Below are 56731 nucleotides of genomic sequence, written 5' to 3' on the forward strand. Positions count from 1 at the left end.
ATCGAGCACGCGATTCAAACGCTCCGCGTCCATCGTCGCGGGCGCGGTTTCGTTTTCACACAGTAACGCATCAAGAAAATGATACGAAAGCGCCGCGCCAAGGTGTTGAAAATAGCTCTCGGGAAATGTGGCGGTGGATTCAATAAGAAGGCCGATCAAATCCATGGCGCCCTTGTCACGCCGTGCAAGTTTCCACAGCGGGCGATATTCTATTCCTTCCAGCGGTCGCGGGCAAACGGACTGCCGCCATAGCGCTGCGTCGTCCTCCACGCGGAAGCGGAGCACTATCGCTGCTTTTTTCAATACGAGGGTGAAGCTCGTTTGTCTGGATACAAACACTGCGCAAGACCCGCGAATAGTGATGCATCCGGCGCTCCTGTCTTTTTCATCCCTCCGGTCGATTTGCGCATCAGTGTGTTTCTCCGGCATCAGGATAATCCGGTGCCATTTGCCTGCATCTTCGACCAGACGTTGCGCGGGTGTCATCCGCTCCAAAACTCCGTTACATCCGTCATTTCGGTCGGCGCGGGGTGTCTTTTCGTGTGATGGGGCCGGGTGTGGCACAGGGGTTTCGGAATGCCGGCAGGGGCGCCGGATATTCCGCCCGTGTCTTTATAGAATTCCGCGCAAACCAACTTGAACGTATGCGCTATTTCGCGGAACGAATTGAACAATTCCCGTTGCTAACAGTGTTTTCAAACAATGGCCGGAGTTGCGCGTAGAGGGGTGCAAGGTCACGAATGCAATCCGTCGCGACGCGCGCGGTGTGTTGTCTGCTTTGCTGCCGCAAGAACCGGATCAATTTGCCGGCGAGCAAGACGTGCGCCGGTGGTTTTGGAAGGGACGGCTTGCCGTCACGCGCGTGGTGCTTCGGCTCGGTGGCGATGTCGAGTCGCGCATAAGCCTGCCGCAAACTGAGCCCCTGCAAGAGCGCGAGGTTGCCAGTGCCGCGAGCCAGACGCATGTAACGATGCGCCGTGCTCATCGAGCCCGTGAAAAAATGCTTCAGCCACGGCATCCATGCGCCGTGTCCCGCCGAGTGGCGCACGCGCTTTTTCTCCTCGTTGAGCAACCGGCCCGCGTGCCACGCGGCGGCAAGGGCCCCGTCAAGCGAATGACGGGACTCTGCCGCGAGGCGTTGCGCCTCGGCGTGCAAACGATTGATTTCCTTCGCTGCGGATGTCGCGGCAACGACGGCATTGGTGGGGGCATCCGGGGGTAATGTTGGCGGGGTCATGACTGCATCCCCGTGTTTTCGCGAAAGTCGTTCGCAAGTTTGTGGACGGCCTGCGGCGTGCATCCGGCGAGTTCGCCGATTTGTTCGAACGTGAGGCCGTCGATCAGGTCGGGGCGTATGCAATAGAGCGCCACGGTGGCGCGTAGTCCGCGACTTTCCAGTGTCGGCGCGTCGGACATCCAGAGTAGCAAATGCGTTATGACCTCCAGCCCAAGCGCGCGGCCCTCGGCGCGCGGATCCACGGAATCGGCGAAGAAGGCGTCGGTTTCGGGCGTGGCGGACGCGGTTTTATTGGCGGCGGGTTTGTTGTGTTTTGTATTCGTTTTCATGATACGTGGTTTGGTTCGCCGCGCATCATGCTCCCGTTTTCCGAATCAAAATAGCGGACGGCGGATAGTTTGATTTGTCCGCATTTATTATTATATTTTTGAACACAAAAAAGGCCGCGAATGCGGCCTCATGAAAATAATAACAGTGTGGCGAATATCATTTCACGCGCGTCAGGCGCGGGCTGGAACTTTTAATTTTGTGCGGATGTGCGCGGCGATTTCGGCGAGGTCATAATATACAAAATGGCCGACCTTGTGATAGGGGATGCGGCGCAGTTTCGTCCATTCGCGCAAAGTGCGGATGGACGGTTCGCGCCCGGCGGGAAAAATCCCGCTCAGGCGCAAGCCGGTGATGTCGGTCATCGTGTTGGTGATCGCGCAGGGCGCGGTGTGCGTTGTGGTCGTTTGCATTGGTGTGTGGGTGAGTGTTTCCATGCCCTTGTATTTCCATCAACGCGCCGGCGAATGCGGCTACTGTCAGGCCGTGACGGGCAGCGCGACGGCCTCGGGCGTGCTCGCGAGCGCGACGGCGACAGTGTTGTTGTTGGTCTCCGTGGCGTTGGCGGTTTTCGCGTTGGCCTCCGCTTTCGTCTGCGGTTTACCCCGGAGCCTGGGCATTATATTGAAGAACGCATCCGCCTCCTTCACGCTTTTGACGTTCAGATAATGGCGGCGGATAATGTGCTCGGAGTTGCCCGCCTGCAAAGCCGTGTCACCCATCGAGCGGAACTTCGCGATATGCATCGAGATGAACGTGTGGCGCATCACGTCGTGCGAGAGTCCGAATTGTTTGGCGATGGCGACGCGGGACCTCGGAAGCGATTTGTGGATGATGGGGAACTTGTCGAGCGGGTAGGCTTCGAGCCACGCGGCGAGGTTGGGCTGGATGTCGATGTTGCGTTTCATGTCCACCTTGGAGACCTCCGGCTCGATGTGGATGGTGTTCGTGTCAAGGCGCACGTCCTTGGCGGGCAGGCGGGAGATTTCGCCGTCCTGCACGCTTGGGCGAATGCCGGCGAACAGGCAGAGCGCGTAATAGGGCACGAGCGCGCCGTCGTGGATGCTTTCGACGTATGCCATCAGTTCGGCGGTCTTTTCCGCGGTGAACGTTGGCGCCGAGCCGCGGCTGTGTTCAAGTTTGTAACGGGCGATTTTGACCAGCGGATTTTTGGCGAGCCATTCCTTGGTGACGACGGCGAACCGGAAAAAGGTGAACAGGTGGCCGTAGCGCAAATTGACCGTTTTGCGCGCGGGGTGGACTTGTGGGCGCGCGAGATTGCCGCGATTGATATAGGTCTTGAGCAAGTCGGTGGTGAGGTCGGCCAGGTTCTGCGTCGGGAACCAGCGCTGAAGCTCGGCGAACTCACTTTCGATTGTTTTGAGCTGGCGTTTGCCGATGACGTTGTGCTTCTCGTCGTCGCGGCGGGTTTCGAGGTAGACCTTCACCGCGTCGGCGAGGCTGATTTGCGAGATTGGCTCCTTGTAATGTGCCAGGCCGTAGTCGGCGTAAAAGGCCAGTGTGCGCGGCTTGCCGGCGAATTTTTGAAAGAGAATTTCGGCCTCGCGCACCTGTGCCTCGGAAAGGCTGGTGGTGACGGGGCGCAGGCTCGACTGGGTCTGCATTATCTTGAGATCAAGCGCGCCGCGCTCGACGAAGGCGTCCTGCTTGTTCTTGAAGTTTTTGCGGACACGGAGGCCGTGGAGCCATCCGCTGACGCGCCACGAAGTGACGCCATTGCGATTCTTAAACGGTTTGACCGTGAAGTTTGAAGCGGTTTGAGTTTTCATCATTATGGTTGCCGCATCAACTGGCAACCTGACCGCAAACCGTGCTCTTTCCCTCTGAGAGCCGCTGGCATCCTGCCCGCAAGACGCCGCGCCGAAACCTGCGGGCAAGATGCCCGCGTTCCCAGGGCGCGTTTCTCAAAATGCGTTATGTGATTGCGCCGGATTAAAACAGAATCGTTTAATTGCGCCACAATGAGCCGGGAAGGCAAAATCACATCCGATGAAAAACGTCCGCTGGCAGGATCGCTTCTGCTGGCGCATCCGTCGTTGAACGACGGCATTTTCAGGCGCTCCGTGATTCTGCTCCCCGCGCACGATGAAAACGGCTCCATGGGCATCGTGCTCAATCACCCGCTGCGCAAACGCATGGCGGACATCAGCAACGACCTGGCGTTCAGCCCGCTGGCCGATGTGCCCGTTTACCAGGGCGGCCCGGTGGCGAGTGACAAGCTGCTAATCTGCGCATGGCGCATGCACCCGCAAGGGCTGGGATTTCAACTGATGTTCGGCATCGAGCCGGACAACGCGATCAAGCTCCGCGAGGAACAGGGCATGGAATTGCGCGCGTATTACGGTTACGCGGGCTGGTCGGCCGGACAACTGGAAGGCGAGTTGCGGCGCGACACTTGGGTTGTCACTCCGCTCCTGCCGCACCTGCTGGTCAACGAGGACGGCGGCGAATACGACGAGCGCATGTGGCGAAAAATCCTCGGCGACATGGGCGATGAATGGCGTCTCGCCGCCGGCGAGCCCGACGACCCCGCGTTGAATTGAACACGCGGGGGACGCCGCTTGCGCCGCCCCGCGCGAACGCAACATGTCCTCACTTGCCGGCTGCCACCAAGTGCGTCGAAAGAAACACGGCGATCTCGTTCATGAGTTCCTCATTGGAAAATCCGCGCAATCCATGACCCGCGTCCTGAACCCGCCGCAATACCGTTGGAACGCCGGCCGACTTCAAGGCGTCGTTGAGACGTTCGCTTTGCGAAATGGGCACGCGTGTGTCCTTCGTGCCATGGCAGATTAAAAAGGGCGCGGCTCCCTTGCCCGCATGCGTGACGGGGCTCGCGGCAACCGCCACATCCCGTTTTTCTGCCAGGCTGCCTCCGAGCAGTTTCACGCGAGTGTCGTAAGCAGGCTCCCACATTTCCTTCGCGGTGAAATCCGCGGGGCCATAAAAATCCACCACCGCTTGAACACGACTGGAGGTTTGCAGGTTTTCGCCAACGTCAAATTTCCGAACATCTCCGGTCACTCCGAGCAGGGCTGCGAGGTGCCCGCCCGCCGAGCTTCCCCACGCGGCAAAGCGATTGGGATCGAGATTATATTCCCCGGCACGGGAGCGCAGCCAGCGCACCGCCGCCTTGCAGTCCTCGATTTGGGCGGGAAAAGGCGCGGCCGATGTATAGCGATAATTGATGCTGGCGATTGCGTATCCCCGTTTCGCGAAATCCATCCGCAGGGGAAAGCATGATGTCTTGCTCCCCTTTTCCCAGCCGCCGCCGTGAATCCAAATGACCAGGGGAAACGGTTTTTTCGCGCCGGCGGTTTTCGGAACATAGAGATCGAGCGTCTGGTGTTCGCCGCCCCCGGTCACGTAAGGCATGTCTCGATAAGCGGTGACATCGGGCGGTGTCGCGCCAGCCTTTTGCGCGGACAAACCGGCGGGGGCGCATATTCCCGCGATCAATGCCGCGGCGATTACAGGGACGGCTCGTTTCGATTTCATGGGGATCGGGGTAATGCCGATGGTTTACGCGCCCGTGTTGCCGCGCGCCGCGACCCAGTCGATGATCATCCTGTCGTTGTCGCCCGCGCGCCAGACGAGGCTCAGGAATTCCTGCGGCAAAATATCGTGCTGCATGAAAAACCGGCGGTCGCCGCCGCAGCAATACATGAGCGATGAGGGCAGTTCGCCGCGCAGCTTCGCGCGCGCTTTCGGCATCAGGCGTGGCAGCCATTCAATTCCGTCAACGGCGTCGGTTTTCGCGGGCATCGAGTCCATGTCGAGCACGACCGTCGACGGCTTGCCACCCTGCGCGTTCAGGAAATAGTCGCGCCGCACGAGTTCGATGCCGAGCGCGATGTCGTAGCCGGGCTGCCCGTCGTAGTTGTTATGATCCTCCGCGTAGTCATACATGTTTTGCGCCGTGAGTCCGTTGGCGGAAAGGAACGCAAGCTCGTCGCCGGAAAAAAACGCATCCGTTCCGCGCCGGCCCTCCGCGTAGAGCGAAACCGCCTTGTCGTAAATCGCGCGAAATTGTTTGGAGAAGTCGTAGTGTTTCATGGGAGTCTGGATAAATTGTTTTCCAAAAAATAAAAGACAAACCAAACGATGCCTCCCTTGTTTTGGATTTTGCCACGGGCGCCGGGTTTGTCAGCCGGCCCGAGACTGATGTGTTGCGGATTTTCGATTCGCGTTTTCAGATTTTGAAAATGCCGCCGCTCCCCACAATCGTCCACCTCGATGCCGATGCGTTTTTCGTGTCGGTAGAGCAGGCGCTTGACCCGACGCTCAAGGGAAAAAAAGTCGCGGTCGGCGGGCGCGAGCGCGGCATCATTTCATCGGCAAGCTACGAGGCGCGGGCATGCGGCGTCTACACGCCGATGCCAACGGCGCGCGCGCTAAAGGTCTGCCCCGATTTGATTCTTGTGCGCGGCTGCGGCAGATACGGCGAGTTCTCGCGGCGGCTTTTTGACCTGTGCGAGGAACTCACGCCGCTGGTCGAGCGCCGCTCAATCGACGAGGGTTACATTGACCTGACTCCGTGCGGTTTCAAAACGCGGGAGGCCGTCGTCGCGGCGGTGCGTGGATTGCAAAAAAAAATCACCGACACGATTGATGTGCCGGTGTCGTTCGGCCTGGCGACAAACAAGCTCGTCTCGGCCCTTGCGAGCAAACTTTACAAACCGCGCGGTTTCATCGTCGTGGACCCGGGCGACGAGGCGGCGTTTGTCGCGCCGCTCGCCATCGGCAAGCTGCCGGGCATCGGCCCGAAGACGGAAAAGGCGCTCAAGGAGCAGGGCATCGCGCGCGTATCCGACGTGCTGGCCCTGCCGGAGGGACGGTTGCAGGCGATCTTCGGCGACGGATGGCGCGACATGCTCGCGACGTGCCGCGGCGAGGACGACAGTCCGGTCGTCACGGAATTCGAGGACGCGAAATCCTACTCCCAGCAAGAAACCTTCGCGCGCGACATCGGAGATTTTGCCGAGATCGAACGCGTCGCCAAGGGAATGATCGACGCGCTCATGCGCGAGATTCGCGCCGACGGCAAACGCATGCGCACAATCACCGTGAAGGTGCGCTATCCGAATTTCGAGCAGGCCTCGGCGGGCCACTCGCTGCCGCAATCGACCAACCTGGAGCAACCGTTTTACCCGTGGGTCGCGCCGCTGTTGAAACAGGCGTGGCAGAAACGCCGCGCGCCCTTGCGCCTGGTGAGCGTGAAGCTGTCCGGCGTGGACAACGGCCCCGAGCAGATGGATTTGTTCGGGGCGCAAACCGACGAAAAACGCCAGCGCCTCGCCGGAGTCGTCGACGCGCTCAACGCCGCCACGCGCCGCCACGGCACACCGGCCGTGATTCACGGCAGCCAGCTGAAAAACCGTGACCGCGGGCTTCGCGACGCCGCTTCCGCGCGGCGCTCCCCTCATCAAAACAGCCCCGTAATCCAATCCCACAACTGGTTCATCACAACGGCCATCGTCGCGCCGAGAAACACAAGATAAAACACGCCCGCCACGAGCACCGCGTGCCCCAGCATGACAAACACGCCGTCGCGCCCGATGAGTCCGCTCGCCACAAACATGATCGCCCACGCCGGAAATGTGTTCGAAAACGGCACCGGCAGCGGCAGCAACAAATACACGCCCGAGAGCAACAACCCGAACACATGAAGCCGCTCGCGCGCCGGCGTGGCAAGGATCACCGCGGCGCGCCCCGGATGCAGCCAGCGCTCGATGCCCTTTGATATCCGCGCCGAAAAACGCACGAGCTTGTCGTGCACCGACGGCGCGAAACGGGCGTTGAGAACTTTTTCCGAAAACCGCGGCTCTCGCCCGCGCAGGAGCGAAATCGCGACCACCACAATCGCGAACCCAAATGGCGCTGACATGGGGATCGGATTGGGAACGGTGAAAAGCAGCGCGAGCAAAATGATGAGAAGCAGCGGCGCATGCGCTCCAAGCACGCCGACCATGTCTCGAAACAACATCGGCCTGCCCGCAAACACATTGTGCAGGTAGGCCAGTTGCGCGGACAACTTGGCGTCCTTCGGAAACGGCGGATGCGGCGCAGCCTGCGGTTGTTCTGCGGATGCCTCGCTCATGCCGTGGCCATCGAATGCGCGCCAAAAAAAAACGCGCGCGCCTGTTGTGCGAGGTGTGTTTTCACGCGTTGCCGCGCGCGACACGCCAGATTGCAAGGCAGCGGTCGAGCAAGGCCGCCAGTTCGCCCAATGGCACCATGTTGGGACCGTCGCTGATCGCCTCGTCGGGATTCGGATGCGTTTCGAGGAACAGTCCGTCCGCGCCGGCGGCGAGCGCCGAGAGCGCAAGCGGCCGCACAAACTCGCGCTGCCCCCCGCTTTTGCCCCCGCCGGCGCCGGGCAGCTGCACGCTGTGCGTGGCGTCAAAAATCGCGGGCAGCCCGTTGGCCTTCATGATCGCAAACGAGCGCATGTCCACGACGAGGTTTTGATAACCGAATGTCGTGCCGCGCTCCGTCTGCCAGATTTCGCGCCCGGGATGTTGCGCGCTTTTTTCGCCGCGCAGCTTTGCAACCACATGAGCCATTTCCTGCGGCGAAAGAAACTGACCCTTCTTCACATTCACCACGCGTCCCGTTTCGGCGGCGGCTGCGAGCAAGTCGGTCTGGCGGCAGAGAAACGCCGGTATCTGCAACACGTCGCACACCTCCGCCACGGGCCGCGCCTGTTCGCGCTCGTGGATGTCGGTGAGCACGGGAAAACCGTATTCGCGTTTGATGAGCGCGAGCAAACGCAACCCCTCGTCCATGCCGGTGCCTCGCGGACCGGAAATCGACGTGCGGTTGGCCTTGTCGAACGACCCCTTGAACACGATCCGCAAATCGGGCCGCGTCTTTTGCATGCGGGCCAACTCCTCCGCGACCGCGCGGCAAACGCCCTCGCTCTCAAGCGAGCACGGTCCGGCAATGAGCAATAGTTTTTCAGGATCAAAAATCATGACCACAAACCTCGGAGCAACTTGGGAAAAAACGCAAGAGCCGAGCCGCGGCGGTCGCGCGGATGCGCCGTTTCGAGCGTTGGCGACAATCCGCCAACCACCCCGCCCTTCGCACCACTTCGCGGAAAAGCGCGCTACCAGCCGGCGCGCAGCAAGTCGTCAATGTTGTCCGACTCGGCGGTGATGTCCGTGAACAACCATGTCGAAAGGTAACGCTCGCTGCACGAGGGCACGATCACGACGATCAGTTTGCCTTTATTTTCAGGGCGTTTCGCGACTTCCAGCGCCGCCCAAATCGCCGCTCCCGATGAAATGCCCACGGGGATGCCATCGGTGGTGTTCACCTCCTTCGAGATGGGCGCGGAATCGGTGTCCTTCACGCGAATGATTTCGTCGTAGACTTTTGTGTTGAGCACCGAAGGCACAAACCCCGCGCCCAAACCTTGCAGCTTGTGCGGGCCGGGCTGGCCGCCGGACAAAACAGGCGACGCATCCGGCTCGACCGCGATTATCTTCACGCCGGGTTTGCGCGACTTGAGCGTCTCGCCGATGCCGGTGATCGTGCCGCCGGTGCCGATGCCCGCCACGACAATATCGACCGCGCCATCCGTGTCGCGCCAGATTTCCGCCGCGGTCGTTTTGCGATGAATTTCCGGATTCGATGGATTGGAAAATTGCTGGAGAATCACGCTGTTTGGAATCTTCGACGCGAGCTCCTCTGCCTTTGCAATCGCGCCCTTCATTCCCTTCGGCCCCTCGGTGAGCACCACGCGCGCGCCAAGCACTTTCAACAGCTTGCGGCGTTCGAGCGACATTGTCTCGGGCATCGTGAGAATGAGCTTCAGGCCCTTGGCGGCGGCGACAAACGCGAGCGCGATGCCGGTGTTGCCCGAGGTCGGCTCGATGAGCACGCTGTCCTTGTTGATGCGTCCGCTCTTGAGCGCGTCGTCGATCATCGCAAACCCGATGCGATCCTTGACGCTGGCAAGCGGATTAAAAAATTCGAGCTTGAGCACGATGTCCGCAAGCGCGCCATGCGCCGCCGCCGTCCGGTTGAGGCGGACGAGCGGAGTGTTTCCAATGGTCTCGGTGATATCGTTGTGTATTTTTTTTGCCATGAGTATGTTTTCCAGAACAGCCGATCAGCCTACACTCAAAACGTGATTTGCGCGCGCGTCAGGATCACTTTTTCCCCTTTTTTAAGAACGGTGCCGGTGGGCGCGGCGAGGCCGCTGCCCTTGGGATCGGTCTGGTTGTAATCGACCGAAAAGCGCACGGTCCTTGTCATATACCAATTAAGCCCCACGCCCCACGACGACGCCTCCGTGGCGCTTTCCGCGGGGTTGGCGAGAATCGGAAAAACATCGTTGTCGACGTCGATGTGATCATAGCGCGCAACCAGCTCGAACGCGCCCCATGTGCCGCGATCCACGCTGAACGGACGCGCGGGAGTGACGCCGTCGTAGCCGGCATTTTCCCCCGTGAGCACCCAGCCCGACGTGACCTGCCAGGCCTTGTTTGTGATTCGCATGGCGTCCTGCCCGGCGCCGGGACGGATGTGCGTCGTGGATGTCACATACTCAGCGAGAAGCCCGAACGGGCCGTAATAATAATACGCCTGCGGCGAAACGCGCCAAATTTCGCCGGTGTGCGTTGGAAGCGACGTGTCGTAATTGCCCGCCCCGTTGTCCGACGCATACATGAAAAGCGTCTGCAGCCCGCTGGTGCGGTATCCGGCGGTGAGGCCCTGCCTGGTATTCTGCCGCCCGTGGCTGCCCGCGATGCCAATGCCGAGCCCCGCAAGCGGCGAGTCTTTTAACGATTTAAACGGATGCGCAAAAATCCGCGCGTAGACATCCTTGTCGTCATCGGAATCCGTGTTGTCCTGATTGCTGCGCCCGTCGCCAACTCCATTAAATACGCCCACTTGATAATCAAGCGCGCCGCCAAAAAAACTGCCGCCGAGCTGCACGCCGATGTCGCGGCTCGGCGCGATCTGCGCGATAAACGACGGCTCGGTGAGCGCAGCCCACGAGTCGGACTGCAACCGTGCGAGGCCGAAAGGCGCCTTGAATTTACCGATCTTCAATTGCGCGGCGCGGGCGAAATCCACACTCACGTTCGCATCCATCAAAGTGAAAGTGCTGCCGCCGTATTCCGGGACGAACTGGAACCGGAAAATATTGGAAAACTGCCCCTCGAGCATGACACGCGCGCGCCGCAGCACAAAACTGTCGCGCCCCTTCGCGCCGCCGTCGCCATACCAGCGCGAATCGGCCTGCATGAGCCCGCGCAAACGCAGGCGATTGGAATCGTCCGCCGACGCCAGCGTGAACCCCTTGTCGTCCACAATGACCTTCGCCTTTGCCGCGGACTCGGCGGCGGGTTGTGCGGGAGCTGCTTGCGAAGCCGCGGCCGGTTGCGCGGCGACTTGTTGCGGTGCCGCAGCCTCCCCCTTGCGCAATGCCTGCTCGCGCTCTAGCACCTGCAACTTTTGGTCGAGCGCGTTGATCATCGCCCGCAGTTGCTTGATTTCCTCGTCGCGCGAATCCGCGAACGCTTGCGAAGGCCCAAAAACGGCAACTGCAAAAAATGCGAGCGCCAACGCGCACGGCATGCCAAAAACCGATTGTTTTCTGAGGGAGGTAATCATTTTCGTGATAAAACGAACTTAGTTTGATGGGGAATGGTAACGATGTCACAACACCACCCGCAAGCCATCGTGCGCGGGGGCGACGTTTTTCGGCAACTGCGATATCAGCTCCTCGTGACCGACCAGATGCGTAAGATGCGTCAGGTAGGTTTGCGGCGCGCCGATTTGCCGCGCCACGGCGACGGCCTCGGCGGTCGTCATGTGCGAGGGATGCGGACACGGACGCAACCCGTCCAGCACCACCACGCCGGCGCCGCGCGCCAGTTCAATCGCCGCCGCCGGCACCTCCTTGCAATCCGTGTAATAAACAAACTTCCGTCCGCTGCTGCGCTCCGTAAAAACCAGGCCGAGCGTGTTCAGCGCGCCATGGGGCAGCGGCACGCTTTCGATCACTCCTTGAGGCAATTCCATCCTCGCGGGCATTTCCCTTAAATCGAAGGCGGCATAACCAACGGCGGCGGGACGGTCGCCGATCGCATAGGGGAAAATGCTGCGTATCCGCGCCATCCCGTCCTCGCGCGTCGTGTAAACCGGCAGCGCCGTGCCGCCGCGCAAATCACAAAACCTCCGCAAATCATCCATGCCGGCGATGTGGTCGGCGTGGCCGTGCGTAAGGATGAAAAAATCCATCCGGTTGATATTTTCCCTCAGGCACTGCACGCGAAATTCCGGCGACGCGTCCACCTGCACATGCAGCCCGTCCATGACCACATGAATGCTTGAGCGCGCGCGCCGGTCTCGCGGATCGTCCGACGCGCAAACCTTGCAATCGCACGCGATCATCGGAACCCCCTGCGAGGTGCCTGTGCCTAGAAAAATGACTTCCATTCGCTCAACGCAGTTCGCCAACCCGAAAACAGTCAAGCCTCCGCGCGGCGCCCTGCCCCAAAAAGAATCACGTCACTTTATATTTCAGCAACAGCGTGTCGGACGAAAGCCGCTCGCAATCCAGCAAGGCCAGCTTCACATCCACCGCCTGCGTTGTCAGAGGCACGCCCGCGCCAAAAATTCGCGGCTCCACGGTCAGCCAAACTTCGTCGACCACGCCCGCGGCCAAAAACGCGCCGTAGATTTGTCCGCCTCCGAGCAGCGCGCATCGCGTCTTTCCCCGCGCTTTCAGCCCCGCGATGATTTTTTCCGGCGACTCGCGGGAAAACTCCAGCACGCCTGAAACGCTCTCCCGCGGGTCTGTCGCGCCCGACCGCCGGGTCATGATTATTTGCAGGCGGCCGTCGTCCTTGCGCCCGCGTATTGCCTTTTCGGACACACGAAAGGTCTCCCCGCCCATCACGCTGCAATCAAACCCGCGCAACACCTCGCGAAAATACCGCCGATCCGCCGACGAGGCAAACGTCGCCCCTTTCACATCATGAAAAGTGATGCGCCCGTCCAGCGACTGCGCCGCGATTAAAATGACCCTCAAAGACATGCCCGCAACGCTGCCGCCTCGCGCGCTTTTGCACAAGCGCGCGTTTTCGGAGCCCGCTTTTCGCCGCCAAAAACACTTTTACCTCCCCTCTTGTTTTCCACCGCGTTTTTTCCCAACATGTGCGCAATCATGTTTCAACCGACCAAACTCATCCGCGCCGGACTCCTGCTCGCGGCCGCCATTTTTGCGATCAATTTCGCGCCCGCGCAAAGCCTCAACGTCGAAGTCGCCAACATGCGCCAGGAACTCATCCGCCTCCGCGAGCAGGTCGGCGAACTCCAGCTCGAAGTCGAGTCGCTCCGGCGCGAAGTCAGCGAAACGCGCGCCTCGGCCGCCGCCGGCAAACAAAGCTACGCCACCGTCAACCAGCTCCACGACGCCATCGCCGAGATCAACCGCCTTATCAAGGACTCCGGCGTCGCGACCAAGGCCGACACACTCCGCACCGTCAGCTCGCAAATGGACAAGCTCGTTAAGCAAACCAACGACGCGCTCAACACCATGGCCAAAAACATCAACAGCGGGCGGCGCGGCGGCAACACCGCATCCGCCACCGTGCCCACCTTCTCCGACAACTATCCCAAGGACGGCATCAGCTACACCGTCCAGCCCGGCGACAACCTGAGCGTCATCGCAAGAAAAACCGGCGCCAAGACCGGCGACATCATCAACGCAAACCGCATCGCCGACCCCACCAAACTCATGCCCGGCCAGAAGCTTTTCATTCCCGGCGCCAAGGAACCCGCCCCGCCCTCCCCCGTCGCCCCCGCGGCCAACTAAAACACATTTCGCAACCCAACTCACTTTAACATGGCAGCATCAAAATCACGTTTAGGCCGCGGACTCGGCGGACTCATTGCCAAGGCCGCCCCGAAAAATCCGCCCGCCACAACCGCGGCCGCAAAAACCTCCGCGCCGGCAACCGCCGCGCCCGCCGCGCAACACCAAGGCATTCCCGGCTTCATCGAAATCGCCGTCAGCAGCGTCGTCCCCAGCCCCACGCAAGCCCGCCAGGACATCACGCCAAACGAATTGCAGGAACTCGCCGACAGCATCCGCGCCGAGGGGCTCCTCCAGCCAATCGTCGTGCGCAAGCAAGGCGACAAATACCAGCTCATCGCCGGCGAGCGCCGCTGGCGCGCGTTCCAGGTTCTCAAGCTCAAAACCATTCCCGCGCGACTCACCACCGCGAGCGACACCTCCGCCGCCGTCCTCGGCCTCATCGAAAACCTCCAGCGCGAGGGCCTCAACCCGATCGACGAGGCGCAAGGTTACGCCAGCCTCATTCGCGACTTCAAACTCACCGCGGAAATCGTGGCCGACCGCGTCGGCAAAAAACGCCCCACAATCGCAAACGCGCTCCGGCTCCTCCAACTCGACGCCGAGCTGCAGGGCTATGTCGCCACCAACCGCCTCAGCGTCGGACACGCCAAGGTGCTGCTCGGCGTTGACGACGCCGCGCAACGCTCCCTGCTCGCCCGCCGCGTCATCGCGGAGGCGCTCAACGTCCGCGACACCGAGCTGCTCGTCCAAAAACACAAGCACGCCGCCGCCGCGACCGGCAAGGGCTCGGCCGCCGCCAAAAACAAAACCGCGCCCGCCGACGCCGCCACCGTCGCCACCATCGAGCGCAAGCTCACCTCGCATTTCGGCTCGCGCGTCGCCGTCCACCACACAGCCAAAAAAGGAAAAATCGTGATCGAATACGCCGGCAACAGCGACCTCCAGCGCATCCTCGAAAAACTCGGCGTGGAAGCCTGAAAATTAAGAATTAAGATTTGTGAATTAAGAAATTCAAACCCACGCATTCCGACACGCTCCACAGCTGCGGCGCGCAATGACGCACCCTGATCTCACTTCTTAATTCCTAACTCTTAATTTTTAATTTTATTCCATGCCTGACGCGCCCGACACACTTCTCGAAGCCACGCAGGCATACGGCGCCAAGGTGTTCAAACTGCGCCTGCCCTTTGTCGGCGAACTGCGCAAGTATTCGCTCGCCAAGTTCAAGCGCGACCTGATCGCGGGCGCCACGCTCACGCTTGTTTCAATCCCGCAGGCAATCGGTTTCGCGCTCATACTCGGACTGCCGCCCGGCCCCGTCATCACCTCCGTTGTCATCGGCGGTTTCGTCGGCTCGCTTTTTTTCACGTCACGCTACCACGTTTTCGGCCCCACGAGTTCGATCAGCCTTATCACCGCCGCGACCATCACGACCGTCATCGCCGCGAATCCGGGGCTGGAACTTTCCGCCATCCAGCTCGCCGTGCTGATGGCGTTCATGATCGGTGTGATTCAGTTTCTTGCGGGGCTGTTCCAGTTTGGCGAGGTCACTCGATTCATTTCGCTCGCCGTCGTCGTCGCCTATGGCACCGGCATCGGCCTGCTCCTCATGTCGAGCCAGCTGCATCATCTCTTCGGACTTCCCTCGGCGCGGGGCGGCACCTTCGGCGCCAACATTTGGGGCGTGGCCAAGGGCATCGCCCAAGGGCATGCGTCTTGGATTCCGCTCGCCGTGGGACTCGCCACATGGCTCGTCTTTGAAATCCTGAGCCGATTGAAACCCAAATGGCCCGAGGCGCTGTTTGGCCTCGTGATAATGGGCTTCGCCGGCTGGATATTCTCGCGCGCCATGAGCATCGTGCCCTTCGCCCTCATCAGCGGCGAGGGCGCGCTCGCCGCGCAACTCCCCGCCTTTGCCGGGCTGCATATTTCCGCGGCGGAGGTTTCCGTCATGCCATCGCTCTTCGGCACCTGCGTCGCCATCGCGATCCTCGGCATGCTCGAGGCCACGTCGATCACCAAGAACCTCGCGGCCAAAAGCGGCCAGTCCGTCGAGCCGCGACAGGAACTCGCCGGCATGGGCGCGGCCAACATCGCCTGCGCGCTCTTCAGCGGGGTGCCGGGCTCGTCGTCGTTCGCCCGATCCGCAACCAACTACCAGAGCGGCGCGGCCACGCAGCTGGCCTCCATGTTCAGCAGCGTCATTGTGATCGTCATCGTGCTCTTCATCACGCCCGCGTTCGGATACATCCCCGTCGCCGCGCTTGCCGCGCACCTCATTCGCGTCGGCCTCAAAATGATCAATCCCTCGCAAATCCGCATTGCGTTTCGCTCCACCCGCGCCGACGCGATCGTGTTCGCGCTCACGCTCCTTTCCTGCCTCTTCCTCCAACTCGACACGGCAATCTACATCGGCATCGGCGTTTCGCTCGCGCTCTTCCTTCGCAAGGCCAGCGCCCCCTCGCTCGTCGAATACACCTTCACCGAGGAGGGCGCGCTCACCCAGCTCGAGGAGGGCGAAAAACGGCGCAACGACGCCATCTCCATCGTGCACGTCGAGGGCGAGCTCTTCTTCGGCGCCGCCGACCTCTTTCAGGAGCAAGTGCGCCTCATGTCCGCCGACAGCAACATCCGCGTCGTCATCCTGCGCATGAAAAACGCGCGCCACCTCGACGCCACCTCGGTCATGTCGCTCCTCCAGCTCCACGAGTATCTGCAAAAAACGCACCGCCACCTCATCGTCAGCGGCATCAACCCCGACGTGGAGGACGTCCTGGTTTCGAGCGGCGCAATCAAGGAAATCGGCCGTGAAAACGTCTTTCCCGCCGAGGCCAACCTCACCGCCAGCACCAAGAAGGCGCTTCTGCGCGCCTCGCACCTCCTGCAAACCACCTCCCCCGACCTGCGTCTCTTCTACGACAAGCGCCGCGAGCAACTCAAGGCCGCCGGCACGCCCAACGCCCCCGCAAACGGCTCTTCGCCGACAAGCGATTATTCGATTTAAAATCGCCTCAGCGGTTGTTCCACGGCATCCGCGCGAGCAGAATGCCCATCCCGCACACGTCGGTGACTCCCGCAAAAATCAACCCCGCGCCAACAAACACCGGCAGCGCAAACCATGCCGGATTGACAAAATACCCTAGCACCGCGCCGATGAACACCATCGCGCCCGCGACAATCCGCGCCTGCCGCTCCAGCGAAATCGCCCTGCGCCCGCAAACGAGCGGCAATCCGGCCGACTCCCAAGCCGCCACGCCTCCGTCGAGGACGCAGGTCGCCTCGAATCCGTTCGCCGCCAGTTTTTCAGCCGCCTTCCGCGCCCGTCCCCCCGAGCGGCAAATCAACACGCACGTATCCTTGCCCTCGGCAAGTCTCGCGATGATTTCGGCATCCAGCGAGGAGAGCGGACTCAGGATTGAGCCCTCGATATGCGCCTCATCAAATTCAGCTGGCGTGCGCACATCGAGAAGAAGCGATGTTGTCAGTTGGACGTCATTCGGCGCGACGGCCCGCGTGCCGGATGTGCTTGACGCCGAATTGGCGAAGAAAGCTTTCATGGGCGGCAGGGTGAAATTTAGTTGCGAAGTGTTCAACCAAACCGATGCAAACAAATTATAAAAAACTCAAAGCGCCCACCAAATGACGATGTTTCGAAATCACATCACCCGTATCAAAATCATATACAACGCGGTGCCGGTGAATATGCTGATGAGCGGATTGCGTTTCCAGAAATGCAGCGCGGCGGTCACGACCACACCCACGACCACTGGGATCGCGCGCGCGATGTCATGCCATTCGACATCCTTCAGGCAATACGCGACGAGAATCACCATTGTCATCGGCGGAATGTAGCGTTGCAAATACGCGATTCCGGGAGAGGGCGGCCGGTTTCGGAAAAATAGAAACGGCACGAGCCGCGTGAAGAGCGTCACCCCGGCGGCCACAAAGGTCGCAATAATGACTTGGGTCATGTTCAGCATGGCTCAACCCGCTTTCTGAAAATCATGATGCCCGCAACCGCCAGCACGAACGCGAGGATAAGCATGTGCCGCGGCCCGGCGATGAGGATCGCGGCAACCGCGCACACGGCGGCGATTAGAAACGGCAGTTTGTTGGCGCAATGTTTCCATTGCTCGACGAGCAACACCGTGAACAACGAGGTGAGCGCAAAATCGACGCCCTCAAAATCAAACGGAATCGCCGCGCCGATGAAGTAGCCCGCCAGCCCGCCGAGAATCCAATAGAGCTGGTCGAGGAGCGTGATGTAGAAATACGTCTTTGGCCGGTCGAGCGACGCGGGCACGTTGACGGTGCTGAGCAATCCGAAAGTTTCGTCCGTGAGCCCGAAAATCAAGTAGGGCGTGTAGGGTTTGGCGCCCTTGAATTTTTCAAGCAGCGAAAACCCGTAAACCATGTGGCGCGAATTGATGAGAAACATGGCGATGGCGATATCGAGATAGCCGGCGCCGGCGGCGAACATGCCGGCGATGGCGTATTGCGCCGCGCCCGCGTAGATCAACACGCTTGTGAGCAGCACGACATACCACGGATACCCGCAATTGTGCACAATCAACCCGAACGCGCAGCCAATCGTGGAATAGCCGAGCAGGATCGGAATGGTGGTTTTTGCGGCAAAGGATTTTTCGGACATTGAGTGAAAACATCCATGTCCTCCAAATCGCGGCGAAAATTCAAACATCAAAATTATTCCGCATCAAAACTCGGAACCGCGAAGCCCGCATGCCGCGATTTTCGATTCTTCAAATATTGCACGTCGCGTTCGCCGTGATGCGCGTGAAAATTTACACATTTTTTCGGTTCGTGACATCCGCGAATGCAGTTTGCCGACGGGCTGAAAACTCCGCTTGTTTTCTTCAAACAAAAAAGCAACTTTTCATGCCGCTTCCCGTCTTGCCGCTATTCGCATTTTTCACACGCATGAATATGCGATCTCATTTTGCGTAATTTATTCCAATGTCCCTTAATCGTTATCTCACTCGTTACAAAGCAGTTATATTTAGCGTCGCGGTCGCCGTGATGTTTACCCTCGCCGGGTGCGGCGGGAAAACCAAACAGGAGGGGGCGACAAAATCGGGAGCCAAGGGAGGCGGCCAAACCCGGGTGCAACCCGTCGAGGTCGCAAAAATCCAACGGCGCGATCTTGTCGAAACGCTCAATCTCGTCGGCTCGCTCGCGGCCAATGAAACCGCGCAAATCCGCGCCGAGATCGCCGGCCAGATCCGCGAGGTGCTTTTCGACGAGGGCCAGTTTGTGAAACAGGGACAGTTGCTCGTGAGGGTGGACGACGCCGAACTGCGCGCCCAGCTCGCCCAGTCCGAGGCCAAGCGCGCCCTCGCCTCGCAAAACCTCAAGCGCATCCAGAGCCTCGTCGCCCAGCAACTCATCTCCGAGGCCGACGCCGACCAGGCCCGCTCCGACTTTGACGCCGCAACCGCCGAGGCCGAATACCTGCGCGTGCGCGTCAGCAAAATGGAAATCAAGGCGCCCTTCGACGGCATCGCCGGCGCGCGCACCGTTTCACCGGGCGATTACGTGACCGCGTCGGTCACCGCCACGGCAATCACCACAATCGACGACTTGAGCCGTCTGAAAATCGAGTTTCAAGTGCCCGAGCGCTACAGCTTGCGCGTAAAACCCGGCACTAAATTCCGCGTGCGCGCCCGCACGACCGAGGGCGAGGCGCAGGCGGATGGCGAGGTGTATTTCGCATCGGCCATCATCGACCGCACCACGCGCTCCACGCAGGTCAAGGGCTACCTCGACCAGATAATCGAGGGGCTCCGCCCGGGCATGTTCGTCAACATCGAGCTCGAGCTTTCCACGCACAAAAACGTGCTCGTCGTGCCCGAGGGCGCCATCCTCGTCACCGCCTCCACAGGCCCGCAAATCGTCGTCGTGCGCGAGCGCGGCGGGGAATACTTCGCCGACTTCGTGCCCGTCGAGATCGGCCTGCGCACCCGCGGCCTCGTTGAGATCAACATAATCAAGGAGGGCAACAACAAGGCGCCCGTCGATGAGAGCTCCCGCGTCGTCGCCTCGGGCGTGGGCGCGTTGATTCTTTATCAGGACGGCAGGCTCGATCCCCGTCCGCTGCGCAAGGAATTCACGCTCGGAGGGGACGAACTGTGATCATTTCCGACACATCCATCAAGCGCCCGGTCGTCAGCCTGGTCGCCTCAATTTTTGTCGTGCTGCTCGGCGTGCTCAGCTTCGTGAGCCTGCCCGTGCGCGAATACCCGATGACCGACACCGCCGTCATCTCGGTGCGCACAAGCTACCGCGGCGCGTCCGCCGAGGTCGTCGAGACCAAGATCACCGAGCCCATCGAAAAGGAGCTGGCGAGCATCGACGGCATCCGAAACATCCAGTCCACCTCGCAGGAGGAAAGCTCGCGAATCACCATCGAGTTCAACCTGGACCGCAACATCGACGAGGCCGCCAACGACGTGCGCGACCGCATGAGCCGCGCGCGCCGCCGCCTGCCCGACGACATCGACGAGCCGGTCATCACCAAGGCCGACCCCGACGCCACGCCCGTCATCACGCTCTCCTTCAACTCCGACCGCTATTCGCGCCTCGAGCTCGTCGAGCTCGTCGAGCAGCTCGCCATCCAGCGCATCCAGACCGTGCCCGGCGTCGGCTCCGTGACCGTGCGCGGCCCGCGTTTCGCGATGCGCATGTGGATTGATTCCGACCGGCTCGCCGCCTACGAGCTCACCGTCGCCGATGTGGAGGCGGCGCTGCGCGCGCAAAACGTCGAGGTGCCCAGCGGGCGCATCGAGTCGAGCGCGCGCGAGTTCCCCCTGCGCATGGAGGGGCGCATGCAGGAGGTCGTGGATTTTGAGAACCTCGTCCTCGTCACGCGCGGCGATTACCAGGTCAAGTTTTCCGACATCGGCCGCGTCGAGCTCGGCCCCGAGGACTACCGCTCCGAGACTTATTTCAAGGGGCACCTGACCGTGAGCGTCGCCGTCGTGCGCCAGCCCAACGCCAATCTGCTCGACGTCGTCAACGGCGTGAAGGCCGTGATCCCCGCCGTGCGCACCGACCTGCCGCCCGGCGTGAACGTGCAGGTGGCGTTCGACAACTCCACCTTCGTCGAGCGCTCCGTGAAGGAGGTTTACAAGACGATCCTAGAGGCCTCCGCGCTCGTCATCCTGATCATCTTCCTCTTCCTGCGAAACTGGCGCGCCACGCTCGTGCCGCTCGTCGCGATTCCCGTCTCGATCATCGGCACGTTCACCGTGATGTCCATCCTCGGCTTCTCGATCAACATCCTCACGCTGCTCGCGCTCGTGCTGGCGGTCGGCCTCGTGGTGGACGACGCCATCGTGGTGCTCGAAAATATTTACCGGCGCATGGAGCACGGGGAGAACGCGATCCACGCGGCGATTTTCGGCACGCGCCAGGTGGCGTTCGCCGTCATCGCCACCACGCTCACGCTCGCCGCGGTGTTCCTGCCCGTCGCGTTCCAGTCAGGCCAGACGGGGCGTTTGTTTTACGAGTTCGGCATCACGCTCGCCGTCGCCGTGCTCGTGTCGGCGTTCGTCGCGCTCACGCTCACGCCCATGCTTTGCTCGCGGGTGCTGCACCCCGTGAAAGTCGTCAACGGCGTCAAGAAACACGGCTGGCTCTACGACAAAACCGAGCCGTTCTTCGTCTGGTTCAACAAATGCTACGAACGGCTCCTGCGCGTTGCCACGAACAACAAGACGCTCGTGCTCCTCGCCGCGCTCGCCTTCTCCTGCGCGGGATTCTGGCTTTACACAAAACTCCAGCGCGAACTCACGCCCGCCGAGGATCGCGGCGTGTTCACCGCGCGGCTCATTTCCCCTGTCGGCTCCACCGCCGAATACCTGCGCCTCTACTCCTACGACATGGAGCAAATGGTCCTCAAGGTTCCCGAAATCGACCGCACCTATCACCGCACGGGCGACGGTGGACGCGCGTGGATCTACACCACGCTCGTGCCTTGGGAGGATCGCAAACGCAAGACGCAGGATGTCAGCGCCGACCTGCGCCGGCAGTTCGCCCGCGAAGTCACCGGCGGCCAGGCAATCGTCAGCGCCGTGCGCTCCTTTGGCGGCGGACGCGGCGCGGCGGGCGTGACCATGGTTCTGCTCGGAAGCGAATTCAACGAGCTGCAACGCCTCGGCGCGCTGTTCGTGAAGGACATGCTGGAAAGCGGGCATTTTGTGCAGCCGCGCGTGGACCCCTCGCCGACCAAACCCCAGCTTCAGTTGCGCATTGACCGCGCCAAGGCGGCCGACATGCGCGTGAAAGTGAGCGACATCGCGACGACGCTCGAATCGCTCCTCGGCAGCCGCCGCGTCACCGAGTTCCAGCGCGGCAACCAGCAGTATTACGTTGTCGTGCAAATCGAGGACGCCAAGCGCGCCACGCCCTCCGACCTCGCGCGCCTCTATGTGCGCTCGACCGAGGGCAACCTTGTCCAGTTGAGCAACCTTGTAAGCTGGACCGAGGACACCGTCGCGGAAAGCTACCGTCACTTCGACCGCATGCGCTCGGTGGTCATATCCTCGCAACTCTCCCCGGGCTTCACAATCGGCGACGCGGTTGATTACCTCAACGCAAGGGGCGTCGATCTCCTCACGCCCGGCTACACCATCGCGTGGGACGGCGAGACGCGCGAATACATTGAGAGCGGAAACGACACCTACATGCTCTTCGGCCTCGCGCTGCTGTTCACGTTCCTGATTCTCGCCGCGCAATTCGAGTCGTGGATCCACCCCATCACAATCTTCAGCGGTGTCGTGCTCGCCATCGCGGGCGGGCTGATGGTGCTCTGGTCAACGCGCTTCTGGTTCGCCACCCCGATGACGGACAACCTCTTCTCGCGCTTCGGCCTCATCATGTTGATCGGCCTCGTGGCGAAAAACGGCATTCTCATCGTCGAGTTCGCCAACCAGCTCCAAATCGAGGGCAAGGACGCGTTCACGGCGGCGTTCCAATCGGCCACGATCCGTTTTCGCCCGATTCTGATGACCTCGATCGCGACGATTCTCGGCGCGGTGCCGATCGCGTTTGCGACCGGCGCGGGCGCGGAGACGCGCAACCCGATGGGCATTGTGGTCGTGGGCGGGCTTACGCTTTCGACGGTGATCACGCTCTTTGTGATTCCCGTGCTCTACATTTTGCTGGATCGCATCTGCGTGAAAGTCACCGGCAAATCGAGCGCCTACGGCCTCAAACGCGCCGAGGAAATCGACCGCGAAACCCGGACGATAGGCTCCGGCGTCCACGAATTCGAGCACGCCGACAAACAGTAAACCCAAAAGCGAAAGCATGTTTTCGTTTTTGAACAAGGGGGCGCAACACGCGCCCTTTCTTGTCGATTGATGCGACCTTGCACAAACGCGGCGCTTGTGAAATGAACGCCTGTTTTCAAATGACCGATTCTGGCGACACAACCGATGCGAAACCAACCGGCCTGGCCGGCGATCCGCGGCCCAAAACCGTGGTGCTGCAGCAATATGCGGGCATCGGCGACCTGATCTGGCACATTCCCTATTTTCGCGAAATCGCACGGCAAAGCCGCGACGGCAAGGTCTCCGTCATCTCCCAGCCTTCCTCGCTCGCGCATGAAATCCTGTCCGTCGAGCCGTGGCTTGACGAGGTGATCTATTATGATCACCGCCGCCGTAAAAACGACCGCGCAACCAAGCGCAACCATGGCGGACTCTCCGGCATGTGGAAAATGGCGCGCGAACTTCGCGAGCGGCGCTTCGACCGCGCGATGCTTTTCACGCACAGGCCGAATCGAGCCATCATCGCCTGGCTCGCCCGCATCCCGCGACGCACTGCCTATGGTTTCGGCTGGCTGCAGCGCCTCTTTCTCAACGAAGGCCCATACATCAAGCCCTACAAGGGGCCGTCGCTCGAAGTGTATAAAAACGCCACGGCATTTGCCGTCGCGCATGGCGTGTGCGACGGACCGATCGTGCCGCGCATGACCATCCCCAACGAACTGGTGAAAAATGCGCGCGAAGTCGTCGCGCGACTGCCGCGGACATTCTACGCATTTTCAATCGGAACATCGGAGCCCGACAAACAATGGGGGCTGGTCAACTTTGCCGCGCTCGCCACTGAGATCGCCAGGCGCGGCCAGGGCGTGCTGCTCTCCGGCGGACCAAATGAGGATGCCTTTGCGCGCGCAATTATCGAAGCCGTGCCGGAAACGCTTCGCGGAAACATCATGCAACTCACGCATGCGCCCATTTTGGAAAGCGCCGCGGCATTGAGTTTGGCGCGCGCATGCATCGGCAACGACACAGGCGCCGTCAACATGGCCGCCGCCTGTGGGCGTCCGGCAATTGTCGTGCTCGGCGCCCGCAAACGGATCGACCACGATCCCTTGGTGCGCATGCTCACCGCGCCAACGGTGGCGGATATTTCCGTGGCCGACGTTCTCGCACAAATGGAAAAACTTGAATCGGAGCAAACCAAGTGACTTCCCCCGCAACCAACACCCGGCCAGATGCCGCGCCCGGCTCGGTCTGCATCGTCCGGCTCTCGGCGCTGGGTGATGTCGTAATGGTCGCGCCGCTGATAAAAATGATCCGTCGCGAATGGCCCGCGGCGACAATCACATGGATCATCGGCAAGGCCGCCCACCCCGCCGTGGCCACGTTGGAACGATTGGGCGTCGAGTTTGTTGTCATCGAAAAACCGCGCGGCATCGGCGACTACCTCGCACTTCGCAGGCAAATGAAGGGACGCTGTTTCGACGCGCTGTTTTGCCTGCAAGCAAGCTGGCGCGCCAATTTCATTTACCCGTGCATTCGCGCGCGCCGCAAAATCGGCCACGGCAAAGGCTCCAGGGACATGCACTCGCTCTTCGTCCGCGAAAGCGTGCCCGAGCCGTCCGAGCCTTCGCATATCGCGGATCGCTTTTTGCAATTCGCCGAGGCGCTCGGCGGAAAGCGCAACGATGCGGACACCGAAGGCCCGTGGGGATTGGAGCCGCCGCCGGACGCGGTAGCATGGGCGCAAGCCGCGCTCCCCGCCGGACGCTGGCTCGCCGTTTCGCCCTGCTCCAGCAAGGCCGAGCGCGACTGGCCCGCCGAATCCTACGCGGAAGTCGTCAACGCCACATGGCGCGCGCACGGCCTGCCCGCGGTTTTGCTGGGCGGCCCCTCCGCGCGCGAACGCGTCATGGCGGACGCCATCCGCGAAAAACTCTCTCCCGAAACACGCGTGCTCGACCTGACCGGGCAAACAACCGTGCCGCAGATGCTCGCGGCGCTCAGCCGTTGCGCGGCCCTGCTCGCCCCCGACACTGGCGCGGTGCATATCGCGCGCGCCTTTGCCCGGCCTGTTGTCGGCCTGTATGCGGTGGCTCCCGCGAGCCGCACGGGTCCGTATCGCGCCGCGGAGTTTTGCGTGGACAAGTTCGCCGAGGCCGCGCGCCTCGTGCATGGTCGCGATCCCGAAACCCTGTCGCGAAGCGCGCGCGTGCACGACCCGCGCGCCATGAAGCTCATCACCCCGCAGGAAGTGCTGCGCCAAATTGACCGCGCGCTGGCTCAGGTTTGAACTCGCGCCCGCGCTCCATGCTTCCAAAATAAACATGATAAACTCTGCATCCTCATCCAATACTCACATAAAAATCATGAGAATCTTTGTGGTAAACCTTCCCCACCGCACGGACAAGCGCGCCGAAATACTCGCGCAAGGCGAAAAATACAACCTGCCCCTTGAAATCTTCGATGCAGTGAACGGAAACGCCATTCCCGACGAGGAGATCAAAAAAATCGTTTATGATTACCCGGCCTGTTACATGACCAAGGGCGTCATAGGCTGCTCGCTCAGCCACCTGAAAATATACAAAAAAATGTGCGACGAGAACATCGACCTCGCACTTGTGCTGGAGGACGACGCCCTGCTCACGGACGACCTTCCGCTCATTCTCGGCGAATTGGAGAAAATCGACAAAAACGAAGTTCCGAAAATCTACTTTGTCTCCTCGCAATATTACAAACAGTCATCCGGTCAAAAAATTGCCGGTGGCTACGCCATCCGGGATTACATAGACGGCGGAAACAGCCACGCCTATGTGGTGAACAGAAAGGCGGCCGAGTCGCTCCACGCAAACCTGTGGCCCATCAAGTGGGAGGCCGACAAATGGTATTATTTTCAGGAAATGGGACTGGTTTCGTTTTCCTGCGTCGTTCCCCATGTGGTCGGCGTCGATGGCGTGCCGGAAAAATCCGATCTCTACACCGAGCGCGCGCTGACAAACAGAAAACGCCGCCACTATTTGAACGGATTAAAGCATGTGGTTCGCCGCCGCCGCCGCCTCGTCAAAATACTTTGGAAAATATTCAGAAAACCGTTTGTGAAAAAAAGTTAATGTAGTTTTTACAGTTGCGGAGTTCCGTCGCAGACAAGCGTAAGATAGAAATCAAAAATAGATTATGACATCCTCCATTCCGTGTTTTCTGGCAATCAATGACGCGTATGTCAGGCACGCCTGTGTCATGATCGCCTCGGCGGCGTGCAATTCCAAATCCCTTCTCAGGTTTTATATATTAAACGCCTCGCTGTCCGCCGAATCAAAAAGGGAAATCGAAGCTGTCAGGGAAATTCACAACTTCGAGGTCGAATACGTCCGGATAGACAAGCGTCTCATTGAGGACGTGCAAATAAGGGATGAGCATATATCCGTCGAGACATGCTACCGTCTTTTGATTCCGACCATCTTTCCCGAAATGGAGAAGGCTATATATTTGGACGCGGACATGGTGGTGAGGCACGATCTGGCGGAGTTATGGGCGGAGGATGTCGGGGATTTTTACGCGGGCGTCGTGGAGGATTTTATTCATGTTAAAATAAAAAACTACGACTCCATCTTTCCGTCGCGGCGCTATTTCAACGCCGGGGTGCTCCTGCTCAACCTGAGGAAAATACGAAAGGATATTCCCTTTGCCCGGTTTGTGGAAATTGAAAGCCGCCACCGGGATTCGCTCAGGCACCAGGACCAGGATGTGCTGAACATCGCGCTCGGGAACAATGTCAAATACCTCCCGTTGAAATGGAATGTCACGTTTCTCTACTTCAATCCGCGGCGAAGATTTCCCAAGACACTCGGCTTCACGGCCGCCGAAGTCGTCGCGGCCCGCGAGAACCCGGCGATCGTGCACTATATCGGTTCATTGAAACCGTGGCGCGTGCCTTGCGGGTTCATGGCGCCGCCTTATGTGAAAGAGTATTTTAAGTATTTGGACATGGTCACGGGACGAAAAAATTACGCCGAGGCCGTTAAAAAATTCCCCCGCGTGCGCGACTTTTTTGCATACTGGTGGCGGCATCCGTTTTTTTTCGTGCGTCCAAAAACCTACGCCCTCATGAGGGCGCGGCGAAAGTTTCCCATTGAAAGCATTTAAAATCCCGGCATATCCGGCATGCCTCCATCGCACATGAATTCGAAAAAACCAATCCGACTGGCTCTCCTCGTTGACGAGTATTTTGGCGCCCTTGGCACCGCATTTGGCGGCTATGGGTTTCTCGCCCGGCGTTATGTGGCCAAATACCTTCCCTGCGAGGAAATTCAGGTGGACGTTTTGATACGGCGAAAAAAGAGCCTGCTATTCGCGAAAAAAGATCTCGTTGACGGTGTGAACGTCTGGCATCTTCCCCGCTATGCTTGGCTGGCGAGGCGCTGGTTGAAAAAACAGAACTACGATATTTATTTGAGCATAGAACTCACATCGGCTTCCGCGCGGATAATGCGACTTGTTGATAAATCAAAGAAACTCATTCTTTGGATCCAAGATCCACGCCCCAAAAAAGACTGGGATGAAATTTCAACAGTAGGACTGCTTCAGGAGAAATCCTATTACAACCAACAGGATTACGATTTTGTTGAAAGTCTTTATAAAGAGAATAGAGTCGATTTTGTTTCGCAGGGCTTTTTTCTAAATCCCAAAGCAATCGAACTGTATTCCTTACCGCCTACTGTCTCAATAACATACCTCCCCAATCCGGTGGAAATGCCGGCTGACCAAGGCGTTGATGCCACACAGTTTTCAAAGAAAAACATGATTATTTTTCTGGGACGGATTGAGTCTGTGAAGAGAGGCTGGCTGTTCGGTGAAATCGCTAAAAAAATGCCTGAATTTGAATTTTATATACTTGGGCAAACATTCAGGGAAAAGGGTGAAAACTCTGCGATCATGCAAAAATACTCCAATATAGAGAATTTGCACTTCCCCGGCCATGTGGATGGACCTGAAAAGGAATCTTTTTTGCGGGAGGCCAAAATATTGGTCAATACATCCATTCACGAGGCACTGCCTGTTTCTTTTTTAGAGGCGCTCGCGCATGGGACACTGCTTGTTAGCAATCAAAATCCTGAGAACTTGACTTCAAAATTTGGAATATGGGTGGGCGAGGTTTTGGGCGATGGTTTCGATAAAGTTGATCTATTTGTGAACGCCATTCGCCGGATAATGAACGATGAGAGCTTCCGTTGCGAGCACGCCAAAGCCGCTGTGAAATACATTCAGGAAACCCACAACATCAATCGTTTTGTCCGCGACATGAGCCAGATCGTCCTGAAGAAGGCTCGCCCCTCCGAAAAATCTTAAGGAGACATTGATAATCAATCCCGATTTCTATTAGATGGCATTTTAATGACCCAGACCAATCTTCCATTCGTCACGTATGTGATAAACCTGGACCGCTATCCGGAACGGTTTGAGACCATGTCGGAAGCGCTGAAACGGGAGCAAATCCCCTGTGAGCGCATCCAGGCCATTGATGGGCGCACCCGTGTTTTTACCAAGGACGAAATCGACCTCAAGGCATACGAAAAAAACCACGGCAGGCCGCCGGGCATCGGCGTCGCCGCCTGCTACATGAGTCACCTTTCGACCTACAAGGCGCTTCTGAACTCTTCGTATGAGTTCGCCCTGATATTCGAGGACGACATGCTCATCAACCCCGGACTCAGGCAACTGGTAATCGATTCCATCAAGATCAAGGACTCATGGGATGTGTTGCGGTTTGCGGGATTTCACTCTGGCTGTCCGGTGCGCCGGAAGATGATCAACGCCACCCATTCAATGTGCTATAACTTCACATCAAGAACAGGCGGCGGTTGTTATATGATAAATAGAAAGGCGGCAAAAAGTTACCTGGAAAAGATGCTGCCCATCACTGTGCATATCGACCATGAATACCCCAAGTCGTGGAAATACAATCTTCGCATATTTTCCATTTACCCCGCCCCGTGCGTCGATGCCGGATTGCCGACATCCATTGAATACGCGGCCGCTAAAAAACTAAAAAGGCCGTGGTATAAAAAATTTCCCACCTTGTTTTACAGGGCGAGAATCGCCACGCGCCAAATCTGGCACGGCATCAGCCACGGTTACTGTTTTCCAAGGAAATAAACCCAAGCTCGCGCTTGACAACACGCCAACCAGGCGCATCTCTCAACCACGTTCACCAATGACTCCCTTCGCCAACAACGCTCTCGCCAATCTCGTCGCCCTCGTGGTCGTCGTAGTAGTCGTGCGTTGCGCACGCCGAGAGGGCCGTTGGTAAACACAACCACTTTTGCCCCCTCTGGCGTGATCGCCGGAGGGGGCTTTTTTTGGCTCCGCGACGGTGAAACGAACAGGGGCGGGTTTCTTTCTCCAACCAAATGAAACCAAGCACACCGCTCACCACCATGACCAAAAAGAAATACACAGGCGCCACGCTCCTGACCGCGTTGCTGGAACGCCAGGAAATCCGCCAAATGCCCGGCATCCCCGGCGGCGCAATTCTGCCGTTCTACGACGCGCTCCACACAAGCCCCATCCGGCATATTCTCGCCCGCCACGAGCAGGGCGCCGGCTTCATTGCGCAGGGAATGGCGCGCGTCACCGGCCGCGCCGCGACCTGCGTCGCCACTTCCGGCCCCGGCGCCACCAACCTCATCACCGCCATCGCCGACGCGCGCCTCGACTCGATTCCGCTCGTCGCCATCACCGGCCAGGTCGCGCAATCGCTCATTGGCACCGACGCCTTTCAGGAAGTCGATTTCTACGGGCTCACCGTCCCCATAACAAAACACAATTACCTCGTGCGCAACGTCCGCGAACTTCTCCACATCGTCCCCGAGGCGTTCACACTCGCCGAATCAGGGCGTCCCGGCCCCGTCGTGATCGACGTTCCCAAGGATGTGCAAACCGCTTCCATCGAACTCTCCGATGACGAGCTCCCCGCGCCCGGCGGATGCCGCCCCACCCCGCCGGCAAAGGACGCCGAAATCGACGCGCTCGCGCGCATGCTCGCCAAGGCGCAACGGCCCGTGCTTTACCTCGGCGGCGGCATCATCGCGGCCAATGCCTCCGAACCCGCGCACGAACTCGCCAAACGCCTCGCCTCGCCCGTCGTCAGCACGCTCAACGCCCTCGGCGCAATCCCCGCCGCCAGCCCGCACCACATGGGCATGCTCGGCATGCACGGCACGCGCGCCACCCACACACTCCTTGATGAATGCGACCTGCTCATCGCCATCGGCGCGCGTTTCGACGACCGCGCCACGGGCAAAGTCGCCGAGTTTTGCCCGCGCGCCGCCATCGCGCACATTGACATCGACCGCGCCGAGTTCGGCAAAATCAAGCGCCCGCACCTCTCCATCGAGGCCGACGCCGCCGACGTCCTCCACCGCCTGCTCAACCACTCCGTCTTTCACTCTTCACCAGCCATCATTAACAATTCCAAATGGCTCGCCCGCGCCACCGCGCTCCGCGACGCGCATCCGCTCCGCCATCCCTCGCGCGAAACCGCGCCGTTGCATCCGGTGAACATTTGCCGGTTCCTCGCAAAAACGCTTCCGGGCGATGCGATCATCGCAACCGACGTCGGCCAGCATCAAATGTGGGTTGCGCAAGCCTACCCTTTCCGCTCGCCGCGCACGCTGCTCACCTCCGGCGGACTCGGCACGATGGGCTTTGGCCTGCCAACCGCCATCGGCGCGGCCTTTGCCGCCCCCGGAAAACGCATCGCCTGCGTCAGCGGCGACGGCTCGCTGCTCATGAACATTCAGGAGCTTGCCACGCTCGCCGACCACAACCTGCCCGTTGCCGTTCTTGTTTTTAACAACGCCCACCTCGGCCTCGTGCGCCAGCAGCAGGAGCTTTTTTACGGGCGCCGTTACGAGGCGTCGCGCTTTGAGACCACGCCCGATTTCGCCGCGCTCGCGCGCGCCTTTGGCATTCGAGGGCACAGCATCGCCGCCAACTCAGCCGATCCGCTTGGCGACATCGCCGCCGCGCTCGCCCAGCCCGGCCCCTGCCTGGTCGACATCCCGGTCATCGCCACCGAAAACGTGCTTCCCATGGTTCCTCCCGGCGCTGCCAACAACCAGTCGATCGAGCACGCCGGGGCAATGTAAGCGCCCCCTAAGGGTTGCCCTTTTCGCAAACAGCAAACCCATCATTGAAAACATCCAGTCGCAATTAACATGAACACTTCCACCATCGAACAAACACACATCATCGACCTTCGCGTCCGCAATCATCCCGGAGTCATGTCGCACATCACAGGCCTCTTCGCTCGCCGCGCATTCAACCTCGAGGCGATTCTTTGCGTGCCCGTCTCCGGAAACGACGAAAGCCGCATGCTTCTCCTAGTAAACGACACGCCCAAGCTCGAACAAATCGAGCGCCAGCTCGCCAAGCTCCACGACGTGCTCGCCGTGCGCCAGCGCATCGATCTGCCGTCCGATTATTTCGAGCGCCTTGGAAAAAGCATCTGAGGCAGACGCCTCAATTTCCTCCGTGCGCGACCGCAAGGGCGGAACGGCTTTCCCGTCACAGTTCCAGCGTGAAATCGTGCGCGGGCTCGTCGAGCCACATGTCATACCAGGGCGAGTAAGTTTTGACGGCGACGGTTTTGCGGTCGGCGTTGAAGTGCACAAGCCGGAGGAATCCGCCGCCACCGTAGCCGCGGGACGGCTTCACCCCGCCCTGGTAGTTGGCGAGCAACTGGTGCACCATGCGACCGCCCTTGCCGGGCGTGCTGAGGCGTCCGGCCCCGCCGTGCAACACATGGCCGCTGAAAACAAAACGGATGTTTTCGTGTTGTGATATGAAGCCGTCCCACATCTCGGTCGCGTCGGTCACGCTTCCTGGCGTCGCCGCGAGCGAGTATGAATGAGGGTTCCAGCGCTGCTTTTTACCCTTCTTCGCCCAATCGTAACGCGTGCCGTCGGAATAGATAAACGCATGGGTGACCACAATCGTGTCCAAGTCCTTGTTTTCGGACACAATCTTGTTCGCCCATTCGAGCACCTCGGGACGCGGCCCGAACTCAAGCGATACCACGAGCAATTCGCCATGCGGCGTGACGACCTTGTGCCAGCTGTTTTCAAGGTGCAGTTTTTCAAACAGGCCGTGGGCCTTGCTGTTGCGATAATCGCGCCCGGAAAAGTGCTCGTTGAGCAACGTCGAGCGATCATCGCTCCGGCCCCACCGCCCGATGTCGTGGTTGCCGGTTGCCAGGCTGTAGGGGACGCGCGCGCGGTTCAGCTCGCTCATCGCCTGCCTCGCCACGAGCCATTCCGCATGCACGTTGTTGTCCACGATGTCGCCCTCGTGGGCAACGAAACAAAGCTTGAGCCGCGCCTTGTTGGCCGCGAGCCACTGGGTCTGGCGGACAAACACCTCGGGATGGTTGATCGTGTAGGTCTGGGTGTCGGGCAGCAGCGCGATGGTCCAGCCATCGGCAAAAATATCCGGCAGCCGCGTCTCGGGCATCGCAACCACGGGCGCGGGCGGCGTCCATTTTTTATCATTCGGGGCGGTCGCGAGAAATTTCGGCGCAAGCGCGGTTCCCGCGGCGGCAACGGTCAAGGTGTGGATAAATTGTTTTCGGTTCATGGGCTGGAGTTGGGTTAGTGAGTGGAAACAAACGCGCCTGTGAACTAAAAGCCGCGTTAGCGTCCTGTCCAGCATCCTAACGCGGAACGCCGGAAAGCGCCGCGCATTTCTGTCTTCTATTTTTCCTCACGACCCGTCAGCGTTTGCCTTTCACATCCAGTATTCCGCAATTAAAACTCCGTATTCCAAATGACCTTTAACAACCGCATCGCACTCGTCACCGGCGCAGGCCGCGGCATCGGCAAAGCCATCGCCGAAATGCTCGCCAAGAACGGCGTCACCGTCATCTGCGTCTCCAAGTCGCCCGAAAGCTGCGGCGGCGTCGCCGCAGCCATCACCGCCGCCGGCGGCAAGGCCGAGGCCGTGCCCGTTGATGTGTCCGACGGCCCCGCCGTCGCCAAGGCAGCCGAGGCGCTCCTCGCCAAATACGGCAAAATCGACATCCTCATCAACAACGCCGGCATCACCCGCGACGGCCTCATAGCCCGCATGTCCGAGGACGACTGGAACGCCGTCATCCAGACCAACCTCTCCAGCTGCTTCCACTGGTGCAAGGCCATCGGCTGGCCCATGTGCCGCGCCCGCCACGGCCGCATCGTCAACATCGCCTCGGTCGTCGGTCTCGTCGGCAACGCCGGCCAGGCCAACTACGCCGCGGCCAAGGGCGGCATGATCGCCATGACCAAGTCGCTCGCCCGCGAATTCGCCAAGCGCAATGTCACCGTCAACGCCGTCGCGCCCGGATTCATCCAAACCGACATGACCGCCGCCCTCAGCGAGGAAGTTCAAAAAGTCGCCGTCGCCCAAGTTCCCATGCAGCGCATGGGCACCCCCGAGGACGTCGCCAATGTCGTTGCCTTCCTTTCCAGCGAGGAAAGCGCCTACATAACCGGCCAAGTTTTTACGGTTGACGGCGGCATGGCAATGTGACCCTTTACCAAACCTCAGTAATCTAACTAACATGGCCGATCAAAAAACCATCGAACAACGCGTTAAGGAAATTATCGTTAACCAGCTTAACGTTAATGAAGAGCAGATCACTCCGCAGGCATCCTTCTTGGATGACCTCGGTGCCGATTCCCTCGACACAGTCGAGCTCATCATGGCATTCGAAGAAGAGTTCAAGGATGAGATTAAGGGCGAAATCCCTGAATCCGACGCCGAGAAGCTCCAGACAGTCGGTCAAGTGATCGACTATATCAAGAGCAAGGCCGGAGCATAAATCCTTCGCAATCAGCAAATTATAACTAAATCGACGTTTTGCCGGAACCTCACAAGTTCCGGCAAAACGTTTTTTGCATACCCCGCAAACCGCAAAAACGCACTTTCCCTGCATTTTTGATTTCCCCGTCGCGCCCCAACGCCCACACTCACGGCTCCATGCGAATCACCCTCGTCCATCCCGCCGGCTTTAATTTTGTCCCCGGCCAGCCCGATATCACCACGCTTGCCAACCGCATGGCGCCCATAGGCATCCTTTCGCTTGCCGCCTGGCTCGAAAAACACGGCCACAACGCCACCGTGCACGACTGCCTCGGCCCCCGCGCGCCGCGCACCCTCGAGGCCAACGCCGACGCCATCCTCGCCACAAATCCCGACATGGTGGGGTTTTCCGCAACCACCGCCGGATTCATGGATGCCGCCGATATCGCCGCCATCATCAAATCCCGCCGCCCCGAAATCAAAACCATCTTCGGCAACGTCCACGCCTCCGCCATCGGCCCCAAGCTCCTCAAATATTTCCCCGAAATCGACTACCTCTGCGTCGGCGAAGGAGAAGGCCTCATGCTCGACCTCGTCGAAGGCCGCGCCCTCGCTGAAATCCCCAACCTCGCCTACCGCGACACCTCCGCCCCCGACGGCATCCGCGTCAACCTCCGACGCTCCCGTATCCAGGACCTCGACTCGCTCCCCTTCCCCGCCTACGAAAAACTCGACGGCTTCCCCTTCGGTTACCACCTGCCGCTCTTTTCCTACATAAAGCGTTGGGGCGCAACAATGATAACCTCGCGCGGCTGCCCCTACACCTGCTCGTTTTGCGACCGCACCGTCTTTGAGCGACTCCACCGCTACAACTCCGCCGCCTATATTTACGAACACATGCGGCACCTCCGCGATCACTTCGGCGTTTATCATATCAACATTTACGACGACCTCTTCACCGCGCACAAAAAACGCGTTTACGAACTCTGCGAGCTCCTCATCAACAAACCCCTCGGCGTCGGCTTCAACTGCGCCATCCGCACCGGCCACGACGACCTCGAAATGCTGAAACTGCTCAAGCGCGCCGGCGCGCTCATGGTTTCGCTTGGCGTGGAGTCCGCCGATCCCGAAATGATGCGTCGTCACAAAGCCGGAGTCACCCTCGACGCCGTCCGCGAAACCGTTGACCGCATCCACATCGCCGGCCTTCGGGCCAAAGGGCTCTTCATTTTCGGCCTCCCCGGCGAAACCCCCGACACCGTCCGCGCCACCAGCGACTTCATCCTCTCGCTCGATCTTGACGAGATGAACATGACCAAGTTCAGCCCCCTCTACGGCGCCCCCATCTGGGATGAATGCGCGAGCGGCGCCGAGGGCGCGTTCACCGAGGACTGGCGGCTGCTCAACTGCCTCAATTTCACCTTTATCCCGAAAGGTTTTTCGAGTCGCGAGGAAATGGACGCCCTCTACAACTGGCACATCCAGCGCTACTATAACAGCAAACCCTACCGCCGCCGCTTCGCGAAACACATCTGGCAGCACCGCTGGAGCCTCTGGCACCTCGTCACCCACCTGCCCCGCACCGTGCAGGCCGCCCGCTATTTCTACGCCAACCGCGAAAAACTTGAGGCGATGAAAAAGGATTTTCCCCTGCACCCGCGCCAGCCGGTCAACCTCCGCGCCACACTCGGCCCCGAGTTGCAGGCGGACTTGAATGCGTGATTTTACAACGCGGTGAAAAAATTTTTATTTCCAAGCTTTACAACGTCCCAACGCTTTCTCTTACTTCGCGGCTCTTCACTACTGGAAACAACGCTCAGGTGGTGGAATTGGTAGACACACACGTTTGAGGGGCGTGTGCCGTGAGGCGTGCAGGTTCGAGTCCTGTCCTGAGCACCAGTTGAAAATTGAAAACACCGCTTAACCAAGCGGTTTTTTTGTGCCCGCACTCGGCGCCGTCATGTATGCCGCGCGCAATCTCCGCAACGGATCTCGCGCCGGACGGAACGCTTCCGAACGAAAATAAATTTCCAAAAATTCAAATTTAAAACCTGAAATTCTTTGAAACCGGACGCGGCGGGGTATCTTCTTCCCTCAAACACATCCGCGCACATGCCTCCCGCGTCCTCCGAATCCACCACTCTCATGATCGGCACAACCACGGTCGCCACGCGCGATGAGGCCGACGCCCTTGCGCGCGGCCTCGTCGAGTCGCGTCTCGCCGCGTGCGCGCAAATCGACGGCCCCATGACTTCCGTCTATCACTGGCAGGGCAAACTCGAAACCACCGCCGAATATCGCCTCACAATCAAGTTCCTCGACTCCAACGCCAACGCGCTCGAAACATGGCTCCGCGCCCATCATCCCTATGAAACGCCGGAGTGGGTCGCGGTGCGCGCTGAAATCGTTGCAGAAAAATACTTGTCATGGGCGCGCTCGAACTCCACCTTCTTGCCTCTTTAACAACTCTCAAGCACTTTTCATAACGTCATGTCACAGCACAAAAGTCTCCAAGGTTCCAGCGGTATCGTTGTCAAGCGCAACGTGTTAAAGCGTTTTGAGCGCGTCGAGCTGCTCAAGAAGCGCGGTCAGTGGAAGGAAGGCGACCGCGTTCAAGGTCTCCGCAAAACCAAGCCCGACGTCTGATCACAGACTCGATTTTTTATTTCTGCACTTTCCGAGGCAGGCGACAAACATCGTCTGCCTTTTTTGCAAACCAGACCCGTTTTTTGGCGGCATCACCACCGCAAAACCCCTTTCCACGCAACCAATCCAGTCCGCGCATATCGTGAACACCGACACCTCAGCAGTCGCAGCCGAACCCACCGGCGGCCCCGCCAAAAAGCCCAATATCGTCAAGCGCCTCTACAACTGGGTGCTGCACTGGGCCGACACCAAATACGGACTGCCCGCGTTGTGCGCGATCTCGTTTGTCGAGTCGTCGTTTTTCCCGATCCCGCCCGACGTGCTGCTGATCGCCCTGTGCATGGGCGCGCCCAAACGCGCGTTCAAGTTTGTCTTTTATTGCGCGCTTTTTTCGGTGCTCGGTGGAATCCTCGGCTACTACATCGGCTACGCTCTCTACGAGGAAGTGGGGCGGCGCATCATCGACTTTTTCCACTACCAGGAAGCCTACGCCTACGTGGGGAAACTCTACGGTGACAATGCGTTTCTCTCCATCCTCACCGCCGGCTTCACTCCCCTGCCCTACAAGGTCTTCACCATCGCTGCGGGCGTGTTTCATGAACAAGTAGGCCTGATGACGCTCGTCACCGCATCCGCGCTCGGACGCACCGGGCGCTTCCTCCTCGTCGGCGCTGCGATCTATTTCTTCGGCCCGCCCGTGAAACGCCTCCTCGACAAGTATCTGGAAATTTTCTGCGTGATTTTCATGGTGCTGCTCATCGGCAGTTTCTTCATCGTGAAGTGGCTCGCCAAATAAACCGCCGAGACCAAACCCTTGGCCCGGAGCCAACGATACGCGCGGGATGCCATTCCGTGAATCTTGTTAATCCTATTTTCCAAAAATGATCCTCCGCTGCCAGCCCGGTTATGAACTCCTGCTCGAACGCGAATTGCGCCCCCATGGCCTCGCGATGGGCGCAAACGGCGGCGGCTGGCTTGCGACGACGGACGTCCAGGCAACCGCATGCCCTGATCTCTGCTTCGCCCATTCCGCGCTTCTCGCCCCAAGGGAAATCACCGGTGAATCCGTCAACGCACTCGCCGCCCGTATCGCGGAATATTTTCTCGAATCCGCGCGCACCGAACGCTTCGACGCGCAATGGCCGCTCGCCTTCGATTGCGCCGCAAACCTCGACGGACTCGGACGCCGTGCCGACGCCGTTGAAAAAGCCTTCAACGAGCTCCTGCGCAAACGCATGTCGCGCGTCGCAAAACTCGCCGCACCGCCCGCCCGGCTCTCCCCTTTCAGTCATTCCCCGCTCCGCGGCCTCTTTGTGTATTTCACCGACTTCCAGCGCGCGCACGTCGCCCGCGAAAGCATCAGCTACGGCCAGCGCCGCATGGCCGATGATCCGCTCGCGCCCTCGCGCTCCTACCTGAAAGTCGAGGAGGCCTACGGCGTCATCGGACGCGAACCCGCGCCCGGAGAAACCGTCGTCGATCTCGGTGCAGCGCCCGGCGGCTGGAGTTACAGCGCGGCCAGGCGCGGCGCGCGCGTCGTTGCCGTTGACAACGGCCCGCTCAAAGCCGGCGCGCTCAACAACCCGCTCATCACGCACCTGCAGCAAGACGCGTTTCATTTCGATCCGACCCAGTCGGACGCAACCTCAAATGCCCCCGCCGACTGGCTGTTTTGCGATCTTGTCGAGGATCCCCGCCATGTGCTCGAAAACATTCTTCTCCCCTGGGTTGAACGCCGCTGGTGCAAACACTACATCGTAAACCTCAAGTTTGGCCGCACCGACCCCGTCGCGCTTTTGAGCGAGGTGCGCGCGCGCATCCCCGCCGCGCGCATCCGCCACCTCTATCACGATCGCGAGGAGTTCACACTCGTCGCATCCCTGTAGAGGCGCATCGCGCGTGCGCGCCCCTATGGCTCATACCGATATCCCACGCCGTGCACGGTGATGATCGCCACCGGCTCGTCGGGTTTGCGCTCCACTTTTTTGCGCAACTGCGCCACATGCTGGTCGAGCGTGCGCGTGGTGCCGTAATACTCGACGCCCCACACCGCGTTCAGCAGCGCGTCGCGCGCGAGCACCTCGCCGGGATGCGCCGCGAATATCTCCGCGAGTTTCATTTCGCGCGCAGTGAGCGACTCCTCGTTTTTTCCGAGCGTCACCGTGAATTTTTTCCGGTCAACAAGCGCATCGCCGAGCTTGAACACGGCGGGCAAATCGGCCGCGGCGTCCACCGTCGCCGAATCCAGCCGCGCACGCCGCAGCAACGCCTCCACGCGCGCGATCAGTTCGTGCACGCCGAACGGCTTTGTCATGTAATCGTCCGCGCCGAGCTTGAGCCCGACGACCTTGTCGATCTCCTCGCCCTTGGCCGATAAAAACAGCACGGGCACGCGGGCGTCCTTGGCGCGGATTTCGCGGCACACATCGTAGCCGCTCATCTTGGGCATCATGATGTCGAGGATGACGAGATCGTATTTGCCCTGCGGATACAACTTGAGCGCCTGCGCGCCGTCGCCGGCCGCGGTCACGTCGTGCCCCTCGCTTTCAAGCGTGGTCATCAGCCCGAGGCGGATATTCGGATCGTCTTCAGCAATGAGTATTTTTGCTTTCATAGATAACAATTCACTCCTTCGGATTCACCACACGCCCCATGAACAAAATGCATCCGGTCGCATTATCCTGAATCAAAAATATGAACGGATGATCTGCGCGGAAAACAGGAGGGGGAGATGGAGGCTTCTTGGGCATGCCTCCTAACCAAAGCAAAACTTCAGTTGCCGCAGCAGCTTCGGATCCCGATTCATTCACCTCCACAAACGCCTTATGAATCACATTCGAAATGAGAAGGTCTCGATGGCCATTCATGCCGCTGAAATCCGCTTTTTCAAAAATAAACGCCTCTTGCATTCCCAGTTTTTCAAGCGGTTCAACCAAGGAAGTTGATCCCCATGTCATTTTAAATTTTGGAAGAAGAAGTTGCACCCTTTGTTCCTTCATTTTGTCCCGCCATTGTGCAATCCGCTTTGAGGACAATCGCTTTTCTATTTTCTCCAACGCGCGCTTTGTTTTGTTTGCAGGCAAAATCACCAGCATCGACAATTCCCTGCCCTTGTAGGGAAGCTCAATAAACTGGGCGTCACTCCCTTCCCAATATCGATAACGATTTGTCTGCCGCATGAATGAGGATTGAACAGGCGGATCATCCCAAACGAAAAACTGATCCTTCTTTGTCCGATCCTCTTCAAATGTATCGAGCCAAGTTCCCTTAAAATACACCGCATTGACCAGCACCAGCCGGGTTGTCGAATTGAAAGGTTTCTCATTGAGATTTTGAATTTTACCCTGGGTCTTTTCTTCCACCCATTGATTGATTCTCTTTCGCGTCTTCGGCTCGTCATCCACAAAATCCACGGACGTGATTTCCGCGCCGTAGTTTTTCCTCACGAGTGAAAGATAATCCTCAAGCAGCGGCGCGCCTTTTTGCGGCCAGAGGGAGTTGGCAATGTTTAGTTGAGCCTGTTTTGAAGCATTCACCTCCTCGAAATGTTTCAGCAAGGCCGCGAATGACGAATGAGTTTCCGTCTGCGACTCGGGGAAGCGCAGCACTTTTTGCATTTGCGCGGCGGTGTCGCCTTTTGCGCCGGCATAAGTCATGGCCAGCGCCGACGAAACGCTAAACGGCGAGAAGAACAAATTACCCTCGGTGCTCTTCAACTGCGCGTAAAGATCGCACGCAAAATCATTGCCGGAGAACGCAAGCGCCGCAGCAGACCTCGGCAGCCTCTCCGCGGACACAGCAAGCGTCAGTGCAAAACCAACGGCGATGTTGAGAATCAAATGGTGGAGTTTCATGGGAGTTTTATGTTATTCGGTCGTTGAATATTGCGCGAAAAAACGCCCGCGCCGGCTCATTTTACATTCTTCATTTTGCATTCTGCATTAGCTTGCGCGCAGCGTGAGCGCAAACTCGCTGCCGCCGCCTTTGCGCGGGGCGTAAGCGAGGTCGCCGCCGAGGCCGCGAGCGAGTTGACGCGCAATGCTCAGGCCGAGGCCCGAGCCGCCTTGCGACGCGGTGAGCGTGTCGTCAACGCGGTGAAACTTGTCGAAGATTTTTTCGCGGTGCGACGACGGGATTCCCGGGCCGCGGTCGGCGACGGTGATTGTAATGGGTTGAGTGGCACGGGCGTCCCGACCGTGTTCCGAAGACATGGCCGGGTCGGCCATGCCACCCAATCCCACGGGCGGGTCGCCCGTGCCACTCGATCCGTTGCGCAACGCCACCAGCACCTCGCCGCCGTTTGCGGCGTATTTGCAGGCGTTGTCGAGCAGGTTGATGACGATTTGCTCGACGGCATCCAGGTCGGTTTTCATTATGCAGGGTTCGGCGGAGATTTCCCTCTCCAACTTTATGCCCGCCTCGGCAAGTCGCGGCGCGTGCCGGTCGAGGAGGCGGTTTAGCTCGGCGTTCAAGTCGTGCTCCGCGAGGTCGAATTTTTTGCGCCCCTGCTCGAGGCGTGAGAAGTCGAGCACGTTGTTGACGAGTCGGGCGAGGCGCTGCGTTTCGCGCGAGATGGTTTGCAGCGACTCGGCGCGCCTGTCCTCGTCGCGGATGCGGCCCTGCTCGAGCAGCTCGGAATAGAGGCGGATCGTGGTGAGCGGCGTTTTGAATTCGTGCGACACGTTTGCGACGAACGATGTCTTTTGCGCCGACTCCGCCGCGCTGAGTCGCGCCTGCCGCATGAGAAGCGAGCCGCCGCCGATGATCGTGAGGATGAAAAAGCCGATCAACAACGCGCTCGCGAGCAAAAACGCGCTTGTGTTCAGGCTGCCCAATTCGCCGGCCACCGTAAAACCCGCGACGCGCCAGCCGGGCAGCATGAGCGGTTGCGAGTAAGCTTGCTCCGCCGTGTTGTCGGCGTTCATCCCCACCTGCGCAATCCGCGCCCCGGTGTCCTTGAACAGCACATAGGCTTCGTCCGGCTCGATGACTTGGGGCAAAATTTCCCGCAGGCGCGACGCGATGGCCTCAAGGTTGACCTCGACAACCAGCACGGCGCCCTGCGTGGTGAACCTCCAGCCGAACAGGTGCAACACGCCCGCCTCGTCACGCCATGGAGCCCAGCCGGTGAGTTCGGGAGGCGGCGTGGTCGCGTCGAAAACCGCCGGGATTTGCATGTCTGTTTTTTTTGATTTGAGCATGGCGGCATCGCGCGAGGTCGTCGGAACCGGCGCAACGGATTCCGCGGACTTGGCCTGCGGCCTGGCGGCGCTGCTGACGCTGTTGGTGCGAGTGGCGCGGGCGCGTTTGTCCGCCGCAACAGGCGGTGCGATTATTTTTTCATCCGCCATTACTGACATGCTTTTTTCGACTTGGATTTCCTCAAGCGCCTCCACTTCGGAAATGGCGGACAGCGGCGGCGGTGCCGGATCAATCCGTTTTGCGACGTTCACGTTGTAATTTGCCATGCTTTGCATGGCGACGCGCGCGGTTTGATAACTGCTGGCATTGTTTTGCAGTTTTCCCTCGGAAATTGAAACGGGAGCAGCGCCCTTTGCAATGGAAGCGCCCGCGACATTGGTTTCTTTTTTTGTGACGGAAAACTGTTCCATTGAGATCGGCGAATCCATGTGGAAATCCCCCGCTGCTGTCATCGCCGGTTGCGATTCCGCGGCGATGCGCGATTGCGTTGTTTGCCGCGGGCTTGGCTGCGCAACCGAGACGCGCCAGGGCGTGGTGGCGAGCCACGCGACGACGGAATCGTTTCGCGCGCCCCAGCGAAGGGCGCCGCCGCTGTTCGCGTAATACACATCGTGCACGAGCGGGTTTGTGCGGCGCCAGTTGTCGAGGTAGTTGCCGGCGTTCGACGAGGGCGCGTCGAGCAGGGTTGTCATGAGGCCGCTCTGCACATCGCCCAGGACCAGGTCGATGTTTTCCGCGATGAGGCGCGTGCGCGCCTGCACCGCCGACTGGCGCGCCGCCACGGCCGCGGAAGCCTGCTCCCGAATGTGAACCTGCTCGCGCCCGAGAAGCCAGAGCGCCGCCGCGCCCACGACCAGCGTGGAAATGATGAGAAGCAGCCAGTAGATAAAAATGCGTCGTGTGGAGGCGGTCATGGGGACGGGCGCGATTGCGTCTGGTCGTTCATGCTGGTGAAAGGCGATGCATTGAAAAGGATGAATATCATTCGTTGGCGGCGGCGCGGCGCGGATTGCGGGCGACGTTTGCGACACCCTTGCGCGCAAGATTTTCGTATTGGCATGATGCTGGAACACCGCCGACGCCTTTTGAGGTAGGGCGAACCGTCCCGGTGAGCCGGAAATGTTGCGGCTCACCCTGAGGGTTCGCCCTACCAAAACACATCACTTCGAATCTTTCGGCTTCGGCGCGTTTGTGCCTGTGCTGGAAGCGCCGTCGATCGCGTTGCCTTGTTGCATGGTCACGAAATTATAGGAGGCGCGGTATTTTTTGCGGTCGGCGTTGGCAATTCCCTCCGACTGAATCCGAACCGCCTCGGCGGAGTTCGACTTGGCAAGATCCAAGACCTCCTTGTTGCCGTAGGTGACGGCAAACTGTTCCATCATCAACGACTCCTCGCTCAAGAGTTTCGCTGCCTCGTCCTTTTTCCCCGCGTCGGCAAAGACGACCGCTTGCGCCTTGGCCTCGGCAAAACGATTGTCGGCATATTCCGTCTGCACTTTTAGGTTGGCCGACTTCACAACCACGGCCTCGTCGTCGCTGAAACGCGCGCGGGTGGCCGCCGTGAGCGTGGCGGGTTTGTTGGAGACGGCGTCCTCGAAGGCGATGCGCGCGCGGGCGATTTCGCGCTCGACTCCGGCGCGGGCGCGGGGCGTTTCGATTTCGACAAGCGCGTATTTCTCCTGCCCGCCGTAAATCTGGTTGAGCGTGAGCTCGGCGTTTTGTCCGCGAATGCTGCCCTCGCGCCCGACAAAGCGAATCGGGCGCACGCCCTCGGGGAACTCGATTGTGACGACGGCTTTGCGCGCCACGATGCTGAGCACATCGCCGAGCTCGGCGTCGAAGATTTTTGCCAGGTCACGCGCGTTCTCGGCAAAGTAGGTGTTGCCGTCGCTCTTGAGCGCGAGGCGCGCCATGAGGTCCTCGTCGTAACCGAGACCGAGCCCGATCGTGGTCACGGAAATGCCCTCCTTCATGAGCGCGGCGCCGAGGCGTCCGAGCTCCTCGGGCGTGCGCGGACCGGAGTTAGCCTGACCATCGGAGAGCAGGATGATGCGATGCACGTAGCGCGAGTCCTCGATGTTGCGGCGGATTTCCGACGCGCCCTGGCTCACGCCGGCGAATAGCGCGGTGGTGCCGCGAACATTTATCTGGCGGATGCGACGCTCAAGTTCGGAGCGATTGGAGCCGACGCGCACGGCGGGGATGAGCGTCTCGACCCTGCTGTCGAAAGTGACGAGTGAAAAGATGTCGCCGTTGTCGAGATGGTTGAGCGCCTCGATCGCGGCAGCCTTGGCCTGCTGGATTTTTTCGCCGCCCATGGAGCCGGAGCGGTCGAGCACGATGGAGAGGTTGACCGGCGGGCGCTCGCCGGTGCGCGGCAGGCGGCAGCCGTCGATTGCGATTTTGACGATGGCGCGGTCGGCGGTGTCGGCGGGAAGAACGGAGCGGTCGAGTTCGACGCGAAGTTTTATCGGCTCAGAGGATGGCGCCGAAAGGGCCGACGGACTGAAGGGCTGAAAAGCTGAAACGAACAGCGCGAGAGCGACGGCTGTGATGGCGAATGGCGATTTGTGTGTGGCGGGTGTTTTCATGACGCCGCGAGCAAACCACAAATCGCGCCCGCGTGTGTCAGCGGAGCGTCAGGAAATTGTCAGGGATTTGTCATGAAACCCAAAACGCGCATCAAAAAATGACACGAGGGGCATGTGCGAATCACGCCGCGGGAGCGGGGGCGGGATCGGGTTTCACCGTCTTGGGTTTGGCGGGCGATCGGTAGAGCCAGAGGCCGGCGATGAGAAGCAGGACGATGGACGCCCACGCGAGCACGTTGTTGACCGCGCCGACAAACGGGGCGCTCGTTGTCACCTGCCCGGTTCCGAGCGGCACCACGGTGCCGTCTTTCACGACGAGCTGCGTGCCCTCGGCGGCGCTCAAATTGTGCACGGTGATGACTTTCCCGAGCGTCTCGGTCCTCGTGGTGGTGGTGCCGTCGGGTGCCACGATCACGGTTGTGCGGGTGGTGGCTGGTTGCAGCGAAAACGCCATGGCGGCGATTTTCCAGACCAGCGAAACCGAGGCCACGGCGAGGCAGAGAATGGCGATGAACTTTTTCATAAATGTTTTCAGATTGATTTTGGACGAGGGCGACTCGTCGCGCACCCGATCAAACCGGTGTCAGGCGCTCCGGGCTCCAACATGCGCATAAAAAGACGGACTGCACGAAAAATATCGGAGGAGACGCGCACGCATCCTACAACAACCGCCCTTGTGAAAACCTCAATTCCGCGCGAGTGCCGCGCCCGCCATCCTTGCGATTTGCGATTGTCGCGCCGCCGCCGTGCAAGTGCGCGATTTCACGCACCAGACTGAGGCCCAGCCCCGTGCTCTTCACACCCGAGCGCGGACGCGCAAGCGAATAGAATTTTTCGAACAATCGCCCCTCCGCGTAATCAGGAATGCCGCTGCCGTTGTCCTCAACGATTGCGACTATCTCGCGCGTTTGGGCATCCGTTTCCACGCGCAACACCACACGGCCGCCCGCCGGCGTGAACTCGATCGCATTTTGCAACAGGTTGCCAATCGCCTGCGCGAGCAGGGCACGATCGCCTTTCATCGGCGCGGGCGCGGGCGCGTCAAGCAAAAGCTCCACCCCGCCGGCCTGCGCCGCGGGTTGAAACACGGCGAATGTCTCGCGCGCAACCGATGCCAGGTCGAGCGCGACCATTTTGGCGTGAGCCTTGCGCGCCTCGAGCGACGCGAGTTGCAGGAGTTGGTCCACGATGCGCTGGATGCGTCCGGCCTCGGTGTTGATGTTGCCGATGAAACGCGCGCGCTCCGCCTCGGGCGGATTTTCGCCCAGGATTTCCGCCGCGCCGCGGATGGCGGAAAGCGGCGATTTGATTTCGTGCGTGAGCGTTTGCACGTAGCGCTCGACGTAGGCTTTGCCTTCGATCGCGGCGCGCATTTCCTCGAACGCCTTCCGGAGTTCGCGCACTTCGCGGCCCTCAAAACTGGCGAGTTTCGGCACTTTTGCGGAGCGGCCATCGCGCACGGCTCGCGCATATTGGGTGAGGCGCGTGATCGGCGCCGTCACCCACATCGAAAACGCGATGCCGAGCAGCAAAATCATGCCGCCGCCCGCCAGCCCGGCAAGAACCACGCGTTTGCGGGCGGCGCTCACCAGTTCATTAATGCTGTCGGCGGGCTTGCCGAGCGACACAACGCCGATGAGCCGCGAGCCGTCCCGAGACCGGATGGGCGCGGCCATGTAGAGCATGAGCGAATGCGGATCGCCCTTCACCTCGTGCGTGGCGCGCGCGCCGTATTCGCCGCGCAGGGTCAGAATCACGTCGCGCCATTCGTTGCGGTAGCTTTTCCCCTCGTCGCGCCCCTCGCGCGAATCGTAGAGCACGATGCCGTCGGCGTCGGTCACGTAAACGCGGGCGTTCACTTGCGTCTTGTTGAGCGAATAAATCAGCGCGTTGAACCGGCGCCGAAACGCGCCGTCGAACATCGTTTTTATTTTCGCGGGATCAAGCGTGTCGTCCCTCGTTTCGCTTTCAATGACGGACGCGAGTATGTTGACGCTGTCCACAAGCGCCTCCTCCATCGACTCAAGATAACGCGGCGCAAGCTCCGAAAGGTTGCGGTTGATCAGATAATAAAACCCGCCTCCCACAACGAGCAGATACGCAAGGAGAATGTAGGTGCGGATCGTCATGACGCCGTCATACCCTCAACGAATACCCCATGCCGCGATGCGTCTGGATCGGATCGATTTCAGGCGCGGCCGCGCGCAATTTTGCGCGCAGGGTTTTGATGTGCGCATCAACCGTGCGGTCGAGACTCGCGCCGGGGTCTTCCCACGCGCGTGTCATGAGTTCGTCGCGCGAAAACACGCGCCCCGGACGCGCGAGCAGTGTTTTGAGCAAACGATATTCGTAGCGAGTCAGGTCGAGTCGCGCGCCGTTGTAACGGATTTCGCAACGCTCGCTGTCGTGCGCAAAACCGGTTTCACGCCGTTCGGCCTGCTGGAACGGCGCCGCGCTTGATGACGGCGTCGATGAAACCGGCGCGGGCGCCGCCATGTTTGCGCGCCGCAAAATGGCCTTCACGCGCGCGCTCACTTCGCGCGGACTGAACGGCTTGGTGACATAATCGTCGCCGCCGATTTCGAGCCCCACGATGCGATCAACCTCCGAGCTGCGCGCCGTCAAAAACAGCACCGGCATTCGCGGCGAACGCAGCCGGATGATTTTGCAAAGTTCAAACCCGTTCGCATCCGGCAGCCCCACGTCGAGAATCACGAGGGCAAACATTCGGGAGCCGAGCTCCTCAAGCGCCTCGCTTCCCGTTGCGCGCCACACCGGCTCGAAGCCCTCCGTGCGCAACGCATACACAAGCGTGTCGGCGATGGCCGGCTCGTCCTCGACAATCAAAATATTGGCGGGAGGCTGCATGTTTCTTGCAATGGGGCTGTCGCAAAAAACGCGGGAATCATCGGCCCCCGCGTTTCTCGCGCCTCGCGCGGTTATATTTTTGCCTCCTCGCTCAAGCGCGCCACAACCGCGGGCAGCAGCGCGTGCTCCGCGGCGTGCACCCTGGCCTCCAGCGACTCAAGCGTATCCGTTTTTTCAATACGCACAGCCGCCTGGTCAATGATCGGGCCGCCATCGACCTCCGCGGTCACGTAATGAACCGTGCAGCCGGTGATCCTCACCCCGCGCCGCCATGCCTGCCCGATGCCGTCGAGCCCGGGAAAACTCGGCAGCAGGCTCGGATGCAGGTTGATAATCCTGTTCGCGAACGCGTCGATAAACCGCGGCTTCAAAATGCGCATGAACCCCGCGAGCACGATCAAGTCGGGCTCGCATGCGTTGATGGCCTCAATGTAACGGGCCTCGCCCTCATCGTCGAATTTCGTCTTGAACGGACCGGGGTCTAAAAATGAGGCGGGCACTCCGTATTTGGCTCCATGCGCGAGAATGCCCGCGTCCGGCTTGTCCGAAAAAATCCGCACGACTTCGGCGCGGCCGAGCTGCTTTTGTTGCAGGGCGTTGAGAATGGCCTCGGCATTGCTGCCCCGGCCCGAACCTAAAATGACGACTCGCATGTTGCCGCGCAGTGAAACAGATGCCGCGCGGGCGACAAAGCGTTTTTTATTAAATCGCTCCCACGCCGTCGAAGCGGAGCACGACGCGTGATTCGCGGCGCGTGGCTTCGCGGTCGAGAGTGAATCGCGCCTCCCAGTCGTTTTGCTCGTCGGTGTCGGCGAGCACTTGCGCAATGCTCGCGCCGTCGTCGTCGAAATACGTGTGCTTCGCGGCGCGGCCCTCGGGATCGAGACGGAAGCGTCCGCGCGCGTCGAAATACGGGGCGAATTGCCGCTCGATGAAACGCGCTTGTGAAGGTGGCACAGACATTCCTGTCTGTGCGGTTTGGAAAGTTTGCGCGAGGGTTGTTTCGCCGTCGGCACAGGCGGGAATGTCCGCGCCGCCTTGCCATGCCATTCGTTCCGCCGCCGCCTCGTAATCGCGCGCGGCCACGTCCTGCAAAAAGCCCAGTATCGTCGCACGCGCCAAACGCCGCAGCGCGGCCGCGTCTCTCGTGATGTCGTAGTTCGACGGGCGCGCGGGTTTGCCGTCCTTGTCAGCCGCGTCCGCGATCGCGAAATTCGGATCGCGCATCTTTTCCCATTCCTCAAGCAGACTGCTGTCGATGCCGCGGATCAGCTCATGAAAATACGTTTCCATTTCGCGGACTTCCTCGGTCTTGGCAGAGTCGGGCACGGTTTGCGCGAGCACTTTATACACTTGTGAAAGGTGCCGCAGCAGCAGGCCCTCGCTGCGCTCGATGCCGTATTCGCGCACGTATTCGGCGAACGACTGGTAGCGCTCATACATCTCGCGCGCGATGGACTTGGGGCGCACGTTTTCGTTTTCCACCCACGGGTGCGCGGCGGCGAAGGCGTTGAATGTGTCGTATAAAAATTCGCGCAACGGCTTCGGGTATTCGAGTTCGTCGAGTTTCGCCATGCGCTCGTCGTAGGGGATGTCGGCGGCCTTCATGCGCGCGAGCTCGTCGGTTTTTATCCGGTCGAGCTGGCGGCGCAAAATGATCTCCGGATTCTCCACGATGCTTTCGCAGAGCGTGAGCACGTCGAACGCGTAGTCGGGCGATTCGCGGTCGAGCAGCGGCAGCGTGTCGAGCAGGTAGAGCGAGAGCGGCTGGTGCAGCGAAAAATCGTCCTGCAAATCGACGTTCACGCGCAGTTTTTTTCCATTCGCGGGGCGCGCCTCCCTCGGAATCCACTCGATGATTTTGCGCTCGAGCAGCGCGCGAAACAACTGCCACGCGCGGCGGCGGTGCGCTTTTTTGCGCACGTCGGGCTCGTGCGAATCGGCGATAAGCTTGCGCATCACGCGGCAGCCGTCGGCGTCGCGACTGAGGACGTGCAACAGCATGCCGTGCGAAACGGCGAAGCGCGATTGCAGGCCCTCGGGCGGCGCGGTCATGAGTTTTTCAAACGTCCCGGCGTCCCAGCCCGGCGTGCCCTCGGGCGCTTTTTGCTTCGGCGCGTTTTTCTTTTTGCCGCTGGATTTCGCCGCTTTTTCGGCAGCGATTTTGTTGGCGATCACATGCTCGGGCGCCTGCACGATCACGTGGCCGGTGTCGTCGAAACCCTTGCGCCCGGCGCGGCCCGCGATCTGGCGGAAATCGCGCACGTTGAGGATGGCGGCTTTTTGCCCGTCGTATTTCCAGAGCTTGGTGAACAGGACCGTGCGGATGGGCACGTTGATGCCGACGCCGAGCGTGTCGGTGCCGCAGATGAGTTTTAGCAGGCCGCGTTGCGCGAGCTGCTCGACGAGGATGCGGTAGCGCGGCAGCAGGCCCGCGTGGTGCACGCCTATGCCGGCGCGCAGCCAGCGTTTCATGTCGCGCCCGTAGGGGCTGTTGAAGCGGACGTTTTCAAGCGCGGCGGCGAGCGCGGCCTTTTCATCGCGCGTGCAAATGTTGGCGAGGCTCGTCAGGTCCTGCGCGGCCTCGGATGCCTCGCGCTGCGTAAAATGCACGAGGTAAACCGGCGCGCGTTTCAGCGCGAGCAGATCGGCGACACGCTCGGTGAGCGGTGTTTCGGAATACTCGAATTGCAACGGCACCGGCCGGCTGTCGCTGCGAACCGTGACCGCCGGCGCGCCCGTGAGTTTCACCAGCGCGCGCTCGACCGCCTCGGTGTTGCCGAGCGTCGCCGACATGAGCAGGAAACGCGCGCGCGGCATCAGGAGCAGCGGCGTTTGCCAGGCGACGCCGCGCTCGTTGTCCGAGTAATAATGAAACTCGTCCATGATCACGGCGGCGACCGACTCCGCGCGTTCGCCGCCGGCGAGCGCGATGTTGGCGAGGATTTCCGCGGTGCAGCAGAGCACGGGCGCGGACGGGTTCACACTCGCGTCGCCCGTCATCATGCCGACGTTTTCGGGGCCGAAGTCGCGGCAGAGCGCGAGGAATTTTTCGTTCACGAGCGCCTTGATCGGGCAGGTGTAAACCGAGCGGCGCGGCGCGGCGGGTGTGTGCGCGCAGAGCTCCTTGAAGTGCAGCGCGGCGGCGACGAGCGACTTGCCGGAGCCGGTGGGCGTGGCGAGGATGACGTTGTTGCCGGCGAACAATTCCAGAATCGCCTCCTCCTGCTCCGGGTAAAGCGTCATGCCGCGCGCGGACATGGCGTCGAGAAACCGCTCCATGACGGCGTCGTTGGAGCTGTGCGGCGGAAGTGGCGTGAGCGGTGCGTTTGACAAAACGAGAAAAACAAAGACGCCGCGCGCCGCCGCGCGCAACGCCGCGTTTCACGCAACGGATGCCACGAGGGGCGCCGCGTGTTCTTGCGACGCCCCTGCGCGACGAGATGACCTCACTTGCCCTTGCCGAGCAGGTAGGCCGGGTTGAGTTTGTGCAGCGACTTGGGAACGAACATGCCGTCCTTGCGGATCAACTTGCCGTCGAACCAAATCTCGCCGCCGCCGTATTCGGGGCGCTGCATGCACACCATGTCCCAGTGAACTTGGGACTTGTTGCCATTGCCGCAGTCCTCGTAGGCATTGCCCGGCGTGAAGTGGAACGAACCCGCGATTTTCTCGTCGAAAAGAATGTCGCTCATCGGGTTCAGAATGTGCGGATTGAAGCCGAGCGCAAACTCGCCGATGTAACGCGCGCCCGCGTCGCTATTGAGAATTTCGTTCAGGCGCTTGGTGTTGGTCGATGTGGCCTCGACGATTTTGCCCTTGCTGAAAACAAGGCGCACCTTGTCGAACGAACAGCCGAGGTAAACCGTGGGCACGTTGTATTGGATGACGCCCTCGACGCTGTCCTTGACCGGGCACGAATACACTTCGCCGTCGGGGATGTTGCGCAGACCGCCGCATGGAACCGCGCCAATGCCCTTGATCGAAAACTTCAAGTCGGTGCCGGGGCCTTTGATGTGCACGCGATCGGTGTTTGTCATGAGTTTCACGAGCGCGTTCATGCCCGGAATCATGCGCGCATAGTCAAGCGTGCAGACGCGGAAATAAAAATCCTCGAACGCCTCGGTGCTCATGCCCGCCTGTTGCGCCATCGCGGAGGTGGGCCAGCGGAGCACGACCCATTTGGTGTTGTTCACGCGATGCTGGAGCACGGGACGCATGAGCCGGGCGACCAGTTGCGCGCGCTCGGGGCGCACATCGGAGGCCTCGAAAATATTGTCGGAACCGCGCAGCGCGATGTAGGCGTCCATTTTTTTCATGCGCGCGAGCTCGACCTCGGCGTGCGCGGCATACTGGGATTCCTCGGCGCCGAGCGTGAGCTCGCGCGTGATGCGGGCGCGGTTGATATTAACGTAGGGATGCGCGCCCCTGGCCTTCGCCGCGCGGATGAGCTCGATCACCATTCCGTCGGGAATATCGAAGGCGTCGATGAGCACCCGCTCGCCCTTCTTGAGCGAGCAGGAGAAATTAATAAGACCTTGGGCGAGTTTTGTGAAGCGAGGATCGGTAAGCATTGTGTGGAAATTATATCAGCGACGGAACGAACCCGCGCAAGAGGGAAACTCGCAGGCGCGCCCGGCATTGTCGCGACACGGAGCGGAGCGCCCCCGTCGAAAAAAAACGCGACCCCGTTGCCGGAGTCGCGTGAGATGTTTCAAAGAAATGCGTTGGTTTTGCTTATTTCTTGAGGCTGGCGCGAACGGCGTCGAGTTGTCCTGCGCTGCCGAGGAGCTCGTTGCGGCTGGCGATGAACTTCGCGTATTCCTCGATGTAAACCTTGCCGGGGGCGCGGAAGTCGAAATCAGCCGGCTTGTCGCGGAAGAATTCGCGGTGAACGCGCGTCCAGACGAGGCGTCCGTCGGTGTCGATGTTGATCTTGGTGACGCCGAGTTTCGCGGCGGGCAGGTATTCGTTCACGTTGACACCGGCGCTGTCCTTGATCTGGCCGCCGGCGGCGTTGATGCGCGCGACCTCGTCCTGCGGGACGGACGAGGAGCCGTGCATGACGAGCGGGAAGTTGGGGAGGAGTGCCTTGATTTTTTCGAGCACATCGAAGTGGAGCGATTGTTTGCCCTTGAACTTGAAGGCGCCGTGCGAGGTGCCGATGGCGCAGGCGAGCGAGTCACAGCCGGTGAGCTCGACGAATTTCTTGGCTTCCTCGGGATCGGTGAGCGTGGCCGCGCCGTCCTCGACCTTCACGTCCTCCTCGACGCCTCCGAGCATGCCGAGCTCGGCCTCGACGGAGATGCCCTTCTTGTGGGCGGCCTCGACGACGCGCTTGGTGATCTCGACGTTTTTCTCGAACGGATCGTGCGAGGCGTCGATCATGACGGAGCTGTAGAAGCCGGAGTTGATGCAATCGTAGCAGGTTTCCTCGTCACCGTGGTCGAGGTGAACGGCGAAGATGGCGTCCGGGAAAATGGTGTCGGCGGAACGGATCATGCCCTCAAGCATGAGCTTGTCGGTGTATTTGCGCGCACCCTTGGAAATCTGGATGATGAAAGGCGCCTTCGAGGCCATGCAGCCTTTGAACAGACCCATGGTCTGCTCGGCGTTATTGATATTGTAGGCGCCGATGGCGTATTTGCCGTAGGCGTGTTTGAAGAGTTCTGCGGTTGTAACGATCATGATGAGTGCGTTGGTGGTTTTGATTTGGCCGAAGCCTGTTTAACTTGACGAAGTTTTAGAAGTTAATCGTCGAAACAAACGCGACAAGGGTTTTTTTACGCCCAACCACTTCTTGGCACATCCCCCCGCGCCAGAATGGCAAAAGCATTGCGGCTTAACACAGTCCACCGGGGACGCGCCTCAGTAACGACTCGATCACGCCAACTCCAAACCGGGCTCGATGGCGAGGGTTGGGATTGCAACGGGCTTCGCGCCGGGGTCGGCCCAGGCGGCGAAAGCGATCATTGAGGCGTTGTCGCCGGTGTGGCGCGGCTCGGCCATGAGAAACGGAATGCGGTGCTTTTTTGCGATGCCCTCGAACGCGCCGCGGAGCGTTTTGTTGTTTGCCACGCCCCCGGACAGGCCGATGCTCGCATAGCGGTCGGCGGTGGAGGCGCGGTTTTGCGCAAGGGCGTTGGTGGTCTTGCGCACGAGCGCGTCGATCACCGCCTGCTGGTAACTCGCGCACAGGTCGGGCATGCGCGCGGTGATTATGTCGGGCGCCATTTTTTCGAGCGTGTAGCGGAGCGCGGTTTTCAGGCCCGAAAAACTAAAGTCGAGATCGCTGCGCGGTCCGATGCCGCGTGGAAAATCAAAGGCGTCAACCTTGCCTTCGGCGGCGAGTTTTTCGACGAGCGGGCCGCCGGGATAACCGAGGCCGAGGAGTTTTGCGCCCTTGTCGAGCGCCTCGCCCGCGGCGTCGTCGCGCGTGGTCGAGATGACTTTGACGCGCCGATCGCGGTCGATGCGGAAGAGAATCGTATTGCCGCCCGAGACGATCAGTCCGAGGTGCGGCAGCAGCGCGGCGAAATTTTCATCGAACTTTTCCGGGGCCGACGCGTGCAGCGCGATGAAGGGCGAAAACGCATGTCCGCGCAGATGGTTGATTCCGACGAGGGGAACGCCGAGCGCGAGCGCGAGCGATTTTGCCGCGGCGACACCGATGGCAAGGCATCCGGCGAGTCCCGGCCCGTGCGTGACGGCGATTTGCGCGACGCCCGAAAAACCGTCCGACGCATCACGCGCGCGTTCGAGCAGCGGCGCGATGGTGCGCAGGTGTTCGCGCGTGGCGAGGTCGGGCACGACGCCGCCGTAGCGTCCGTGGAGCGCGATTTGCGAATGCACCCATTCATGCGCGATGCCGCGCGCCGGGTCAAATAGCGCGGCGGCGGTTTCATCGCAGGATGTTTCGATGGCAAGAATCATGGTGGCGGTTGCGCTCCAAGGCCAAACATTCCGCCTTCGCCGGTCAATGTCGCAAAATAGAAATGCTTTGCCGCAAAAGGCTGTTTGCCGCGCGCGTTTGCGCCAGCAGCATCGACGTCCGTTGCCTCCCTTCCCCGCCCTTTTTTGTTTTCCGCAAAATAACAAACCTCAAACCACACACACATTCATGCAATCGATCAGATGCAAGATGCCCGCCCTGAAAAAATTAACGCGCGCGTTTGCCGCATTCGCCCTGCTCGCCGCGATGGCCGGGACCGCCGCCGCCTCGCAACTCCACACGCTCGCAAATGACAAGCTCCAGGTGTCGATCACCGGCAGGGGCGAACTCGCCAGCCTCAAGAATCTCGCGACCGGGCAGAACTACGCCGGCGGCGGGCATTTGTGGCGCCTCTATTACGACACGCCGAAATACAAGGAGCTGCAGGTGACGGCGGACTCGCAGGCGCCCAAGGTTTCGCGGAAGGACGGCGTCATAACAATCAGCTACGACAAGCTGGTTCTCGACGGACGCGCGCTGAACATGCAGGTGCGCTTCGACATCTGGCTCGAGGACGACTTTGTGCGCTTCTCCTCGGAAGTGAAAAACAACGAGCCGCACACCGTCATCCGCGAGCTGCACTACCCGCTCGTCGCAAACATGCCGCTGCCAAAAGACCACAAGCTGCTCATAACCGACACCGGCGGCCAGGTCTTCAACGACGTGCGCCGGGAGATCATGCGAAGGGGCAACACCGCCGCCCCATACCGCAGCCCCGCGCAGTATTTCCGGCAATGGGACGTCAGGTATCCCGCCCGTTTCGTGACCACCTGCGCGTCGAATTGCTTCGCGTTTTTCAGCGACTCGCAGGGTCTTTATTTCGGAAGCCACGACCCTTCGTTTCAGGACACTTGGCACGGCTTGCGCCTTTATCCCGACAAGGCGGGCGCGTTCACGCAACTCGAGGCCGGCTTCTACAAATACCCGCAATGCGTCAACGGCCAGACATGGAAGTGCGACGCAAACGTCATCGGCCCCTACTCGGGCACATGGCACCAGACCTCGAAACTCTACCGCCGCTGGGCCGACACCTGGTGGGAGCACCGCGATCCGCCCGCGTGGGTCAAGCGCATGAAAAGCTGGCAGCGGATAATCCTGCGCCATCAATACGGCGAACAGTTTTTCAAATACACCGACCTTCCGGGCCGCATCAAAAGCGTGGGCGAAAGCGTGGGCGCCGACGCCGTGTTTGCCTTCGGCTGGTGGGAAACCGGCATGGACAACGGCAACCCGCACTACGACGCCGACCCCGCGCAGGGCGGCGACGCGGGTTGGAAAAAAGCAATCGCCGACTACAAAAAGGACGGCGGCCGGTTGCTGCTCTATTTCAACGGCAAGCTCATCGACCGCGAAAGCGAGTTCTACAAAAACGGCCCCGGAAAGGAAATCTGCTACAAGGACAACACCGGCGCGGAACTCACCGAGCAATATCGCTTCACGGGCATGGCCACGTTTCTGGGCAACTACAACGCGCGCACCTTTGTGGTTGCCGACACACGCGACCCGCGCTGGCAGAAAATGCTCCTCGAATGGGCGGCCCGCGCTTACAACTACGGCGCCGACAGCGTCTTCTACGACCAGCTCGGCTACGTCGAGCGCACGACCAACTGGGACATCAGCGGCGAGTTCCCGATCCCCCACCACCGCGTGCTCGCCGACAAGGCCGCCGTGCTAAAAAAGATACGCGCGCAAAACATGAAAAAGGACCCGCAGTTCGCCCTGGGCACCGAATGGCTCACCGACGCCACCGCGCAATATTGCGACTACATACACATCTACACAACGACGGCGGGCCCGAACAGCTTCATCGACTGGTTCCGTTACACATTCCCCGAAGTCATCGTCTCCGACCGCGAAATCCGCGACGACACCGACATCGAGCGCCGCGTCAACAACACCGTCCTGAAAGGACTGGTCAACGACATCGAAATCTACCGCTGCCGCGACCTCATCGACAAAACGCCCACCTACCAAGCCTACCTTGCAAAAATCAACGAAATCAAGGAACGCTACATCGACCTGATCGTGGCCGGCACCTATCGCGACACCGAAGGCTTCACGAACTCCAACCCGCAAGTCGAGGCCCGCGCCTACACCAACGGCAACGGCATGGCGGTGGTGGTGACGCAAACCGTCGAAGCTCCGCAAACCACCGCGATCACCGTCCCCGGCTACAAATACAAGGAATCCAGAACAGCCAACGGCGCCACCGTCTCGAAGGACGGCGGCAAAGTCTCGCTCGGCCAGCACGCCCTCGCCGTGCTCGTTTACGAAAAAACCAAGTAGGGGCGCACCTCGCGTGCGCCCTCGCGCCCGCCCGCTTTGTGAAACCGTCCGCAAACACACACTCGCCCACGAGGGCGCACGCAAGGTGCGCCCCTACGCCGACGGATTTTCCCGTCGCGCGCATCTCCGCCAACGGCGTCCACGCCGAAATCTGCCTGCCGGATTCCGACGCGGGCTACTACCGCGGCACGCGCTTCGACTGGGCGGGCGTGATTCGCGACCTGCGCTGGCGCGGACACCGCTACTTCGACGAATGGTTTCCCGCGCACGACCCGTTGTGTCACGACGGCATCTGCGGCCCGGTCGATGAGTTCACGCAAACCGGCTACGAGGACGCCGCCGAGGGAGACGAGTTCCTGAAAATCGGCGTGGGCGCGTTGCGCAAAACCACCGACGCCCCCTACGACCGTTTCCAAACCTACCCGATCTCAAACAAAGGCAAACGGCAAACCGGCATAAGCGCCGACCGCGTGGATTTCCAGCACACGCTAACCAGCGGCGACCTCGCCTACGACTACCGAAAAACGCTGCAACTCACCACCGACAAACCCGGCTTGCGACTGGAATACGCACTCAAAAACACGGGCGCGAAACCGCTGG

General features: G+C 60.3%; 53 protein-coding genes and 1 tRNA gene (2 of these 54 only partly in view). 25 read left to right on the forward strand and 29 right to left on the reverse strand.

Annotated elements, in window-relative coordinates; genetic code table 11:
- From M2447_RS05650 to M2447_RS05670, 5 genes are all read right to left on the reverse strand, one after another.
- Positions 1-486 carry the 5' portion of an AraC family transcriptional regulator gene (locus tag M2447_RS05650; protein ID WP_277557766.1) on the reverse strand. The gene continues 336 nt to the left of window position 1, outside the view, so only the first 486 of its 822 coding nucleotides appear in the window; the start codon lies at positions 484-486; its stop codon lies beyond the left edge, outside the window.
- 163 nt (positions 487-649) lie between these two features.
- Positions 650-1237 (reverse strand): hypothetical protein, encoded by a 588-nt coding sequence (locus M2447_RS05655; RefSeq protein ID WP_277557767.1) that lies wholly within the window; start codon positions 1235-1237, stop codon positions 650-652.
- Positions 1234-1566 (reverse strand): hypothetical protein, encoded by a 333-nt coding sequence (locus M2447_RS05660; RefSeq protein ID WP_277557768.1) that lies wholly within the window; start codon positions 1564-1566, stop codon positions 1234-1236. The genes M2447_RS05655 and M2447_RS05660 overlap by 4 nt, the downstream gene beginning before the upstream one ends.
- Positions 1567-1737: 171 nt before the next feature.
- The gene (locus tag M2447_RS05665) at positions 1738-1977 is read right to left on the reverse strand and encodes a hypothetical protein (RefSeq protein ID WP_277557769.1); all 240 of its coding nucleotides are present in this window, start codon (positions 1975-1977) and stop codon (positions 1738-1740) included.
- A gap of 66 nt (positions 1978-2043) precedes the next feature.
- Positions 2044-3354, reverse strand: coding sequence for a site-specific integrase (locus M2447_RS05670; protein WP_277557770.1), 1311 nt, complete (start codon positions 3352-3354; stop codon positions 2044-2046).
- Positions 3355-3546: 192 nt separating this feature from the next.
- On the opposite strand from M2447_RS05670, the gene M2447_RS05675 reads away from it, so the two are divergent.
- The gene (locus tag M2447_RS05675; protein ID WP_277557771.1) at positions 3547-4128 is read left to right on the forward strand and encodes a YqgE/AlgH family protein; all 582 of its coding nucleotides are present in this window, start codon (positions 3547-3549) and stop codon (positions 4126-4128) included.
- A 49-nt stretch (positions 4129-4177) separates the two neighbouring features.
- Here the strand turns inward: M2447_RS05675 and M2447_RS05680 are convergent, their stop codons facing one another.
- Positions 4178-5083 (reverse strand): alpha/beta hydrolase, encoded by a 906-nt coding sequence (locus M2447_RS05680; protein WP_277557772.1) that lies wholly within the window; start codon positions 5081-5083, stop codon positions 4178-4180.
- Between the two features lie 24 nt (positions 5084-5107).
- A complete protein-coding gene (locus M2447_RS05685; protein ID WP_277557773.1) occupies positions 5108-5641 on the reverse strand; it encodes a DUF5069 domain-containing protein in 534 nt (177 codons plus the stop codon).
- 149 nt (positions 5642-5790) lie between these two features.
- On the opposite strand from M2447_RS05685, the gene M2447_RS05690 reads away from it, so the two are divergent.
- A complete protein-coding gene (locus tag M2447_RS05690; protein ID WP_277557774.1) occupies positions 5791-7086 on the forward strand; it encodes a DNA polymerase IV in 1296 nt (431 codons plus the stop codon).
- Here the strand turns inward: M2447_RS05690 and M2447_RS05695 are convergent.
- From M2447_RS05695 to M2447_RS05720, 6 genes are all read right to left on the reverse strand, one after another.
- Positions 7011-7685, reverse strand: a complete 675-nt coding sequence (locus M2447_RS05695) for an exopolysaccharide biosynthesis protein (RefSeq protein ID WP_277557775.1) — start codon at positions 7683-7685, stop codon at positions 7011-7013. The genes M2447_RS05690 and M2447_RS05695 overlap by 76 nt on opposite strands.
- A gap of 61 nt (positions 7686-7746) precedes the next feature.
- Entirely contained in the window at positions 7747-8562 is an 816-nt protein-coding gene (gene kdsA, locus M2447_RS05700) for a 3-deoxy-8-phosphooctulonate synthase (RefSeq protein ID WP_277557776.1), read from the reverse strand.
- Positions 8563-8696: 134 nt separating this feature from the next.
- On the reverse strand, positions 8697-9680 hold the full coding sequence (cysK, locus tag M2447_RS05705; RefSeq protein ID WP_277508759.1) for a cysteine synthase A: 984 nt from the start codon (positions 9678-9680) through the stop codon (positions 8697-8699).
- 35 nt (positions 9681-9715) lie between these two features.
- The gene (locus tag M2447_RS05710) at positions 9716-11215 is read right to left on the reverse strand and encodes a porin (RefSeq protein WP_277557777.1); all 1500 of its coding nucleotides are present in this window, start codon (positions 11213-11215) and stop codon (positions 9716-9718) included.
- 45 nt (positions 11216-11260) lie between these two features.
- Positions 11261-12043: an MBL fold metallo-hydrolase gene (locus M2447_RS05715; RefSeq protein ID WP_277557778.1), complete on the reverse strand. Its 783-nt coding sequence runs from the start codon at positions 12041-12043 to the stop codon at positions 11261-11263.
- A gap of 67 nt (positions 12044-12110) precedes the next feature.
- Positions 12111-12644: a dihydrofolate reductase family protein gene (locus tag M2447_RS05720; RefSeq protein ID WP_277508762.1), complete on the reverse strand. Its 534-nt coding sequence runs from the start codon at positions 12642-12644 to the stop codon at positions 12111-12113.
- A 129-nt stretch (positions 12645-12773) separates the two neighbouring features.
- Here M2447_RS05720 and M2447_RS05725 point away from each other — a divergent pair, with 129 nt between their 5' ends.
- From M2447_RS05725 to M2447_RS05735, 3 genes are all read left to right on the forward strand, one after another.
- Positions 12774-13424: a LysM peptidoglycan-binding domain-containing protein gene (locus M2447_RS05725; protein ID WP_277508763.1), complete on the forward strand. Its 651-nt coding sequence runs from the start codon at positions 12774-12776 to the stop codon at positions 13422-13424.
- A 30-nt stretch (positions 13425-13454) separates the two neighbouring features.
- A complete protein-coding gene (locus M2447_RS05730) occupies positions 13455-14405 on the forward strand; it encodes a ParB/RepB/Spo0J family partition protein (RefSeq protein WP_277508765.1) in 951 nt (316 codons plus the stop codon).
- 133 nt (positions 14406-14538) lie between these two features.
- On the forward strand, positions 14539-16431 hold the full coding sequence (locus tag M2447_RS05735; protein WP_277557779.1) for a SulP family inorganic anion transporter: 1893 nt from the start codon (positions 14539-14541) through the stop codon (positions 16429-16431).
- A gap of 7 nt (positions 16432-16438) precedes the next feature.
- On the opposite strand, the gene M2447_RS05740 is transcribed toward M2447_RS05735, so the two are convergent.
- The 3 genes from M2447_RS05740 to M2447_RS05750 form a co-directional block, all read right to left on the reverse strand.
- Positions 16439-16984, reverse strand: a complete 546-nt coding sequence (locus M2447_RS05740) for a rhodanese-like domain-containing protein (protein WP_277557780.1) — start codon at positions 16982-16984, stop codon at positions 16439-16441.
- A 99-nt stretch (positions 16985-17083) separates the two neighbouring features.
- Positions 17084-17398, reverse strand: a complete 315-nt coding sequence (locus M2447_RS05745) for an AzlD domain-containing protein (RefSeq protein WP_277508769.1) — start codon at positions 17396-17398, stop codon at positions 17084-17086.
- Positions 17399-17400: 2 nt separating this feature from the next.
- A complete protein-coding gene (locus tag M2447_RS05750; RefSeq protein ID WP_277508771.1) occupies positions 17401-18078 on the reverse strand; it encodes an AzlC family ABC transporter permease in 678 nt (225 codons plus the stop codon).
- Positions 18079-18401: 323 nt separating this feature from the next.
- Between M2447_RS05750 and M2447_RS05755 the strand changes: the two genes are divergently transcribed.
- From M2447_RS05755 to ilvN, 10 genes are all read left to right on the forward strand, one after another.
- A complete protein-coding gene (locus M2447_RS05755; protein WP_277557781.1) occupies positions 18402-19577 on the forward strand; it encodes an efflux RND transporter periplasmic adaptor subunit in 1176 nt (391 codons plus the stop codon).
- Positions 19574-22738, forward strand: a complete 3165-nt coding sequence (locus M2447_RS05760) for an efflux RND transporter permease subunit (protein ID WP_277557782.1) — start codon at positions 19574-19576, stop codon at positions 22736-22738. The genes M2447_RS05755 and M2447_RS05760 overlap by 4 nt, the downstream gene beginning before the upstream one ends.
- Before the next feature lie 119 nt (positions 22739-22857).
- A complete protein-coding gene (locus tag M2447_RS05765; protein ID WP_277557783.1) occupies positions 22858-23919 on the forward strand; it encodes a glycosyltransferase family 9 protein in 1062 nt (353 codons plus the stop codon).
- Positions 23916-25004 carry a glycosyltransferase family 9 protein gene (locus M2447_RS05770; RefSeq protein WP_277557784.1) on the forward strand — a complete coding sequence of 363 codons (1089 nt, stop codon included), beginning with the start codon at positions 23916-23918 and terminating at the stop codon, positions 25002-25004. Before M2447_RS05765 ends, M2447_RS05770 begins: the two co-directional genes overlap by 4 nt.
- A 76-nt stretch (positions 25005-25080) precedes the next feature.
- Complete coding sequence (locus tag M2447_RS05775) at positions 25081-25821, forward strand: glycosyltransferase family 25 protein (RefSeq protein ID WP_277508776.1); 741 nt, start codon at positions 25081-25083, stop codon at positions 25819-25821.
- A 64-nt stretch (positions 25822-25885) separates the two neighbouring features.
- Entirely contained in the window at positions 25886-26854 is a 969-nt protein-coding gene (locus M2447_RS05780) for a glycosyltransferase family 8 protein (RefSeq protein WP_277557785.1), read from the forward strand.
- Positions 26855-26887: 33 nt separating this feature from the next.
- On the forward strand, positions 26888-28057 hold the full coding sequence (locus M2447_RS05785; protein ID WP_343215374.1) for a glycosyltransferase family 4 protein: 1170 nt from the start codon (positions 26888-26890) through the stop codon (positions 28055-28057).
- A gap of 45 nt (positions 28058-28102) precedes the next feature.
- Positions 28103-28864 (forward strand): glycosyltransferase family 25 protein, encoded by a 762-nt coding sequence (locus M2447_RS05790; protein WP_277557787.1) that lies wholly within the window; start codon positions 28103-28105, stop codon positions 28862-28864.
- A 254-nt stretch (positions 28865-29118) separates the two neighbouring features.
- Positions 29119-30858 (forward strand): biosynthetic-type acetolactate synthase large subunit, encoded by a 1740-nt coding sequence (ilvB, locus tag M2447_RS05795; protein WP_277508780.1) that lies wholly within the window; start codon positions 29119-29121, stop codon positions 30856-30858.
- An 84-nt stretch (positions 30859-30942) separates the two neighbouring features.
- Positions 30943-31221 (forward strand): acetolactate synthase small subunit, encoded by a 279-nt coding sequence (ilvN, locus tag M2447_RS05800; protein ID WP_343215375.1) that lies wholly within the window; start codon positions 30943-30945, stop codon positions 31219-31221.
- Positions 31222-31276: 55 nt separating this feature from the next.
- On the opposite strand, the gene M2447_RS05805 is transcribed toward ilvN, so the two are convergent.
- Positions 31277-32344, reverse strand: coding sequence for a hypothetical protein (locus tag M2447_RS05805; RefSeq protein ID WP_277557789.1), 1068 nt, complete (start codon positions 32342-32344; stop codon positions 31277-31279).
- Between the two features lie 189 nt (positions 32345-32533).
- Here M2447_RS05805 and fabG point away from each other — a divergent pair, with 189 nt between their 5' ends.
- From fabG to M2447_RS05845, 8 genes are all read left to right on the forward strand, one after another.
- Entirely contained in the window at positions 32534-33274 is a 741-nt protein-coding gene (gene fabG / locus M2447_RS05810) for a 3-oxoacyl-[acyl-carrier-protein] reductase (protein WP_277557790.1), read from the forward strand.
- A 31-nt stretch (positions 33275-33305) separates the two neighbouring features.
- Positions 33306-33566 carry an acyl carrier protein gene (acpP, locus tag M2447_RS05815; RefSeq protein ID WP_108826084.1) on the forward strand — a complete coding sequence of 87 codons (261 nt, stop codon included), beginning with the start codon at positions 33306-33308 and terminating at the stop codon, positions 33564-33566.
- Between the two features lie 158 nt (positions 33567-33724).
- Positions 33725-35269 carry a radical SAM protein gene (locus tag M2447_RS05820; protein ID WP_343215376.1) on the forward strand — a complete coding sequence of 515 codons (1545 nt, stop codon included), beginning with the start codon at positions 33725-33727 and terminating at the stop codon, positions 35267-35269.
- A gap of 92 nt (positions 35270-35361) precedes the next feature.
- Positions 35362-35446 (forward strand) — tRNA-Leu (locus M2447_RS05825).
- Positions 35447-35659: 213 nt separating this feature from the next.
- Positions 35660-36010 (forward strand): divalent-cation tolerance protein CutA, encoded by a 351-nt coding sequence (gene cutA, locus M2447_RS05830; RefSeq protein ID WP_277557792.1) that lies wholly within the window; start codon positions 35660-35662, stop codon positions 36008-36010.
- A gap of 27 nt (positions 36011-36037) precedes the next feature.
- A complete protein-coding gene (locus M2447_RS05835; RefSeq protein WP_108826087.1) occupies positions 36038-36193 on the forward strand; it encodes a small basic protein in 156 nt (51 codons plus the stop codon).
- Between the two features lie 142 nt (positions 36194-36335).
- Complete coding sequence (locus tag M2447_RS05840; RefSeq protein ID WP_277508787.1) at positions 36336-36989, forward strand: YqaA family protein; 654 nt, start codon at positions 36336-36338, stop codon at positions 36987-36989.
- Positions 36990-37074: 85 nt separating this feature from the next.
- Entirely contained in the window at positions 37075-38079 is a 1005-nt protein-coding gene (locus tag M2447_RS05845; protein WP_277557793.1) for an SAM-dependent methyltransferase, read from the forward strand.
- 23 nt (positions 38080-38102) lie between these two features.
- Here M2447_RS05845 and M2447_RS05850 read toward each other — a convergent pair whose 3' ends face one another.
- The 12 genes from M2447_RS05850 to tsaD all read right to left on the reverse strand — a co-directional run bounded on the left by M2447_RS05850 (position 38103) and on the right by tsaD (position 53787).
- Positions 38103-38807 carry a response regulator transcription factor gene (locus M2447_RS05850; RefSeq protein WP_108826091.1) on the reverse strand — a complete coding sequence of 235 codons (705 nt, stop codon included), beginning with the start codon at positions 38805-38807 and terminating at the stop codon, positions 38103-38105.
- 10 nt (positions 38808-38817) lie between these two features.
- Complete coding sequence (locus M2447_RS05855; protein ID WP_277557794.1) at positions 38818-40047, reverse strand: serpin family protein; 1230 nt, start codon at positions 40045-40047, stop codon at positions 38818-38820.
- Positions 40048-40134: 87 nt separating this feature from the next.
- Positions 40135-42309: an ATP-binding protein gene (locus tag M2447_RS05860; RefSeq protein ID WP_277557795.1), complete on the reverse strand. Its 2175-nt coding sequence runs from the start codon at positions 42307-42309 to the stop codon at positions 40135-40137.
- 246 nt (positions 42310-42555) lie between these two features.
- Positions 42556-43986, reverse strand: a complete 1431-nt coding sequence (locus M2447_RS05865; protein WP_277557796.1) for a VWA domain-containing protein — start codon at positions 43984-43986, stop codon at positions 42556-42558.
- Between the two features lie 121 nt (positions 43987-44107).
- Positions 44108-44509 (reverse strand): hypothetical protein, encoded by a 402-nt coding sequence (locus M2447_RS05870; protein ID WP_277557797.1) that lies wholly within the window; start codon positions 44507-44509, stop codon positions 44108-44110.
- A 136-nt stretch (positions 44510-44645) separates the two neighbouring features.
- The gene (creC, locus tag M2447_RS05875) at positions 44646-46115 is read right to left on the reverse strand and encodes a two-component system sensor histidine kinase CreC (RefSeq protein ID WP_277557798.1); all 1470 of its coding nucleotides are present in this window, start codon (positions 46113-46115) and stop codon (positions 44646-44648) included.
- Positions 46116-46122: 7 nt separating this feature from the next.
- Positions 46123-46854, reverse strand: a complete 732-nt coding sequence (creB, locus tag M2447_RS05880; RefSeq protein WP_277557799.1) for a two-component system response regulator CreB — start codon at positions 46852-46854, stop codon at positions 46123-46125.
- 71 nt (positions 46855-46925) lie between these two features.
- Positions 46926-47507, reverse strand: a complete 582-nt coding sequence (gene purN, locus M2447_RS05885; protein ID WP_277557800.1) for a phosphoribosylglycinamide formyltransferase — start codon at positions 47505-47507, stop codon at positions 46926-46928.
- Positions 47508-47556: 49 nt separating this feature from the next.
- Positions 47557-50136: a DUF3516 domain-containing protein gene (locus M2447_RS05890; RefSeq protein WP_343215377.1), complete on the reverse strand. Its 2580-nt coding sequence runs from the start codon at positions 50134-50136 to the stop codon at positions 47557-47559.
- A gap of 167 nt (positions 50137-50303) precedes the next feature.
- The gene (locus tag M2447_RS05895; protein WP_108826100.1) at positions 50304-51428 is read right to left on the reverse strand and encodes an aminopeptidase; all 1125 of its coding nucleotides are present in this window, start codon (positions 51426-51428) and stop codon (positions 50304-50306) included.
- A 163-nt stretch (positions 51429-51591) separates the two neighbouring features.
- Entirely contained in the window at positions 51592-52542 is a 951-nt protein-coding gene (locus M2447_RS05900) for a ketose-bisphosphate aldolase (protein ID WP_277508802.1), read from the reverse strand.
- Between the two features lie 195 nt (positions 52543-52737).
- Entirely contained in the window at positions 52738-53787 is a 1050-nt protein-coding gene (gene tsaD / locus M2447_RS05905; protein WP_277557802.1) for a tRNA (adenosine(37)-N6)-threonylcarbamoyltransferase complex transferase subunit TsaD, read from the reverse strand.
- A gap of 187 nt (positions 53788-53974) precedes the next feature.
- Between tsaD and M2447_RS05910 the strand changes: the two genes are divergently transcribed.
- Together M2447_RS05910 and M2447_RS05915 are read left to right on the forward strand one after the other, a co-directional pair.
- On the forward strand, positions 53975-56131 hold the full coding sequence (locus M2447_RS05910) for a DUF6259 domain-containing protein (protein WP_277557803.1): 2157 nt from the start codon (positions 53975-53977) through the stop codon (positions 56129-56131).
- Positions 56132-56169: 38 nt separating this feature from the next.
- A protein-coding gene (locus M2447_RS05915) for a hypothetical protein (RefSeq protein WP_277557804.1) crosses the window boundary here: on the forward strand, positions 56170-56731 show its 5' portion. 404 nt of this gene lie beyond the right edge of the window; 562 of the gene's 966 nt are visible here — the first part of the coding sequence; the start codon lies at positions 56170-56172; the stop codon falls past the right edge of the window.

The sequence above is a fragment of the Ereboglobus sp. PH5-10 genome, from assembly GCF_029504735.1.
Classification (GTDB): domain Bacteria; phylum Verrucomicrobiota; class Verrucomicrobiia; order Opitutales; family Opitutaceae; genus Ereboglobus.

What these genes read in the sequence shown, in the direction of transcription:
- M2447_RS05670 (WP_277557770.1), bottom strand. Translation starts at nt 3,354, where the DNA reads ATGAAAACTCAAACCGCTTCAAACTTCACGGTCAAACCGTTTAAGAAT.
- M2447_RS05865 (WP_277557796.1), bottom strand. Translation starts at nt 43,986, where the DNA reads ATGAAAACACCCGCCACACACAAATCGCCATTCGCCATCACAGCCGTC.
- M2447_RS05725 (WP_277508763.1), top strand. Translation starts at nt 12,774, where the DNA reads ATGTTTCAACCGACCAAACTCATCCGCGCCGGACTCCTGCTCGCGGCC.
- M2447_RS05745 (WP_277508769.1), bottom strand. Translation starts at nt 17,398, where the DNA reads ATGACCCAAGTCATTATTGCGACCTTTGTGGCCGCCGGGGTGACGCTC.
- M2447_RS05835 (WP_108826087.1), top strand. Translation starts at nt 36,038, where the DNA reads ATGTCACAGCACAAAAGTCTCCAAGGTTCCAGCGGTATCGTTGTCAAG.
- M2447_RS05735 (WP_277557779.1), top strand. Translation starts at nt 14,539, where the DNA reads ATGCCTGACGCGCCCGACACACTTCTCGAAGCCACGCAGGCATACGGC.
- ilvB (WP_277508780.1), top strand. Translation starts at nt 29,119, where the DNA reads ATGAAACCAAGCACACCGCTCACCACCATGACCAAAAAGAAATACACA.
- M2447_RS05785 (WP_343215374.1), top strand. Translation starts at nt 26,888, where the DNA reads ATGAATTCGAAAAAACCAATCCGACTGGCTCTCCTCGTTGACGAGTAT.
- M2447_RS05730 (WP_277508765.1), top strand. Translation starts at nt 13,455, where the DNA reads ATGGCAGCATCAAAATCACGTTTAGGCCGCGGACTCGGCGGACTCATT.
- M2447_RS05755 (WP_277557781.1), top strand. Translation starts at nt 18,402, where the DNA reads ATGTCCCTTAATCGTTATCTCACTCGTTACAAAGCAGTTATATTTAGC.
- M2447_RS05690 (WP_277557774.1), top strand. Translation starts at nt 5,791, where the DNA reads ATGCCGCCGCTCCCCACAATCGTCCACCTCGATGCCGATGCGTTTTTC.
- M2447_RS05860 (WP_277557795.1), bottom strand. Translation starts at nt 42,309, where the DNA reads ATGACCGCCTCCACACGACGCATTTTTATCTACTGGCTGCTTCTCATC.
- cysK (WP_277508759.1), bottom strand. Translation starts at nt 9,680, where the DNA reads ATGGCAAAAAAAATACACAACGATATCACCGAGACCATTGGAAACACT.
- M2447_RS05680 (WP_277557772.1), bottom strand. Translation starts at nt 5,083, where the DNA reads ATGAAATCGAAACGAGCCGTCCCTGTAATCGCCGCGGCATTGATCGCG.
- M2447_RS05750 (WP_277508771.1), bottom strand. Translation starts at nt 18,078, where the DNA reads ATGTCCGAAAAATCCTTTGCCGCAAAAACCACCATTCCGATCCTGCTC.
- purN (WP_277557800.1), bottom strand. Translation starts at nt 47,507, where the DNA reads ATGCGAGTCGTCATTTTAGGTTCGGGCCGGGGCAGCAATGCCGAGGCC.
- M2447_RS05910 (WP_277557803.1), top strand. Translation starts at nt 53,975, where the DNA reads ATGCAATCGATCAGATGCAAGATGCCCGCCCTGAAAAAATTAACGCGC.
- M2447_RS05820 (WP_343215376.1), top strand. Translation starts at nt 33,725, where the DNA reads ATGCGAATCACCCTCGTCCATCCCGCCGGCTTTAATTTTGTCCCCGGC.
- kdsA (WP_277557776.1), bottom strand. Translation starts at nt 8,562, where the DNA reads ATGATTTTTGATCCTGAAAAACTATTGCTCATTGCCGGACCGTGCTCG.
- M2447_RS05775 (WP_277508776.1), top strand. Translation starts at nt 25,081, where the DNA reads ATGAGAATCTTTGTGGTAAACCTTCCCCACCGCACGGACAAGCGCGCC.
- M2447_RS05780 (WP_277557785.1), top strand. Translation starts at nt 25,886, where the DNA reads ATGACATCCTCCATTCCGTGTTTTCTGGCAATCAATGACGCGTATGTC.
- M2447_RS05805 (WP_277557789.1), bottom strand. Translation starts at nt 32,344, where the DNA reads ATGAACCGAAAACAATTTATCCACACCTTGACCGTTGCCGCCGCGGGA.
- tsaD (WP_277557802.1), bottom strand. Translation starts at nt 53,787, where the DNA reads ATGATTCTTGCCATCGAAACATCCTGCGATGAAACCGCCGCCGCGCTA.
- M2447_RS05765 (WP_277557783.1), top strand. Translation starts at nt 22,858, where the DNA reads ATGACCGATTCTGGCGACACAACCGATGCGAAACCAACCGGCCTGGCC.
- M2447_RS05890 (WP_343215377.1), bottom strand. Translation starts at nt 50,136, where the DNA reads ATGGAGCGGTTTCTCGACGCCATGTCCGCGCGCGGCATGACGCTTTAC.
- M2447_RS05665 (WP_277557769.1), bottom strand. Translation starts at nt 1,977, where the DNA reads ATGCAAACGACCACAACGCACACCGCGCCCTGCGCGATCACCAACACG.
- M2447_RS05895 (WP_108826100.1), bottom strand. Translation starts at nt 51,428, where the DNA reads ATGCTTACCGATCCTCGCTTCACAAAACTCGCCCAAGGTCTTATTAAT.
- fabG (WP_277557790.1), top strand. Translation starts at nt 32,534, where the DNA reads ATGACCTTTAACAACCGCATCGCACTCGTCACCGGCGCAGGCCGCGGC.
- M2447_RS05695 (WP_277557775.1), bottom strand. Translation starts at nt 7,685, where the DNA reads ATGAGCGAGGCATCCGCAGAACAACCGCAGGCTGCGCCGCATCCGCCG.
- M2447_RS05660 (WP_277557768.1), bottom strand. Translation starts at nt 1,566, where the DNA reads ATGAAAACGAATACAAAACACAACAAACCCGCCGCCAATAAAACCGCG.
- M2447_RS05900 (WP_277508802.1), bottom strand. Translation starts at nt 52,542, where the DNA reads ATGATCGTTACAACCGCAGAACTCTTCAAACACGCCTACGGCAAATAC.
- M2447_RS05740 (WP_277557780.1), bottom strand. Translation starts at nt 16,984, where the DNA reads ATGAAAGCTTTCTTCGCCAATTCGGCGTCAAGCACATCCGGCACGCGG.
- M2447_RS05855 (WP_277557794.1), bottom strand. Translation starts at nt 40,047, where the DNA reads ATGAAACTCCACCATTTGATTCTCAACATCGCCGTTGGTTTTGCACTG.
- creB (WP_277557799.1), bottom strand. Translation starts at nt 46,854, where the DNA reads ATGCAGCCTCCCGCCAATATTTTGATTGTCGAGGACGAGCCGGCCATC.
- M2447_RS05655 (WP_277557767.1), bottom strand. Translation starts at nt 1,237, where the DNA reads ATGACCCCGCCAACATTACCCCCGGATGCCCCCACCAATGCCGTCGTT.
- M2447_RS05850 (WP_108826091.1), bottom strand. Translation starts at nt 38,807, where the DNA reads ATGAAAGCAAAAATACTCATTGCTGAAGACGATCCGAATATCCGCCTC.
- M2447_RS05845 (WP_277557793.1), top strand. Translation starts at nt 37,075, where the DNA reads ATGATCCTCCGCTGCCAGCCCGGTTATGAACTCCTGCTCGAACGCGAA.
- M2447_RS05715 (WP_277557778.1), bottom strand. Translation starts at nt 12,043, where the DNA reads ATGGAAGTCATTTTTCTAGGCACAGGCACCTCGCAGGGGGTTCCGATG.
- M2447_RS05710 (WP_277557777.1), bottom strand. Translation starts at nt 11,215, where the DNA reads ATGATTACCTCCCTCAGAAAACAATCGGTTTTTGGCATGCCGTGCGCG.
- M2447_RS05720 (WP_277508762.1), bottom strand. Translation starts at nt 12,644, where the DNA reads ATGTCTTTGAGGGTCATTTTAATCGCGGCGCAGTCGCTGGACGGGCGC.
- M2447_RS05675 (WP_277557771.1), top strand. Translation starts at nt 3,547, where the DNA reads ATGAGCCGGGAAGGCAAAATCACATCCGATGAAAAACGTCCGCTGGCA.
- creC (WP_277557798.1), bottom strand. Translation starts at nt 46,115, where the DNA reads ATGACGATCCGCACCTACATTCTCCTTGCGTATCTGCTCGTTGTGGGA.
- M2447_RS05870 (WP_277557797.1), bottom strand. Translation starts at nt 44,509, where the DNA reads ATGAAAAAGTTCATCGCCATTCTCTGCCTCGCCGTGGCCTCGGTTTCG.
- acpP (WP_108826084.1), top strand. Translation starts at nt 33,306, where the DNA reads ATGGCCGATCAAAAAACCATCGAACAACGCGTTAAGGAAATTATCGTT.
- M2447_RS05685 (WP_277557773.1), bottom strand. Translation starts at nt 5,641, where the DNA reads ATGAAACACTACGACTTCTCCAAACAATTTCGCGCGATTTACGACAAG.
- cutA (WP_277557792.1), top strand. Translation starts at nt 35,660, where the DNA reads ATGCCTCCCGCGTCCTCCGAATCCACCACTCTCATGATCGGCACAACC.
- M2447_RS05790 (WP_277557787.1), top strand. Translation starts at nt 28,103, where the DNA reads ATGACCCAGACCAATCTTCCATTCGTCACGTATGTGATAAACCTGGAC.